The sequence below is a fragment of the Aeromicrobium sp. Root344 genome (assembly GCF_001425755.1).
GTDB lineage: Bacteria > Actinomycetota > Actinomycetes > Propionibacteriales > Nocardioidaceae > Aeromicrobium.
Map to the genome: position 1 here is coordinate 3,023,420 of NZ_LMDH01000001.1, position 53,769 is coordinate 3,077,188.

A 53,769-nucleotide genomic window follows, 5' to 3' on the forward strand; every position below is an offset into this window, starting at 1 on the left:
GCGACGCGTGCCGTCGACCTCGACGCCGAACTGGACGTGCTGGCCGGGAGTGAACCCCTTCCAGGCGCCGTTCGGGCGGAGGATGACGGTGCTGGCGTCTCCGGTCTCCTGCACGACCTCGACGACCCGGGCGCGGACGTTCTCCGCTGCGAGCATCGGGTGGATCTGGTCGAGGTAGTGGTCGATCGTGTGGGGGGAGGTCAGAGAGGCGACCGGGCGCGAGCTGAGCGCCTTGCGGATGATGCCCATCTGTTTACCTCCTCGAAATGAGTGAACATGCGTACACTCAAAGTGTGCACGACCCAGGGCTCACGCGCAACCGGCGCGCCGAGTGACCTCGACCACCAGTGATACAAGTGTGCACCGAAAGGGGTGACTAGGCTGTGAGGATGACCGAGTCAGCACCATCCGCCTCGCGTCAGGCCCAAAAGGAACGCACCCGCCAGGCCATCCTCGCCTCGGCACTGGAGCTGAGCCACGAGAAGGGGTTTGCGCAGGTCAGCCTTCGCCAGGTGTCACGGCATGCCGGTGTCGTGCCGACGGCGTTCTACCGCCACTTCGAGTCGATGGACCAGCTGGGCCTCGCGCTGGTGGAGCAGTCGTTCTCGACCCTGCGCCGCATGATCCGTGACGCGCAGCGCGATCCGCACGTGTTCGACAACATCATCGACGCGGCCGCCGACGTGCTGGTCGAGGCGGTCAAGCAGAGCAAGGCGCACTTCGCGTTCGTCGCCCGGGAGCGCGTCGGCGGCCCTGAGGTCGTACGCACGGCGATCCGCCACGAGCTCGACCTGTTCGTCAGCGAGCTGGCGGTCGTGCTGGCCCGGCTGCCCAACATCGAGAACTGGTCGACCGAGGACGTGCAGATGGTGTCGCGGCTGTTCGTCCGCAACATGGTCTCCAACGCCGAGGAGGTCGTGGAGATGCCGGACGGCCGTCCCGACCTCGAGGAGCAGATCAAGGAAGGCGCCCGCCGGCAGATGCGCCTGATCGTCGTCGGCTTCAGGGACTGGCGCAGCTGAGCCGTCAGATGACTCAGCTGGCGCGGGTGACCTGCTGGTTGCCGTACTCGTCCTGGGCGTAGGTGGCGAGGTTGTCGAGCGCCTTGGCGAAGACGTCGTCGCCGATCGAGTCCTCGAGCTCCTGCAGGACCTCGGGCTCAGCGGTGAAGTCGGCCTCCCACGTGACGTACGAGCACGAGTGGCCGGCGTCCTCGACGAGGATCGTCGCGCGGTGGTTCGCGATCGGGAACGGCGGATCGGGAATGTGATACGACAGCGTCATCGCCTCGTCGTCCCGGGACACGATCGTCACGACGACGTCGGCTGGAGCCTCGGGCCCGTTGGCGTAGATGCGGAGCGTGGGGTGCCATTCGGCAAAGTTGCCGGCCAGCTGCCACACGTGCGGGGCGGGGGCAGCGACGAACGTACGACGGGTGATCCGGGGCATTGACTTCCTTCGGCACGACAGCAGACGTATCCGTCCATTGTCGCGTGCGAACCGCCTGTCGCGGCCATCACGGACGTGAGGGATTGCTCACTAGGCCAGGCCGAGATCGCCGGCGAGGCGAAGCACCGTCTGGTCGAAGTAGCCCTCGTAGTCGCTGACCGATCCCTTGAGGTGCCCGAAGAGCTCGAACGACAGGGTTCCGAAGATCGCCGACCAGACCATGAGGGTGCGCATCACGAGCTCCGGCAGTGCCTCGAGGTCGACAGCGCTCCGCTCCGCGATGAACGCCATGGCGTCGGCGACGACGTCCGACGGATCGGCCGCGCCTGCCGGCGGCCGCGCCGTGTCCGTAGGGCCGCCGGAGCCGTGCGCGGCGACGATGATCTCGACGAGGCGGACGATCACCCGGGTGGCCGGCATGACGGTGTCCTGCGGTGCGGCATAGCCGGGCACGGGGGAGCCGTAGATCAGCGCGTAGTCGTGAGGGTGGCTGACCGCCCACTCGCGGGTCGCCCGGCAGGTGGCCATCCACCGTGCGACGTGGTCGGTGCGGTCCTCCACGGCCTCCTCGGCAGCCTCCGCCGCAGCGCCCAGCTCGTCGTACGCGGCGATGATCAGTGCGGTCAACAGCTCGTCGCGGCTGGCGTAGTAGCGGTAGACGGCGGACGAGACCATGCCGACCTCGCGCGCCACCGCGCGCAGGGACAGCTGGCTCGGACCGACCTCGCCGAGCTGGACACGCGCCGCGGCCAGGATCTCGGCGGTGATCTCGGCGCGGGCTCGTTCACGGGCTGTTCTGGCTGCGACCATGGCCCTACTGTGAAGCATTGCGAGAGCATGTGCAACAAATGAGAGCACTGCTCTTGCCAAGGCGTACAGGATCTGACATGCTCACAACCGAGAGCGGTGCTCTCCACAACTCGGAAGGACCTTCATGTCTGATCGTCACCTCATCGTCGGAGCCGGACCCGTCGGCCGCCACGTCGCCCAGCTGCTCGCGGCGCGCGGAGCCGACGTCACCGTCGCGACCCGCTCGGGCACCGACACGGGCATCGACGGCGTGACCCACCTGAAGCTCGACGCCTCGGACGCAGAAGCCCTGAGCGCCGCCGCGCAGGGCGCCTCGGTGCTCTACAACTGCGCCAATCCCGCCGACTACACGACGTGGCGCGAGTTCTGGCCGCCGCTCGCCGCAGCGTTTCTCGTCGCCGCTGAGCGCTCGGGCGCCGTGTACGCGATCACCGGCAACCTCTACCCGTACGGTCCGGTGGACCGGCCGATGAAGGAGGACCTGCCGGACGCCGCGACCGACTACAAGGGTCACCTGCGTGCGTCGATGTGGGCCGAGGCGGAGGCGCTGCACGACGCCGGCCGGATCCGCACCGTGGAGGTCCGCGGCTCGGACTACATGGGCACGGGCGTCGGCGGCAACGGCCACATCACGCGGCAGATGCCTGGCGCCCTCAAGGGCAAGCGTGCGTGGGTCTTCAACGCCAAGGACGTGCCGCACACGTTCACCGACGTCCTCGACACGGCACGCCTGCTCATCGCCGCCGCGGAGGACGAGACTGCGCACGGCCGGACGTGGCACGTGCCGAGCAACCCTCCTCGCACGCAGGAGCAGGCCATCACCGAGGTGCTCGCGAGCGTCGGCAATCCGGCCGTCAAGGTCAGCGTCGTGCCCAACGCCGCGTTCGCCGCACTGGCCAAGGTGGTGCCGCTGGTTCGCGAGCTGCGCCAGCTGTCGTACCAGTGGACCAAGCCGTACGTGCTCGACGACAGCGATGCGCGGCAGCACTTCGGCATGGAGCCGACACCGTGGGACGAGGTCTGCCGCCGCAGCGCTGTGCTCTGAGCGTCAGTCGGACTCGGCGGCGCCCATGAGCGAGAACATGTCGAGCTCGGCGTCCCAGCCGAGCGACTCGTAGAGCAGGCGGCCCCGGGCCGAGGCGGCGAGCACCCCTCGGCTGGCGCCGTGCTCGAGGGCGTACGCCGTGAGGGTGGTCATGACATGCCGGCCGAGGCCACGTCGCTGGAACGCGGGCGTGGTCTCGACCGCGTCGAACGTGGCTTCCTCGCCGAGGATCCCGATCGTGCCCTCGGCGGCGACGCGATCGCCCGCCTCGACGATGTAGCGCGCTCGGTGGTCCTCGATGTCCCAGCGCGGGGTGAACCGTGCATCGAGCGGGGGAACGTCGATGGGGCTGAACGTCGTCGACATGAGGGTCTCGTCGTCACGGTCGACGCGTACGCCCGGCGGCAACGCGAGCTCGGCGTACGGGCTCGCGTCGTCGGCGATCACGGTGAGCATCGCACGGTCGTCGCCGTCGATGTGCGCGAAGAGCGCGGCGAACGCCTCTAGGCCGGGATCGGTGCAGATCAGCTCGGTCTCACGAGTGCGAGAGCGTACGTGCACGAGCGGCCAGCCGTCGACGATGGACGTCTCGAGCCCGCGCGCATGCGCCCACGTGATGATCCAGCGATCGATGAGCTCGTGTGCGATGCCGGCCGTCATGCGGCCATTCTGTCAGCGCCCACGAAAGTCGAAGTCAGGCCTCGGCGGGGTCGTTGTCGATCGAGGTGCCGCCCTCGGACGGCTGCTCCTCGGCCGGCTCGCTGCCTGCTGGGTCGTCGGGGCCCTCGGCCGGATCCTCGGGGTGCGGTGTCGTCATGGTGTTCTCCTCTCGCTCACGGTGCCCGTACCCCGCCGCGCCGGTGTCAGTCCGAGTGCCTGCGAATCCCGCTTCGTCTGCGCCATGATGAGGAGCACCCGCGAGAGTGAGGAGCCCGAGATGGCCACGCATGCGGACTGGGTCGAGCTCAGGGTGCACGGAGTCAGCGGCACACCTCCGGAGGCGATGCTCGCCAGGCCGCACGTCCTGCAGGTCGACGGCGATGACAAGTCGCGGTTCTTCCGGGCGGTCGACGACGAGGGGCGGGAGATTCGCGCCGAGGACGGCCATGTCGTCGAGGGATTCCACTGGGGCAACTACACGTCAGGTTCGTGGCGCAAGGCGCTGTGGCTCGCGCTGATCCCGTTCGGCCTCGTCAATGCCGCGGCTTTCATGCTGCCGCCGGTCGAGGACAACGAGGGCAGGGTCGACCCGCTGGCGCGGCGACTGCGCATCGGCGCGATGGCCGGACTGCGACTGCAGGCCGTGTTCTTGACCGCCACCTTCGCGTTCGCGATCGGCATGGTGCTGATCGACATCATCGGCACCCGATGGGCGTACCGGCATCTCTCGGCGATCCCGGACGGATTCGAGAATCTCGTGCCTGCCGCGGCCACGGTCCTCGCCGCGTTGATCATCCTGCCGCTCGGGCTGTCCCTCCGTCCCAAGTCTCTGCTCGACGGCCCCCCGGCCCGGCCCGACCCCGACCCGGCGCTGCAACCGGTGGATGCCGCTCCGCCTCGGCCCACCGAGAAGGTCGAGCACGTGCAGCGGCGTACGCCGTTCGCCCGGCCGGAGTTCTATCGCGGCGACTCCGACACGTCGGCGTTCCGGGCGCTGCACGTCGCGATCGGGTTGTTCACGATCGCGCTGATGGCTCAGCGATTCAGCGCCAGGCAGCTCTGGAGCGTGGACGCCTCGGAAGGGCGGCCGGGCCTCGGGGTCGTGATCCTGATCCTGCTCGGCGTCGCGATCGCGGCGACCGTCGGCCTCGGTGATCCCGAGCGAGGGGCGACGACCCTGCACGGCGGGGCGAGCAGGGGATGGGCGCTGACGTGGCACCGCTGGATCTCCCGACTGTCGTTGGTCCTCCTGCTGCTGTCACTGCTGTCGATCGCCCTCGCGGCCCGCGCCCTGCAGCTGCGGGGCCTGCCGCGTGAACGTGCCCTGGACGGGCTCGACCGGTTCCGCATCCCCGAGTTCATCAGCCGGGTGGTCGAGTTCGACGTGATCGGCCGCTGGCTCGTGATGCTCGCCGGCGCCGGGGCTCTCGTCGCCGGACTGTTCGCCGTTGCCCTGGCCGTACGCACCCGCAGGTGGCGCGCCCGCCGGGGTGACGAGGCGTGGGCCTTTCGGCCGTACAGCTGGGGCCTGACGTCGATCGCGGTCGCCAACCTGGCGGTGGTCCTCGGGGTCGGCTTCGCCGCAGCGCTCGTGACGGGGGTGTCGACCGCGCTGGGGCAGCGGGAGGTCAAGGCCGGGGGGAACAGCAAGAAGACCGCCCTCGGCTCGACGCCGCTCATCGACCGGGTCGCGTACGCCTGGGGCCTCGGGATCATCCTCGTCGCCCTGGCGGCCGGGATCTGCCTGCTGGTCAGCCGGATCGCCAGTCGGCAACGACTTCTGGCGCACGTCGAGGTCGGCTATCCCAGCGACGCTACGTACCCAGGCCAGCGCGAGGACGCCGAGCCCTATCCGGCGCCGCGCGCAGCCGGGTGGCGCCACGCGCTCGCCAGCGCGGTCTGGGAGGCCAGGCTCAAGAATCAGGTTCAGCTGATCATCTGGTCCATCGTGCTGGTCGGCGCTGTGCTTGCCCTGTTCCTCGGCTGGTCCGAGCTGGCCGCGCTCAAGCACATCGCCCGGCCTCCGGAGGACCTGAGGCTGCTGAGCGTCGCGTCGGACGAGGTCAACGAGCTGCCGGACCGGGTCGAGTCGTGGGCGCCGGTGCTGGCCCAGGTGGGTGCCTGGACGCTGCTGGGCCTGATCGCCATCTTGATCGCGAAGGGTCGGCAGGCCCTCGGCGACGAGCAGACGAGGCGTGGCATCAACATCGTGTGGGACGTCGTCGCGTTCTGGCCCCACGCCGTGCACCCGTTCGCGCCGGAGCCCTACTCCCAGCGCGCCGTCGTCGACCTGACCGAGCGGATCCGCTATCACGTCGCCGCCGCGCCCGATGGCGTACCAGGCCGTTCGGTCATCGTCTGTGGGCACAGTCAGGGCAGCCTGGTGTCGTTCGCTGCGCTCAACCTGCTCACCGACGACGAGCTCTCCAAGATCGCGCTGCTCACCTTCGGGTCGCAGCTGCGGGTCATCTTCCCGAGAGCCTTCCCGGCGTACGTCAACCACACCGCGATCGCGTCGACGCGAGGGCTGCTCGAGGGCGCATGGATCAACCTGTGGCGTGACACGGATCCGCTCGCGGGTCCCGTGCTGTCGTGGGACCACGACATCCGCGCCACGCCGCCGCGGGAGGCCCACTTCGAGGTCCCCGTCGGTCGGCTCGAGCCGATCGACGGCAGCCTCCCGACGATCGACCAGGTCGACCCGATCATCGCCGCGTTCGCGGTCTGGCGCTGCGGTGACGACTGGCGGCTGACCGACCCCACCCGTCGCCCAGTCGAGCTGCCGCCCGGTGTCGACCCGATCGCCGAGGCTCCGATCAACGCGCTGCGCGGTCACAGCCGCTACTGGTCCGATCCGGTGTGGGGGGCTGCGCTGACGACGTTGCGGCACCGGCGTGCCGGGGGAGCGTGACCTAGCGCTTCGGGGTCTCGTAGCCCTTGGCCGGCACGAGCTGGTCCGCCTTGTGCCACTGCACTGTCAGGCTGTTGCCGACTCCACCCGTCACGACCGCGACGAGCGCCAGCCACTCACCTGAGGACGTACGCCGCCACTCGATGAGCAGGCCGGCCCACGGCGTCATGGCGTACTGCGCCGACGGCTTGACCCAGACGTGACGGGCCGGTTGCTTGACAGGGTCGCGACCTTCCGGGAACTCGCTCTCGGATCGGTCGACGAACCCCATGAGGCACAGGATAGAACATATGTTCGAGTCCGTGTGATGCTCACTCAGCAGCTGGTACGCCCCACAGTGCCGAGACGTGCCGGCTGTCGGTGCCGCAGCAGCCGCCGATGACTGCGAGCGCCGGAGTGTGCTGGCGCATCGTCGACGCGGAGTCCACGAGCAGGTCGAGGTCGCCCGAGTCGAGCACCTCCATGGCGTCGAGCTCCTCGTGGGACATGGTCGACGCGTTGGGGCGGAAGAACACCAGCTTCTGCTGCCACTCCGAGCCGTCCAGTGCCCCCATGACGTGGGTGGGATGCGCGCAGTTGACGCCGTACCAGTCGGCTGGCTCCGCCGCCTCGAGCGCGGCGATGGCGTCGGCCAGCGTGCTGCCGTCCGGAAGTCGGCCATCGGTCTCGACGGTGAACGAGATCGCCACGGGAAGGCCCGCAGCGCGGGCAGCGCGTACGACTCCCTGGGCCTCCGCGGGCTCGGTCATGGTCATGGCGTGGACGAGGTCGGCGCCTTCGGCGGCGAACGAGCGCACCTGCGCGGAGTGGTAGTCGGCGGCCTCGTCGGCGTCGGCGCCCGCTGCGATGTAGCCGTCGCCGCGGGGTCCCACGACCCCGCTCACCCGGTTCCTCGACACGCCGGCGGAGTCCGCGATCCCGCGGGCGAGGGCGACTGCGGCCCGGTTGGCGCGGTCCAGGCCACGGGCGTCGTAGCCGAGGACCGTGCCCCAGTCGGGGTTGGCCCGCCACGTGGGCGTCTCGACGATCAAGCCGACGCCGGCCGACGTGGCGATGGCTGCGTACTCGCCGTAGTAGGTCCGGAGCAGCGCGGAGCCGTCATCGTCCTCGACGAGGGGGAACGAGGCGAACTCGGGGAGCTCGACGCCGTGGTTGAAGAGCAGGTCGGTCTCGAGGCCTCCGTCGGTGACCCACCCGCCGCCGTCGAGAACGTTGCTGGGTTCCATGGTCACTCCTCGGTATCAGACTGTTCAGTCTGTTGTATCAGACTGTTTAGTTTGGAACAATGGCTCCATGCCTCGGGATGGACAGCTCACGCGTGAACGCCTCCTGGAGGCGGCGGAACGACTGGTCGAACGCAACGGCTTCGCCGCGACGTCCGTGGACGCGATCCTCGAGGAGTCGGGCAGCTCCAAGGGGGCGTTCTTCCACCATTTCGCCAACAAGCGCGCGCTGGCCCACGCGTTGGTGGAGCGCTACGTCGACGCGGACCTGAGCCTGCTGCGCGCCGGACTGGACGCCGTCGAGGCCGAGCCCGACCCCGTGCAGAAGCTGCTGGCGTTCCTCGGCTTCTATGAGAACTGGTCGGGGGACCTGACGTCCGAGTCGGCGTGCCTCTACATCGCCGTCGTCACCGAGCGCGACCTGCTCGACGACCAGACCGGCGGACAGGTGGAGCGGGCGATCCTCGGCTGGCGGGCCGCGGTCGCCGAGCTGTTCCGCAAGGCGTACGCGGCACGCGGCCTGACGCACGGCCCTGACCCTGACGACCTGGCCGATCAGCTCTTCGTCGTCTTCGAAGGCTCCTACCTGGTGTGTCGCGCCCTCGGCTCGGGTGAGCCGATGCGGGCCCAGCTCCGCGTCTACCGCCAGCTGGTCGAGTCGCTGCTCTCCGACTGAGCGTTTTCAGGCCCCGACTCCCGCTCATGGGCCAGAATCATCGGAGTCTGCAGAAGGAGCGACACGGTGAGCGGTATCAAGCTGGTGATGGGCGCGAGCGGTTTCGTCGGCTCACACGTGTCGCGTCAGCTCGTCGAACGCGGCGACCGCGTCCGCGTGTGGATCCGGGAGTCCAGCTCGACGGTCGGCTTCGACGACCTCGACGTCGAGCGGCATCACGGTGAGCTCGACGACCTCGACGCGCTCCGCACGGCGATGAAGGGCGTCGACACCGTCTTCTACTGCATCGTCGACGCGCGCGCCTGGCTCCGCGATCCGGCGCCCCTCCATGCCACCAACGTCGAGGCGTTGCGCGGCGTGCTCGACGTCGCCGTCGAGGTCGGGTCGCCCCGATTCGTGTTCTGCAGCAGCGTCGTCACGATCGCGGTCGCCGAGTCCGGCCTGGCGGACGAGACCATGCCGCACAACTGGCGACACCTCGGCGGCGCCTACATCGAGTCGCGGATCCAGGCGGAGGAGCTCGTCCTGCGCCATCACCGCGACAACGGCCTCCCGGCCGTGGTCCTCAACGTCGGCACGACGTACGGACCGCGCGACCACGGCCCGACTCCGCACGGCAAGCTGGTCAGGGCCGCCGCGCGCGGCAAGGTCCCGGCGTACGTCAAGGGGGTCTCGATGGAGGTCGTCGGCATCGAGGACGCGGCCCGCGCCTTCCTGCTCGCCGAGGAGCACGGTCGGCCCGGCGAGCGCTACATCATCTCTGAGCGATACCTGCCCATCAAGGACCTGTTCGACATCGCGGCTGCCGTGGGCGAGGCGAAGCCGCCCAGGATCGGCATACCGCTCCCGGTGATGCGGGTCATCGGCGTCGTCGGCGGAGTGACGTCCCGGCTGCTCCGCAAGGACTCGGTCGTCACGTCGACGAGCGTGCGCCTGATGCACATCCAGACCGCGCTGGACCACAGCAAGGCCACTCGCGAGCTCGGCTGGGAGCCGGCCCCGATCGAGGACTCGATCCGCGCCGGCGTGCGGTGGTTCCTCCAGGAGAGATAGCTAGCCCGCAGCCGCGAGCTCCTCGAGTCGCAGCACGGCGTCGCCGACGTTGCCGGCGTACCGGCTGAGCGCGGCCTGCGCACGCGGCTCGTCCAGGTGATGCGGCAAGGCCTGCATCATGTTCAGGCGGGTGGAGTATGTCCACGCCTGGAGGTCAGGCTCGGTGCGCCAGCCGCCCTCGGTGCGCCACGTCCGCGCGACCATGCGCGCCCACTCCTCGACCGAGCGGGTGAACGGGTTCGGCGGACACAGCCGGTTCTTCTCCTCGTCGTCCTCCCGGTTCGCCTCGACCCAGGCCAGGAGGGCGGCGTTGAACGGCGGCGTCTTGTGCCGCACCTGCTGGAGGGTCATACGTCCGGGGGTGAAGATCGGCTGCGCGTCGGCCAGCCGCAACCCGCTGGCGGTGGCGTCGATGTGCAGCGCACCGCCGGCCGGCAGCTCGCCGTGCTCGAGGACGAGCCGGTCCCGCTCGATCCGCGTGACGTGCCCCAGCCGGACGACATCGGCGATCCGTCGAGCCTGCTCGAGCTCATGCATGCTCAGCATGGCGCCGCGGTACATCGTCGCCGGCGCCGCGGTGTCGAGCCGGATCAGCCGGCCCTGGTCCTCGAGGTCGGCCACGAGGTCGGGCAGACTCGTCGCCCGGGCGCCCGCCTCCGCGTCGATGGCAAAGCCCTCCAAGGCGTCCACCACGAGGTCGAGTGCTTGAAAGGCCTCGCGGTCGTGGAAGTAGGCGTCGCGCGGCCGTACCCACCGGATGTGCTCAGGGTCGACGTCGTGGCCCAGCAGCCACAACACCGCGTCGACCGCGGTCTTGCCTGAGCCGAGGACAGTGAAGTCGGAGGCGCTGCCGGCGGCCTCCGGAAGCCGGTGCACCGGTACGAACGACGCGTCCGCAGCGACCTCGAACGTCGGCGTGTGCGTCGCGGGGACCGAGGTCTCGAGGAACCGCGCATCGACGATTCGGCGCCGAGCCCTGATGTCGTGCACGACGCCCGTCTCGAGGTCACGGACCTGCACGGTTCCGTGCTCGTCGCCCAGCACCTCATGGCCCAGCATCAGGCGTACGCGGCCGGTCGACGTGAGCCGCGCGGCCACCTCGTGGAAGTAGGACCAGAGCTCCTCGGCGCTTGCGCGCTCGTAGAGTCCCGCGTTGGGACCTTCGGTGTCGATGCGGTCGTGGCCGAGTCGCAGCGAGCTCACGCCGTAGTAGGCCGAGGGGGAGTGGAGCCGCACGAACGGATAGACGTCGGTCCAGTGCCCGCCCGGTGCGCTCCGCCGATCGACGATCACGATGTCGGCGTCGCTGTGCTCGACCAACGTGTCAGCGAAGGCGAGCCCGCTGATGCCCGCGCCGATGACGAGGTAGTCGGTGTGCATCCCTTGAGTATCGGTGCAGGTCCCGACGGTGCGCACTGGCTCATCCGGAGGGGTTGTCTGGCCCTTCGCCCTGACCTCCTGGATGCAGAACGCCCCTGACCTTGCGGTCAGGGGCGTTCTGTCACGTCATCGTGACCGTCGTGTCAACGACTCAGATGTCGTAGTAGAGCTCGAACTCGTGCGGGTGCGGGCGCAGCTGCACGGGGAGGATCTCCTCGTTGCGCTTGTAGTCGATCCACGTCTCGATCAGGTCGGGCGTGAACACGTCACCAGCGGTGAGGAACTCGTGGTCGGCCTCGAGCGAGTCGAGCACCGCGTTGAGCGACGTCGGCACCATGTCGATGGCTTCGTACTCCTCGGGCGGCAGCTCGTAGATGTTCTTGTCGATCGGGGCCGGCGGCTCGATCTTGTTCTTGATGCCGTCGAGGCCGGCCAGCAGCAGCGCCGAGAAGGCGAGGTACGGGTTGGCCGACGGGTCGGGGCAACGGAACTCGATGCGCTTGGCCTTGGGGTTCGAGCCCGTGATCGGGATACGGACACAGGCCGAGCGGTTGCGAGCCGAGTAGACCAGCGCGATCGGGGCCTCGAAGCCCGGAACCAGGCGGTGGTAGGAGTTGACCGACGGGTTGGTGAACGCGAGCAGCGACGGCGCGTGCTTCAGGATGCCGCCGATGTAGTGGCGCGCCAGGTCGGACAGTCCGCCGTAGCCGGCCTCGTCGTAGAACAACGGGCTGCCTTCGTTCCAGATCGACTGGTGCACGTGCATGCCCGAGCCGTTGTCACCGAAGATCGGCTTCGGCATGAACGTGACGGTCTTGTCGTTGGCCCACGCCGTGTTGCGGACGATGTACTTGAACTTCATGACGTCGTCGGCGGCCTTGAGCAGCGTGTCGAAGCGGTAGTTGATCTCCGCCTGGCCCGACGTGCCGACCTCGTGGTGTCCACGCTCGAGGATGAGCCCGGCGTTGGTGAGGTTGGTCATCATGTCGTTGCGCAGGTCGGCCGTCTTGTCGGTCGGCGCGACGGGGAAGTAGCCGCCCTTGTAGCGGACCTTGTAGCCACGGTTGTCGTCGATCGAGTCACCGGTGGACCAGGCAGCCTCGGCCGACGTGATCTCGTAGAACGACTTGTTGGCGCTGGTGCCGTAGTTGACCCGGTCGAAGATGTAGAACTCGGCCTCGGGCGCGAAGTAGGCGGTGTCGCCGATGCCGGTGGTCGCCAGGTAGGCCTCGGCCTTGCGGGCGATGTTGCGGGGATCGCGCGAGTACGCCTCGCCCGTGATCGGGTCGTGGACGAAGAAGTCCATCGCGATGGTCTTGCGGGCCTTGAACGGATCGACGTACGCCGTCTTGATGTCCGGGAAGAGCACCATGTCGGACTGGTCGATGGTCTGGAAGCCGCGGATCGACGAGCCGTCGAATGCGACGCCGTTGGCGACCATGTCGGCGTCGAACGTCGAAGCCGGCAGCGTGACCTGCTGCTGGATGCCGGGCAAGTCGGTGAAACGGACGTCCAGGTACTCGACACCTTCGTCCTTGATGAACTTGAACAACTCGTCGGCATTGCCGAACATGGGGCCTCCTCGGCCGCTGGGCGGCCTGTGTTGTCGATGACAGGTGAGTGCGTCGCTGCACCGTACCGTTGACGCTAGGCTCGGGCAGTTTCCCGGTAGTCACTGGATTGTTTCAGGAATGTTACAAGTGCCCGTGACGAGCGCAATCACAGCGTCTGTAGGCTCACCGCGTGCAACCTCCCTCGCTCCTGCGACGCCTCGGTGCCCTCCTGGTCGACTGGATCGTCGCCTCGCTCAGCGCCGCCGCCCTCGCCGGTACGCACTACCCGCCCAAGGACATCAAGGAGAACCTCGTCATCACGGCGTTCTTCGTCGCCGAGATGTCCCTGCTGACCGGGCTGCTCGGCTACTCGATCGGCAAGCGGGTCCTCGGCCTGAGGGTCGAGAACGTCGACGGGCGGCCCATCGGGATCCCTCGAGCGCTCATCAGGTCGCTGCTGATCTGTCTCGTCATCCCGGCAATCGTCATGACCGACGACAAGCGCGGCATCCACGACCTCGCAGCAGGATCCCGGGTCATCCGGGCATAGCGGCTCGGCAGACCTCGGGCGGTGGATATTCCACCTTATGAGCGCTCAAACGGTGAAATATCCACCGCCGCGGGCTGGAGCGGGACCTGGCGTCAGCCGCGCATCGCCTTGCGGGAGCCCTTCATGCTCGTCGGCACGGGACCGCGCGGCATCGGCGCTGCGGGACGCATCGCGTCGAGTGCCTTGAGCTTGTAGAGCACGCTGGTCATCTGGGCCGGCTTTATGTTCTTGGGCAGCTTGCGCACGTGCTTGACGAGCTTGGTCAGCTTGACCTCGCCGGGTCCGTCGCCGACCACGATGTCGAGCACGGGGATCTCGTCGCCACCGATGCGGGCGTGCTTCTTCTTCTCCGCCGTGAGCAGGTTGCGGACCCGTGTGGGGTTGCCCTCGCCGACCAGGATGATGCCGGGACGACCGACCACACGGTGCACGACGTCCTGGTTCTTGGTGAACGCGACGGCGGGCTTGAGCTCCCAGCCGCGGCGCAGCATCTGCAGGGCGCCGGCAGCGGCGCCGACCTGGCCCTCGACCTGCGCGTACGCAGCCTTCTCGGCGCGACGGCCGAAGACGATCAGCACCGAGAGGATGCCGATGAGGATCGCGAAGACGGTCGTGATGATCAGCCCGAACGTGCCGTGCGGGAACACGAGGTAGCCGAGCGTCGCTGCGACACCGCCACCCACCAGGAAGGTCAGCAGCAGGATCAGACCGATGTTGCGGTCGCTGCGCTTGGTGATCGTGTACGCCTGGCGCATCTGGCCCAGGCGACCCTTGGCGGGTTCGGGGGTGGCATTCGACATAAGGGTCAGTCTACGTCGCGTTGCGGAGTGCGACGCTGCCGCGTCCTGACTCGATGGCCTGCTTGTAGAGGGTGCCGGCGCGGTAGGACGAACGTACGAGCGGTCCGGACATGACGCCGGCGAAGCCGATCTCGTCGGCCTCGGCCTTGAGCTCGACGAACTCCTCGGGCTTGACCCAGCGCTCGACGGGGTGGTGACGCACCGAGGGACGCAGGTACTGGGTGATCGTGATCAGGTCGCAGCCCGCCTCGTGCAGGTCGACGAGAGCCTGGGAGACCTCTTCGCGGGTCTCGCCCATGCCCAGGATCAGGTTGGACTTGGTCACCAGCCCGTAGTCGCGGGCCTGGGTGATGACGTCGAGCGAGCGCTCGTAGCGGAACGCCGGGCGGATGCGCTTGAAGATGCGCGGCACGGTCTCGACGTTGTGCGCCAGCACCTCGGGGCGGCTGTCGAAGACCTGCTCGAGCAGCTCGGGGATGCCGTTGAAGTCGGGGATGAGGTTCTCGACGCCGGTGCCGGGGTTGAGCTCGTGGATCTTGCGGACCGTCTCGGCGTAGAGCCAAGCGCCGCCGTCGGGCACGTCGTCGCGGGCGACACCGGTGATCGTGGCGTAGCGGAGCTCCATCTGCTGGACGGACTCGGCGACACGACGCGGCTCGTCACGGTCGATCGGGTCGGGCTTGCCGGTGTCGATCTGGCAGAAGTCGCAGCGGCGGGTGCACTGCTCACCGCCGATCAGGAACGTCGCCTCGCGGTCCTCCCAGCACTCGAAGATGTTGGGACAACCGGCCTCCTGACAGACCGTGTGGAGACCCTCGCCCTTCACGAGCTTCATGAGCTCGTTGTACTGGGGACCCATCTTGGCCCGGGTCTTGATCCACTCGGGCTTCTTCTCGATGGGGGTCTCGGCGTTGCGGACTTCCAGACGCAGCATCTTGCGTCCCTCAGGAGCGATAGTCACTGTCTCAGCCTACGCCCGTGCCCCAGCCGTCACGCCGAGGACCGGCACGCTGGGATGTTCGTCGCTGGCTGTGTCGGGGGAGGGCTCGTACGGCTGCCAGTCGAGGAGCTCACGCAGGTGCGGAGCGATCGCCTCGGCGGCCTCGCGGACCGTCACGTCGCGGCCCAGCTCGGCGCTGAGAGTCGTGACCCCGGCGTCGGCGATGCCACACGGAACGAAGCGGTCGTAGAAGCCGAGGTCGACGTCGGCGTTGAGCGAGAACCCGTGCATCGTGACGCCTCGGGAGACGCGGATGCCGATCGCCCCGACCTTGCGCTCGATGCGGCCCTGGCCGGCGGCGAGCCACACGCCGGAGCGGCCGGGGACCCGGCCGGTCGTGACGCCGAGGTCGGCGCACGCGCGGATCATGGCCTCCTCGACACGGCGTACGTAGTCGACCACGAGCACGTGGGACGGCAGCTTGGTGATGGGGTAGCCGACGAGCTGGCCGGGGCCGTGGAACGTGATCTTGCCGCCGCGATCGACATCGACGACGGGGGTGCCGTCGAGCGGTCGCTCGTGCGGCTCGGTGCGGCGTCCCGCGGTGTAGACCGGCGGGTGCTCGAGGAACATCGCGGTGTCGGTGATCTCGTCGGCGACACGCTGGGCGTGCAGCTCGCGTTGGAGCTCCCACGCGTCGACGTAGTCGATCGCACGTTCGCCGTACCACTCGTCCAGGATCTGCAGCGTCACGTCTCCAGACTAACCGGCCTGTGGATGAACTCCAGCGTGCCGGTGGCGGATGACGGCACAGTGGCCCGATGGACTGGTTGTGGGTGCTGATCGCCGTCCTCCGCGCTGCGTCGCCCGCCCCGGACGACCAGTGGGCGACCCGGCTGAGCACGCTCGACGAGGTGCGGGCCGAGGCCTTCGCGACGACCGATGCAGCGCTGCTCGACCGGGTCTACGTCCGGGGGAGCGGCGCACACCGGACGGACGCGGCGACGATCGCGGACTACCGCCGACGGGGCGGTCGAGTGGTCGGGGCCCGCCTTCGGGTCATCTCGTGCTGGGCGTTGTCGGCGTCGTCGTCACGCGCTCGGCTCGTCGTGGTCGACCAGCTGGGTCCGGCGCGAGTCGTGTGGCCCGACGGGTCCGCGAGCGAGCTGCCACGCGACGAGCCCTCGCGCCGGGTGATCACCGTCGTGCGTACGAGCGAGGGGTGGCGGATCGCCGGGGTCAGCCCTCGCCCGTCGTCCCGTCGATGAGCTCGCGCACGACATCGAGGTGGCCCATGTGGCGGCCGTACTCCTGCATGACGTGGAACAGGATGGACAGGAGCGTCGGGGCCGGCTCGCCGGCGGGGAACCGGCCACCGAGCGCGGCCTCGTCGAGCAGGTCGTGGGCCCTGACGATCTCGGTCGTACGCCGGCCACCGTCGGCCAACGCGGCGAGCAGGTCCTCGAGGGAGCGATCGGTCGCCCACGCTCCGGTGGCGAGGCCATCGACGTGGTCACCCCAGGGCTCATCGACCTGCTCAGCAAGGAATCCCCACACGAACCAGCGCCGCTCCATGTGGACCAGGTGGGCGACGAGCTGGATCGGCGTCCAGCCCGATGGCAGCGGGCTCGTGCGCAGCGCCTGGCCATCGAGGTCGGCCACCTTGCGGCGCACCTCGGACCGGAAGTAGTCGAGGTAGGCGAGGAATGTTGCTGCCGGATCCACGGTGTCCGGGCCGGGCTCCGGGAGGTTCATCGCAACGCGGCCTCGAGGGCCGTCGCGAGGTCGGGCTGCTCGAACGTGAAGCCGGCGTCGGCCAGCGCCACGGGGGAGACCCGCATCGAGCCGAGCAGGTCGTCGGCCATGCTGCCCAGCGCGCCCTTGATCGCGAAGCGCGGAGCGACGAGGAACGTCGGCCGGTGCACGACGTCGCCGAGGGTGTCGGTGAACTCGGCATTGGTGACCGGCACCGGCGCGCCGAAGTTGAAGGGTCCGCTGAGCTCGGGGGACTCGATCAGCAGCGTGGCGGCGCGGACCCAGTCGTTGAGCGAGATGTAGGACATGTAGTGACGCCCGGGTCCGAGGCGGGCGCCGAGGCCCAGCTTCCAGGCCGGGAGCATGAAGCGCAGCAGGCCTTCGTCGCCCTTGAGCACCAAGGTCGTACGCGTGAAGCAGACGCGTGCTCCTGCCTCGACCGCCGGGGACGTGGCGGCCTCCCACGCCTGGACGACACCGGGGAGGAAGCCTGAGTCCGCAGGGCCGGTGCTCTCCGTGAGCACCTCATCGCCGCAGTCGACGCCGTAGTAGGACATCCCCGACGCCGAGATCAGCGCGGGCGGGTCAGGCGACGCGGCGACCGCCTTGGCGAGCGTCCCGGTGGCCGCCGTGCGGGACTCCAGGATGAGCTTGCGGTGCTTCGCCGTGCGCGGCCAGCGGGCCACCGACGCGCCGGACAGGTTGACCACCGCATCGGCGCGGTCGATCACGATCTGGTCGATGCGCCCCGTGTAGGGGTCCCAGACCGAGGCGTCGTCGGCGGAGTCAGCCGACCGTACGAGCCGGGTGACCTGGTGACCGCGCTGACGCAGGTGCTGCGTCAGCGCGGTACCGAGAAATCCAGAGGCGCCACCGATGACGACCTGCATGGTCAGGACCCGAGCTCACCCTCGAACTGTCCACCCTCGAGGCGCTGCTTGACGGCCGTGAGGAAGCGACCGGCGTCGGCGCCGTCGATGATCCGGTGGTCGTAGGTCAGCGAGAGGTAGGCCATGCTGCGCACCGAGATGCTGTCGCTGCCCTGCGCGTCGGTCACCACGACCGGACGCTTGACGACCGCGCCGACACCCAGGATCGCGACCTGCGGCTGGTTGATGATCGGCGTGTCGAACAGCGCGCCGTTGCTGCCGAGGTTGGTGATCGAGAACGTCGCACCGGAGAGCTCGTCGGGCGAGATCTTGTTGGTGCGCGTGCGCTCGGCGACGTCGGCGATCTTGCGCGCCAGACCGGCGATCGACAGGTCGCCCGCGTCCTTGATCGTCGGGACGATCAGGCCGCGCTCGGTGTCGACCGCGATGCCCAGGTGCTCGCCGGCGGGGTAGGTGATCGTCCCCTCCTCGAGGTCGAGCGCCGCGTTGAGCTTGGGGTAGACCTTGAGCGCCTCGATCGTCGCCTTGGCGAAGAACGGGAGGAACGTCAGCTTGACGCCCTCGCGCTCGAGGAAGGCGTTCTTGTGGCGGGCCCGCAGGCGGGCGACCTCGGTGACGTCGACCTCGTGCACCTGGGTCAGCTGGGCCGAGATCTCGAGCGACTCCACCAGCCGCGAGGCGATGACCTTGCGCAGGCGGGAGACCTTCTCGGTCTTGCCACGCAGGGCCGACGGCTCGGCGGGTGCGGCCGCCGCAGGAGCAGCAGCGGGTGCGGCAGCGGCCGGAGCGGCCGCGGCCGGAGCAGCTGCGGGCTTCGCGGCGGCGTCGAGGACGTCCTGCTTGCGGATGCGGCCGCCGACGCCGGTGCCGGTCACGGTCGACAGGTCGACGTCGTGCTGCTTGGCGAGCTTGCGGACGATCGGCGTGACGTAGGTGTCGCCGGCCGCGCTGGGCGATCCCGCGGGCACCGGAGCGGGCTCGGGGGCCGGCGCCGTAGCGGATGGCGCGGGCTGGGCCTCGGCGGGCGGTGACGACTCAGCCGGGTTGGCCTGGGACTCGGGATCGGCCGGAGCAGGCTCTGAGGCAGGCGCCGGCTCAGGTGCCGGTTCGGGTGCCGGAGCAGCTTCGGGTGCCGGAGCAGCTTCGGGTGCCGGGGCAGCCTCGGGTGCCGGGGCGGGGGGCGCGCTCTCGGCCGGAGCCGAGTCGGCAGTGCCGATGATCGCGAGCTCGGCCCCGACCTCGACGGTCTCGTCCTCGGCGACCTTGATCTCGAGGAGCTTGCCGGCCACGGGGGACGGGATCTCGGTGTCGACCTTGTCGGTGGAGATCTCGAGCAGCGGCTCGTCGACGGCGACGNTCGTCGCCGACGGCCTTGAGCCACTGGGTCACGGTGCCCTCGGTGACACTCTCGCCCAGGGCGGGGAGGGTCACGGCGGTGCCGCCGCCGGATGCGGGAGCGGTCTCGGGCTGCGGTGCCGGGGCGTTCTCGGCGGCCGCCTGCTGCGCGTCGGCGCTGCCGGCGGGGGCGGGGGACCGCTCCTCCGAAGCGCTCTCGGCCACGGGCTGCTCGGCGGGCGCCTCGGGCGTGGGCTCTGCTGCCGGTGCCTCAGCAGGTGCCTCGGCTGCGGGTGCCTCGGCGGCCGGGGCTGCGTCGCCACCCGCGTTCTCGCCCTCCTCGCCGATGATCGCGAGCACCGCACCGACCTCGACCGTGTCGTCCTCGTTGGCCTTGATCTCGAGCAGCACGCCCGCGACCGGCGACGGGATCTCGGTGTCGACCTTGTCGGTGGAGATCTCGAGCAGCGGCTCGTCGACGGCGACGNNGTGTCGCCGACGGCCTTGAGCCATTGCGTGACTGTGCCCTCGGTGACGCTTTCGCCGAGAGCGGGAAGGGTGACAGACGTAGCCATGATGTCCTCTGGTTCTCCGGGTCAGGCGTGTGAGTGGAGCGGTTTGCCGGCGAGTGCGAGTGCCGCCTCGCCGAGTGCTTCGTTCTGGGTGGGGTGGGCGTGGATGAACTGCGCCACGTCCTCGGGGTAAGCCTCCCAGTTGACCATGAGGGACGCCTCTCCGACCTGCTCGCCGTAGCGGGCGCCGATCATGTGGACGCCCACGATGGGGCCGTCCTTCTCGCGTACGAGCTTGACGCTGCCCGCAGTGCCGAGGATCTGGGACTTGCCGTTGCCGCCGAGGTTGTAGTCCTGGATCTCGACCTTGTCGTCGCCGTACTTCTCGCGGGCCTGGGGCTCGGTGAGGCCGACCGAGGCGATCTCGGGGTCGCAGTAGGTCACGCGCGGGATGCCCGAGTCGATGACCGGCTGCGGGTTGAGCCCGGCGATCTCCTCGGCGACGAAGATGCCGTGGGCGAAGCCGCGGTGCGCGAGCTGCAGGCCGGGCACGAGGTCACCGACCGCGAACACGCCGTCGACGTTGGTGGCGAGGCGCTCGTTGGTGGGTACCCAGCCACGGTCGACCGTGATACCGGCCTCCTCGTAGCCCATGCCGGCGGAGTTGGGTCCGCGGCCGACAGCGACGAGCACCAGGTCGGTGTCGATCGTCGTGCCGTCCTCGAGCGAGACGGTCACGCCGGTCTCGGTCTGCTCGACGCTGCTGAACTTGACGCCGGTCTTGAAGTTGATCTTGCGCTTGCGGAACGCGCGCTCGAGCTGCTTGGACAGCGACGGGTCCTCGAGCGGGATCAGCGTCGGCAGGCCCTCGATGATCGTGACGTCGGCGCCGAACGACTTCCAGACCGACGCGAACTCGACGCCGATGACGCTGCCGCCGATGATGACGACCTTGTCCGGCACTTCGCTCATCGTGAGCGCCTCGGAGCTCGTGATGACGCGGCCGCCGATGTCGAGGCCCAGCGTGCGAGAGACCGAGCCGGTGGCCAGCACGACGTTGGTGCCGGTGTAGCGCTCGCCGTTGACCTCGACGGTCTTGGGATCGACGAGCTTGCCCTCACCCTCGACGACCGTGATGCCGCCGGACTTGATGAGTCCCTGCAGGCCCTTGTAGAGACGGTCGATGACACCGTCCTTGTAGGCGTTGACGGCCGGCATGTCGACGCCGTCGAACGTGGACTTGATGCCGTACTTGTCGCCTTCGCGGGACAGGTCGGCGACCTCGGCAGAGTGCAGCAACGCCTTGGTCGGGATGCAGCCGGTGTGCAGGCAGGTGCCGCCCAGCTTGCCCTTCTCGATCAGCGCGACGGACTTGCCGAGCTGGACCGCACGCAGCGCGCAGGCGTACCCGCCACTGCCGCCGCCGAGAATCACGATGTCGAAGTTGTTGCCGGCGACGTCCGCCACGGTTCCTCCCAAGGATGTCGTTCGTCATCATCTTGTCACTTGCGGCAACCACGCTGCCACCGGGGTTGATCGGGGTATGCCCGACGATCGGGCACACTTGTCCCATGGGAATCTTCCGAGGCCGCAAGGCCAGGACGGACGGCGGCGCCGTGGTCTCGGACCGCAACGCGAGCCGTGCCGACCTCGACGCGTTGCGCGCCTTCGCCGAGTCACGCAGGGGCGTCGAGGCGTACGTCGAGCCCAAGACCTCCGTGACCCAGACGACGTTGCTGCTGGTCGCTTCGGACGGCGAGTCGATCCGCCGCAGGGTCGCGTCGGCGCAGGCCGCGTTCGAGTTCGCGCGCAAGAAGCTCAACATCCCGGTCTACGACGCCAACCTCGTGGGCATTCCGTCGCGCAAGCGTGACTACGACCTGCGCAAGGCCAAGGGCGCCCCGACAGCACCGTCCGCCTCGTCCGCGCCGCAGCCGGCGAAGCAGACGCCCAAGGAGCTCGCCGCGATCATGACGCTCGAGTCGATCGCGGGAGTCGACCCGCTGCCCACCAACCCGTCGTTCGACGAGCTCATGCGGGTCTATCGCAAGGCGCGCAAGCAGGCGCATCCCGACCGGCTCAACGGCGAACGCACCAAGTGGGACACGGTCGAGGACGCCGCAAGGGCCCTCGGCCTGCCCGACTGACCTGACACACTGCTCGTCATGGCAGAGCGTTTCGACACCGTCGACGAGTACATCGCCTCGTTCCCCGCGGACGTGCAGGCCATCCTCGAGGACGTGCGCACGACGATCCGGAACGCCGTGCCGGGATCAGGCGAGACGATCCGCTACCAGATGCCGTGCGTCACCCTGGGCGACCGCTACCTGGTGCACTACGCAGGCTGGTCCAAGCACATCGGCCTCTATCCCGTCCCGGTCGCGGACGACGACCTGGAGGCGGAGATCGCACCGCTGCGCTCCGACAAGGACACCGTCAAGCTCATGTACGACCGACCCGTGCCGCACGACCTGCTGAGCCGGATCGCGCAGTTCATCGCCACCAAGCGAGCCTGACCCGCCGAGATTTGGATCGAGCTGCACCACGATTCGACCGACGGTGGTGCAGCTCGATCCACATCTCGGGGCCGAGTCAGTGCCAGCCGGCGGGATCGATGCCGCCGGGGATCTCGGCTCCGGGGTCGTAGGGCGTACGGGTGAACACGAACGACGCCAGCACCAGGCGGATCGCGTGGCCGGACGCATCACGCTCCACAATCAGCGGCTCACCGGTGTAGTAGCCGTCGAGGCCGATCCACCCGTCGCCACCGGGCTTGAACCGGGCCCCGCGCCCCTCCCCGGGCGTGCCGAGCCGGAGCTGGCCGTCGGGCGCGAGGGTCAGCCGGAACTCGTACGTCCCCCAGAACCACGGACCCACGAGGTCGAGGCTCGACTGCTGGGTGGCATCTGCGGTCCACGGCTTCGGCGGCACCGGTTCCTTCTCGGCGAACAGGCTGAGCAGCTCCGTCGTCGCCTTGCCGAGGCCGCTCGTGGCATTCGTCATCAGCACGATGCCGTCGCCGGACTCGACGTCGACGCGCAGATCGGCGAGGAAGCCCGGCATCGATCCGCCATGGCCGGCGTAGCGGCGACCCTCGACGTTCCAGGTCTGCCAGCCGAGGCCGTGGGCTCCGGTCCACGGAGCGCCGGCGACATCGTTGACGGCGATGGGCCGCAGCATCTCCTTGAGCGTCTCCGGCTTCAGGACGTCTCCGGTCCGGCCGCCGAGGAACGCGGCCCAACGAGCGAGGTCCTCCACCGTCGACCACAGCTGGCCCGCGGGAGCCATCGAGACGGCATCGTGCTCCGGTTCGACGTGCACGAGGTCGGCGAGCGGATGCACGGCCAGACCCGGCGCTGCGGGCGAGACGGGGCGCGTGGTCGTACGCGTCATGCCGAGGGGCTCCAGCAGGCCGGCACGTACGGCGTCCTGCCACGGCTGGTCGCGCAACCGGGCCACCAGCTCACCCAGCACCGCGTAGCCGACGTTGGAGTAGTGGAAGCCCGTGCCGGGAGTCGCGCGCAGCCGGGTGCCGGACGCCAGCAGCGCATCCCAGGAGTCACCCGGGGTGCGCTCCCACCACTCGCCGTCGGTCTCGGCCTGCAGGCCGGACGTGTGGGTCAGGAGCTGCGCGATCGTCACCTGCGCGATCGGCACCTCAGGCAGGTGCGTGCCGATCGAGTCGCCGAGGTCGAGGCGACCCTCGTCGCGCAGGCGCATGACCTCGACCGCGACGAATGTCTTGGAGATCGAGCCGATCCGATACTGCGTGTCGGTCGTCGACGCGGGTCCGCCTGGGCGGCCGTCGAGGGTGCCGACGGCATCGGACCACACGATGACCCCGTCCCGCACGATGCCCGCGGCGATCGACGGGAGGCGTTGCTTCGACTGCTCGAGGGCGAGCCGTTGCGACAGCGCCCGCGTCGTCGACGGATCGATCGTCATCGAGCCTCGGCCAGCTCCGTCGCGAGTCGGACGAGCGTACGTACGCCGACACCCGTGCCACCGACGGGTGTGTAGTCCACGGCTCCGCCTTCGTTGAACGACGGCCCGGCGATGTCGAGGTGTGCCCACGGGATGTCGTTGACGAACTCCCGCAGGAACGCCGCCGCGAACAGCGCGCCGCCGTACGGCTTGGGGTTGTGCTGGCGCAGGTCGGCGAGGCTCGACGAGGTGACCTTGCCCTTCATCTCCTCGGTAATCGGCAGTGGCCACATCGACTCGCCCGCGGCCTTCGATGCCGCGAAGACCTGGTCGCTGAAGTCCTCGTCGTTGCCGAGGATGCCGCTCGTGAGCTCGCCGAGCGCCACCATGCAGGCGCCGGTCAGGGTCGCGACATCGACGATGCGGTCGGCCTTGGACTCGGCGGCGAGAGCCAGCCCATCGGCGAGCACGAGCCGGCCCTCGGCGTCGGTGTTGTGCACCTCGACCGTGGCTCCGCTGCGCATCGTCAGCACGTCACCGGGACGGGTCGCGCCGCCGCTCGGCATGTTCTCTGCGATGCAGGCGTACGCGGTGACCTTGATCGGCAGGCCGAGGCGGGCGATCGCGACGGTCGCCGCTGCGATCGCGGCTGCACCCGCCATGTCGAGCTTCATGGTCTGCATCGACGCGCCGGGCTTGATCGAGAGTCCGCCCGAGTCGAACGTGATGCCCTTGCCGACGAGAGCGAGGTGGGTCACGGCGTTGGCCGGTGCGTACGTCAGCGTCACCAGGCGCGGCGGGCTGTCGGAGCCCTGTCCGACGCCGAGGATGCCGCCGCAGCGCTCCTTGGCCAGCCGCTTCTCGTCCCACACGCTGACCTTGACGTCGGTGCCGGCATGCGCCGTGATCGCCTCGGCGAAGTCAGCCGGCCTCAGGTCCCCGGGAGGGGCGTTGACCCAGTCGCGGGCGACGTTGACGGCTGCCGTGACGGTGGCGGCGCGCTCGACGGCCTTGGTCGCGGTGGTCTGGCGCGCGAACGGGCTCAGGATGACGGCGCTCTTGAGCTTGGGCTTCTTGGCGTCGCCCTTCTTCTTGGTCTTGTAGGTGTCGTAGGAGTACGACCCGAGATGAGCGCCCTCGGCGATGGCCTCGACCTCGTCGACTCCGGCCGGGTGCAGCGCGATCGCGACGATCGTGGCGTTCTTGGCGGCGCGTATGCCCCGCGCGGTGGCCCGGCGGAGGTCCTCGGCGGTCGGCTCCTCGGGCAGCGCGACGGCGACGATCAGTGGCGCCTTCGCCGCGTCGCCGGCAGGGAACGTGACCGTCTGCCCCTTCTCGCCCGTGAAGCCCAGCAGGTCCAGCGTCGCGGCCAGGTCGCCCTTGTCGTCGTCGCCTCGGATCCCGAGGATCAGGGCGTCGGCGCGCGCGGTGGTCGGCTTGGCGGTGCTGAGGGTCACGGAAAGCATGTCCGCCACTCTAGGGTCGGCAGCCACACCCGCGCGAGGGCCCCACACGCGTGCTTTAGGTTGACTGCCATGGATCTGCTGCATTCGCCGTTGCACGACCGCCACATCGCCCTGGGCGCCAAGCTCGCCGAGTTCGGCGGCTGGGACATGCCGCTCGAGTACGCCGGCGGTGGTGTACTCGCCGAGCACAAGGCCGTACGCGAGGCGGTCGGCCTGTTCGACGTCAGCCACCTGGGCAAGGCGCTGGTACGCGGCACGGGCGCCGCCGACTTCGTCAACCAGTGCCTGACCAACGACCTCGGACGCATCGAGACCGGCAAGGCGCAGTACACGCTGTGCTGTGACGAGGACGGTGGCACGGTCGATGACCTCATCGCCTACCTGCGCAGCGACTTCGAGGTGTTCCTGATCCCCAACGCGGCCAACACGGCGGCCGTCGTCGCCCGCTTGCAGGCTGCGGCACCCGAGGGCATCGAGGTGACGGACCAGCACCGTGACTACGCCGTCCTCGCGATCCAGGGTCCGCTGAGCGACGAGGTGCTGACCTCCCTCGACCTGCCCGTCGACCACGAGTACATGTCGTTCGCCGACGCGACGATCGCCGGCCAGGACATCACGGTGTGCCGCACGGGCTACACCGGCGAGCGCGGGTACGAGCTGGTCGTCCCGTCGGCCTCGGCCGGCGAGGTGTGGGACGCCGTCATGGCGGCGGGGGAGCCGTACGGCATCCGCGCCTGCGGCCTCGGCGCGCGCGACACCCTGCGTACGGAGATGGGTTACCCGCTGCACGGGCACGAGCTGTCTCCCGAGATCAGCCCGGTCATGGCACGGGCCGGCTGGGCCGTGGGCTGGAACAAGCCGGCGTTCTGGGGCAAGGACGTGCTCGAGCGGCAGCGCGCGGAGAAGACCGTGCGTACGCTGCGCGGCCTGCTTGCGCAGGGTCGGGGCATCCCGCGTCCGGGCATGAAGGTCCAGGACGAGGCCGGCGGCGAGCTCGGCGAGATCACCTCCGGCACGTTCTCACCCACGCTGCGTCAGGGCATCGCACTGGCGTTGCTCGAGCCTTCGGTGGCTGACGGTGCGACGGTGATCGTCGACGTGCGCGGCCGCTCGGAGGCGTTCACGGTGACCAAGCCGCCATTCGTACAACCGTCGACCAAGGAGGCGTGAGCATGGGCTGGACATGGACGCTGGAGGACTCGCTCGGCGAGGTCAAGGGCCGCTCGGAGGAGTTCGAGAGCCGCGGCGACGCGGAGTCGTGGGTCGGCGAGGAGTTCGGCGCGCTGCTGGAGCAGGGGATCGACCAGGTGCGCCTGTTCGACGACGAGACCGAGGTCTACGGCCCCATGTCCCTCCACGCCTCGACCGAGTCGTAGACCGAGCGTCATTGAGCCTGTCGAAACGTCCTTTCGACAAGCTCAAGGACCGGGTTGGCTCAGTAGCGCTGGGCCAGCGGGTCGCCGCGCTTGACCTGCGGCTTCGGCAGCCGGAACCGGCGCAGCTGCGTGCTGCGCAGCACCGCGTACGCGACCGAACCACGGGTCTCGTCGGCTGAGAAGCGCTGCTTGAGCTGCTTCCTGAGGCCGCGGACGAGGATGAACTCGTCGATGATCGTGCCGAAGATGATGATCGGGTAGAGCAGGAACGTGGCGGCGGCACCCCACTGCGCACCGTTGCCGACAACGCTGACGATCAGCACCAACGCCAGGAACGGCAGCAGGAACTCCGCGAAGTTCCAACGGCGGTCGACGTAGTCACGGCAGAACTTGCGGACGGGGCCGCGCTCGCGCAGCGGCAGGTACTTCTCGTCGCCGGTCTTGAGCGCCTCGCGCTGCTTGAGCCGGATCTCCTCGCGGGCGGCCCGTTCGCGCTTGGACTGCTCCTTGCGGGAGACAGGGACCTTCATCTGCTTCTTGCGTGCTGCTTCGGCCTCTTTGCGCGTCGGTGTGCGACGCCCCTTGCCGGCCTCTGTCTCGTCTACCACCCGCGCAACCCTACCCGTACGCTCGTAGGCATGAGCATCGGCAAGCGCATCGCCCGGATCTTCCGTTCGCGGCGATTTGGAGGCGACGATGTCGAGCACCTCAAGGACAAGCTCGACGAGACCTACCGCGCCCAGACGGCGATGCTCCAGCAGGTACGCCGCGGGGTCGCGGACGTCGCGACGAGCCGCAAACGCGTCGAGATCCAGCTCGCCGCCCTCGACCAGCAGGCCGCGCAGCTCGATGACGAGGCACGGCAGGCCGTGGCACACGGCAACGACGACGAGGCCCGCGCGATCCTGACCCGCAAGGTGACGCTCGAGAAGGCCGCAGCGGACCTCAAGGCGCGGCACGCCGACCTGCAGGGCGAGGAGGCCAAGCTCGAGGCGACGGAGCTCAAGGTCGCGCAGGAGGTCGAGGAGTTCCGCATCCGCAAGGACACCCTGACGGCTCGGCACACGGCCGCGGCAGCCCGCGCCGAGATCAACAGCGCGACCCGCGGCATCAACTCTTCCGTGAGCGATGTCGGCCAGGCGGTCGAGTCCGCCGAGCGGCGCACGCGCGAGCTCGAGGCCAAGGCCGACGCGGTCGACGAGCTCGTCGCCGACGGCATCATCAGCAAGCCGGGAGAGAGCGCCGACGAGGCGCAGCGCCGGCAGTTCGACACGGCGCTCGACAGCGCCGAGGTCGACCGGCAGCTCGAGCAGATCTCCACACCCAGGAAGGACGACGATGGCTCGGACCCGATTCAGAGGTGACAGCGGACTGACGCTGCGGATGGGCGGCGTCAGCCTCGGCCTCGGCGCGCTCTACGTCGCGTTCGGTGTGATCCTCCTGACCCAGACCTCGCTCGGCGGGTTCGGCATCGTCATCGTCCTCGGCATCGCCTGGGGACAGTGGTACTTCTCGGACTCGCTGGCGCTCAAGTCCATGGGCGCCAAGGTCGTCGAGCCCGAGCAGGCCCCCGAGCTGCACGCGATGATCGACCGGCTGTGCGCGCTCGCCGACATGCCCAAGCCGCGCGTCGCCGTGGCCGTGACCGACATGCCCAACGCGTTCGCGACCGGGCGCTCGCCCAAGCACTCGTCGGTCTGCGTGACGACCGGCATCATGCAGCGGCTCGACGCCGATGAGCTCGAGGGCGTGCTCGCGCACGAGCTCTCGCACGTGGCCAACCGGGACGTCACGGTCATGACGGTCGCCTCGTCGCTCGGCCTGCTTGCCGGCTTCATCACGCGGTGGGGCATGTACGCCGGCAACATCTTCGGCAGCCGCAACAACAAGAACAGCGGCGCCGTGTTCCTGGTCGTGTTCCTCGTCAGCATGGTCGTCTACTTCGTGAGCTTCGTCCTGACCAGGTCGCTGTCGCGCTACCGCGAGCTCAGCGCCGACCGCAGCGGCGCCTACCTGACCGGCCGGCCGTCCAAGCTGTCGTCGGCGCTGGTCAAGATCTCCGGCGACATGGCGCGCATCCCCAACCGTGACCTGCGCGAGGGCCAGGCGATCAGCGCCTTCTTCTTCGCGCCGGCCATCAACCGCGAGTCGATCGGCGCCCTGTTCGCGACCCACCCGCCGCTGCAGCAGCGCCTCGACCAGCTCGCCAAGGTCAGCGCCGAGCTGTCCGAGCAGGGCTAGGCCCCGATGGGCATCTTCGACTCGATCCTCGGCCGGACCAAGCCACCGCAGGCCGACCTCGACGTGCTGTTCGCGGTGCCGCAGGCGGCGCTGTCGCTGCAGACCGCTGGTTTCACCACATCGGGCACCGGCTCGGTGTGCTTCCGCGACGTCGAGGGCGCGGCCGACGACGCGGTGATGGCGGACGCCGAGAAGCTCATCACGACGACCGCCGGCGCCTCGGTGACCCGCACCTCGGACCGGTTCGGGTTCCACTGGCTCACCGTCACGCGTACCGACCAGGACGTGTCCGGGCTCGTCACCGACCTGCACGCCGTCAACAGCTCGCTCGCCGATGCAGGCTTCGGTTCGGCGCTTCTGTGCTCGACGATCGGCTTCGCCACGGCGGACGCCAAGCCCCTCGCGCTGGTCTACCTCTACAAGCGCGGCACCTTCTACCCGTTCGTCCCGCTCGACGGCGAGAAGCGCGACAACGCCCTCGAGCTGCAGATTCGAGGCATCGTCGGCGAGGACGTACCGGTCGAGCCTGATCTGACCAAGTGGCTCGCGATCTGGGGCGCTCCCGGTCTCGGCTGATCGAACCGGGGCATGGCGCCGCGCCCCCGCCGCGATAGGTTGGACGGGTGACGTTCGACACCCTTTCCAGTGACCAGATCCAGGCTCTTCTCGACGAGCAGACCGCGGCGTACGAGACGCTCAAGGCCTCAGGACTCAAGCTCGACCTGACGCGCGGCAAGCCGTCGCCGGCGCAGCTGGACCTGTCCAACGAGCTGCTGTCGATGCCGGGCGCGGACTTCACGGACGCCGCAGGCACCGACACCCGCAACTACGGAGGACTCACCGGGCTGACCGAGCTGCGGGAGATCTTCGCGCCGATCATGCAGGTGCCCGTCGACCAGGTCGTCGCGGGTGACAACGCGAGCCTAGCGATGATGCACGACAACCTCGTGTTCGCGCTGTTCCACGGCGTCGCCGACTCCGAGCAGCCCTGGGGCGTCGAGGAGGCGGTCAAGTTCATCTGCCCCGTGCCCGGCTACGACCGGCACTTCGCCCTGCTCGAGGAGTACGGCATCGAGATGCTGCCGGTCGACCTGCTCGACGACGGGCCGGATGTCGCGGCCGTCCGCGAGCTGGTCAAGGACCCGGCGGTCAAGGGCATGTGGCTCGTCCCGACCTACAGCAACCCGACCGGCGCGGTCGTCAGCGAGGCCGTCGCCGCTGAGCTGGCCGCACTCGAGACCGCCGCCCCGGACTTCCGGATCTTCTGGGACAACGCCTACGCGGTGCACCACCTCACCGAGCAGCACACCAAGACCGCCGACATCCTCGGCCTGTGCTCCGCATCGGGTCATCCCAACCGTCCGGTGATCTTCGCGTCGACGTCCAAGGTCACGTTCGCGGGCTCGGGCGTGTGCTTCCTCGGCAGCTCCGCAGCCAACATCGAGTGGTACCTCAAGCACCTCGGCAAGCGCACGATCGGGCCGGACAAGGTCAACCAGCTGCGCCACGCCCGGTTCCTCAAGAGCGTCGACGGGGTGCACGCCCTCATGGACGGTCATCGCGAGATCCTGGCGCCGAAGTTCCAGGCCGTCGTCGACATCCTCAAGGCACGGCTCGGTGACCACGGCGTCGCGAGCTGGACCGAGCCCAAGGGTGGCTACTTCGTGAGCCTCGACGTCGTCGACGGCACCGCGTCGCGGGTCATCCAGCTCGCCCGCGAGGCCGGCGTCGCCATGACCCCGGCGGGTGCGGCTTTCCCGTACGGCGACGACCCACGTGACCGCAACATCCGCATCGCGCCGTCCTACCCCTCGCCCGAGGAGCTGGCGGCAGCGATCGACGTGCTCGCCACGTGCGTGCTGATCGCCGCGTGCGAGCAAGCCCTCGCCCAGTAGCCACGTGAGGGTCCTGGTCGCGCCGGACGCGTTCGGCGGCACGCTGACGGCTCCGGAGGCGGCGCGCGCGATCGTCGAGGGCTGGCAGCGCCACGCTCCGGCTGACGAGCTCACCATCGCGGCGATGGCCGACGGTGGTCCGGGCTTCGTCGACGTCCTGCATGACGGCATCGGCGGCGAGCTCGCGATCGTGACCGTACGCAGTCCGGTCGGCGGTGACGTGCCGGTGACGGTGCTGCACGCCGACGGCACGGCGTACGTCGAGAGCGCCCAGGCCTGCGGTCTCCACCTCGTCGATCCGCAGGACCCGCTGCACGCGACCACGTACGGCGTCGGCCAGGCCATCGCTGCGGCGCTCGACGCAGGCGCCCGGCGGATCGTCGTGGGTCTCGGCGGCAGCGCGACCAACGACGGGGGAGCGGGCCTGCTCGCTGCCCTGGGCGCCACCGCCGACGTACCACTCGACGCCGGGCCACAGGGCCTGCGTGGCGTCACGGGGGTCGATCTCGCGGCTGCGCGCGCCAGGTTCGACGGCGTCGAGCTGGTCATCGCCGCCGACGTCGACGTGACCCTGCTCGGCATGTTCGGCGCGACCAAGACGTTCGGGCCGCAGAAGGGGCTGAGCGACGACCAGATCATCGCGGTCGACGGCATCCTCGACCGGTTCGTCGATGCCACGTGCGGACCGACTCCCGCCGAGCGGCGGGCGGCGGACGCCAAGGGTGCGGGGGCGGCCGGCGGTCTGGGCTTCGCCCTGATGCTGCTCGGCGGGAGCGTGGTCTCGGGCATCGAGCTCGTCGCCGACGCGGTCGGGCTGACGGCCCGGGCCGGCGCCCACGACCTCGTGGTGACGGGCGAGGGCGCGTACGACTTCTCGTCCCGCGCAGGCAAGGTGGTCTTCGGCGTCGCGGTGGTTGCGGGAGCCGCAGCCCGCCCGTGCATCGTCCTCGCAGGCCAGGTCCTCGTGGGCTCCCGCGAGATGCGAGCCATGGGTGTGGAGAGCGCGTACTCGATGGCGGACCTCGTCGGCATCGACGCCGCCATGGGCGAGCCGTACGCGAGCCTCGCGGCGCTCGCGGAGCGTGTCGCACGTACGTGGTCGCCTCGCGACGAGGAATGACGGCGTACGATGGAATGGAATCGGCACGGAGAAGGTTGACCACCGTGTCGAGACCAAAGACCACGCATGGGAGACCACATGACGATCGAGACTGAGCAGTCCACCGTCGAGACCGCACCCGCCACCGGAGTGACCCTGAGCGACGGCGCGGCCGAGAAGGTCAGCAGCCTGCTGGCCCAGGAAGGCCGTGACGACCTCGCGCTGCGCATCGCGGTGCAGCCCGGCGGCTGCTCCGGCCTGCGCTACCAGCTGTTCTTCGACGAGCGTTCGCTCGACGGCGACCAGATCTTCGAGTTCGGCGGCGTCAACGTCGTGGTCGACCGGATGAGCCTTCCCTACCTCGGTGGCGCGACGATCGACTTCGTCGACACGATCGAGAAGCAGGGCTTCACGATCGACAACCCGATGGCCACGGGCTCCTGCGCCTGCGGCGATTCGTTCCACTAAGACATACGACACACGACGGCCTCCTGCATTGCAGGAGGCCGTTGTCTATTGTGTGGGGGTGCACCTCGCCATCACCGGATCGATCGCCACCGATCACCTCATGACCTTCCCGGGCAAGTTCGCCGATTCACTCGTGCCGGACCAGCTCGACAAGATCTCGTTGTCGTTCCTCGTGGACGACCTCGACGTACGCCGTGGGGGGTGCGCCGCCAACATCTCCTACGCGCTCGCCCGCCTCGGCCACCGAGCCCTGCTCGTCGGCGCCGTCGGCCGCGACTTCGAGGCCGAGTACCGCGGCTGGCTCGACGACGCCGGCGTCGACACCTCCGGGGTCCTGGTGTCGGAGACCCGCCACACCGCCCGGTTCGTGTGCACGACCGACACCGACCTGGCCCAGTTCGCCACGTTCTACGCCGGCGCGATGTCGGAGTCGCGCGACATCGACCTCTTCGCGATCGGCCAGGACTTCGACCTCGTCCTCGTCGGGCCCGACGACCCCGAGGGCATGCTGCGGCACACCCGCGCCTGCCGTGAGCGTGGCGTGCCGTTCGCGGCCGACGTCTCGCAGCAGTTGGCGTTCGCCGAGGGTGACATGATCCGCGACCTCATCGACGGTGCGACCTACCTGTTCAGCAACGACTACGAGGCCGCGCTCATCGAGCAGAAGACCGGTTGGTCGTCGGCCGACGTGCAGGCGCACGTCAAGACGCGCATCGTGACGCGTGGCAAGGCCGGCGTGACGGTCTACCCGGCAGACGGTGACCCGATCGAGGTCAAGGCCATCGAGGGCGTCGTCGCGGTCGATCCGACCGGCGTCGGCGACAGCTTCCGCGCCGGATTCCTGGCTGGGATCGCGGCCGGGCTCGACTTCGAGCGCTCGGCCCAGATCGGCTGCACGATCGCCGCCAGCGTCGTCGAGACCAAGGGCACGCAGGAGTACGAGCTCGAGCGCGAGGGCTTCCTCAAGCGCTTCGGCGCGGCGTACGGCGAGCAGGCTGAGGCCGAGGTCGGCGCCGCGCTGTCGCTCGCGTGACCCGCCCTTCAGACGTACGTTTCACAGAGGCTGACCTCACCGCAGATGGCCGGTCTCGCTCCAGTAAGGTGCTTCACGTGTCATCACGTGACAGTCATGGTTCAGAAAGGCGCCCCGTGGGTCGGATGAAGCTGGCGGTTCTCGCCGTCGCCGCCGTGGTCTTGAGCGGTTGTTCCCCCGTCGATGATTCCGACGTCAAGCGCCTTGCGTTGCCCGTGGAGGCGAGCGACCGCTCGCGCACCATGTGGGACGTCTGGCTCGGCGCCTGGATCGCCGTCCTTGTCGTGTTCCTGCTGGTCTTCGGCCTGATCGTCTACTCGATGATCCGCTACCGCCGCCGCAGCGACGACGAGGTCCCGGTCCAGATCCGCTACAACCTCCCGATCGAGGCGCTCTACACGTTCGCGCCCGTCATCATCGTGGCGGTCTTCTTCTTCCACACCGTCACGTCCCAGAACGAGATGCTCGAGAAGGTCAAGAACCCCGACCACACCGTCGAGGTCGTCGGCAGCAAGTGGCAGTGGGCGTTCAACTACCTCGACGAGAGCGCGACCCAGGGCAAGGACGTCTTCGACATCGGCACGCCCGAGGAGCCCACCGAGCTGTGGCTCCCGGTCGACGAGTCCGTGCGGTTCAACCTCGTGTCTCCCGACGTCATCCACTCCTTCTGGGTCCCCGAGTTCTACTTCAAGATGGACGTCGTGCCCGGCAAGATCAACACGTTCGACATGACACCCACCCGCGAAGGCGTGTTCACCGGACGCTGCGCCGAGCTCTGCGGCCTCTACCACTCGCGCATGATCTTCAAGGTCCACGTGGTGTCCAAGGCCGACTACGAAGCACACCTGGTCAAGCTCGACGAGGCCGGCCAGACAGGCGCGCCCAAGGGCGCAGAGGAAGCGCACACGATCGCGGGCCTGAACGAGAGCGGAGAAGGCTGATGGCCACCACGACAGCAGCATTCGACGACGGTTCCGAGGCGCTTCGCGCTGGAACGCACGAGCGCACCCTCGGCCAGAAGGTCGTCACGGTCCTCACCACGACCGATCACAAGGTGATCGGCAACATGTACCTCTTCACGTCGTTCGCGTTCTTCATCATCGGCGGCATCCTTGCGCTGCTGATCCGCGCCGAGCTCGCCCAGCCCGGCACCCAGATCGTCGACGAAGAGACCTACAACCAGCTCTTCACGATGCACGGCACGATCATGCTGCTGATGTTCGCGACGCCGCTGTTCTTCGGCTTCGGCAATGCCATCATGCCGCTGCAGATCGGTGCCCCCGACGTCGCGTTCCCGCGCCTCAACATGTTCAGCTACTGGCTTTACCTGTTCGGCTCGACGATCGTCGTTTCCGGCTTCTTCGTGCCCGGTGGTGCGGCGAGCTTCGGCTGGTTCGCCTATGCGCCCTTGAGCGATGCGGTCAACTCGCCAGGCATCGGTGGTGACCTCTGGGTGATGGGCCTGTGGATGTCGGGCCTCGGCACGATCCTTGGCGCGGTCAACTTCATCACGACGATCTTCACGATGCGCGCACCCGGACTCACGATGTTCCGCATGCCGATCTTCGTGTGGAACACGCTCGTCACGAGCCTGCTCGTCATCATCGCGTTCCCGATCTTCGCCGCGGCACTGCTGTCGCTCGAGGCGGACCGCCGCCTCGGCGCGCACGTCTTCGACGCCGCCAACGGTGGACCGATCCTGTGGCAGCACCTGTTCTGGTTCTTCGGGCATCCAGAGGTCTACATCATCGCGTTGCCGTTCTTCGGCATCATCACCGAAATCCTGCCGGTCTTCTCCCGCAAGCCGATCTTCGGCTACATGGGCCTGGTCGGCGCGACCCTGATGATCGCAGCCCTGTCTGTCGCGGTCTGGGCGCACCACATGTTCGTGACCGGTTCGGTCGACCTGGCGTTCTTCTCGTTCATGACGTTCCTGATCGCGGTGCCGACCGGAGTCAAGTTCTTCAACTGGATCGGCACGTTGTGGGGGGGATCTCTGTCCTTCGACACCCCGCTGATCTTCTCGCTCGGATTCCTCACGACGTTCCTCTTCGGTGGCTTGACCGGCGTCATCCTGGCCTCGCCGACGCTCGACTTCCAGCTGTCCGACAGCTACTTCGTCGTCGCGCACTTCCACTACGTCGTCTTCGGCACCGTGGTGTTCGCGATGTTCGCCGGCTTCTACTTCTGGTGGCCCAAGCTCACGGGCCGCATGCTCGACGAGAAGCTCGGCAAGATCCACTTCTGGCTGCTGTTCATCGGGTTCCACATGACGTTCCTGGTGCAGCACTGGCTCGGCGTCGAGGGCTTCCCCCGCCGCTACGCCGACTACAGCCCGACCGATGGCTTCACGACGCTCAACGAGATCTCGTCGATCGGCGCGTTCCTGCTGGGCGCATCGACCCTGCCGTTCTTCTACAACGTGTGGAAGTCGCGCAAGGGCCCGCTCGTCGGGCTCGACGACCCGTGGGGCTGGGGCCGCTCACTCGAGTGGGCCACGTCATCGCCTCCGCCGCGTCACAACTTCACCTCGCTGCCGCGCATCCGCTCCGAGAGCCCGGCGTTCGACCTGCATCACCCCGAGATCGCACGCCTGGAGCTGTTGGAGAACCCGGGGGAGACCTCACCGATCGCCGACGCACCCGATGTCGACGGCAAGGCGCAGGCGGCACAAGACGACACCGACGGCAAGGACGGTCACTGATCCATGAAGGCCGAGTACTGGACCATCATCGCGTGCGGGATCTTCTTCGCGATCGTCGCGCCCGTCTACTGGGTTCTCACGCACGACTACACCGGCACGTCAGCACTGACCATGACGTTCCTGCTGACCGCGCTGCTGGGCTTCTACCTCGGCGTGGTGGCCAAGCAGATCCCCGACCGGCCTGAGGACCGCAGCGACGGCGAGGTCGCCGACGGCGCCGGCGAGCAGGGCTTCTTCCCGCCCTACAGCTGGTGGCCGCTGTTCTGCGCCTCTGCCCTCGCGATCGTCGTCCTCGGCGTCGTCATCGGTTGGTGGCTGTTCATCATCGGCGCTGGCCTGCTGTCGGTCGCTGCGATCGGCTGGATCTTCGAGTACTACCGCGGCATCCACGCACACTGACGCGTGCTGCCGGGGCGCCGCGCGTCCGAGATGCTGAGCGGGCACCATCTAGAATGTCCTGGTGAGGGATCTTCGTCTGCCGGCCGCGCTCGTGTGCGCGGCTCTTGTGAGTCTGTCCGCCTGCACCGCCGACGGGGTCAAGGACGCCGTCACGCCTGACAAGCCCAAGGATCCGATCACGCTGTCGGCCAACGTCGCACAGAAGGCGACCGGCGTCCGGGTCGACACGATCGTCGCGGTCAAGGCGGCACACGGATCCATCACGAGCGCGGCCCTGGCCAGCGACGACGGCAAGTCCACGGTCAAGGGTCGGGTCGCCGGGGACTCGTGGCTGGCGAGCGAGCGGCTCGAGCCCGGCACGGCCTACACGCTGCAGGTCAAGGGCACCGGCGAGGACGGCAAGCCCAAGCGCATCATCCGGCACTTCACGACCCAGTCCCTGACGCTCGCCCAGCAGACCTATCCGTCGGTGGCACCCCTCCAGGGCGAGACAGTCGGGGTCGGCATGCCCGTCATCGTGACGTTCGACGTGCCCGTCAGGAATCGTGCACTCTTCGAGCGCAACATGAGTGTCAGGTCGACTCCCGCGGTCGAGGGGTCCTGGACCTGGTTCTCCGACCGCGAGGCGCACTTCCGTCCGCGGACCTTCTGGCCGGCTCACGCCAAGATCACGATCAACCTGCGGCTCAATGGCCTGCCCGCTGGTGCTGGCATCTATGGCCAGCAGGACCAGCTCATCGACTTCCGCACCGGCAGCAAGCGGGTCAGCATCGTCGACGTCGCGAAGCACCAGCTGAAGTACACGGTCGACGGCAAGGTCGACAAGACCATCCCGGTGTCGACGGGCGACAACGCGCACCGCACCCGCGAAGGCACCAAGGTCATCATGGAGAAGTTCTCCTCGATCGACATGGACGCTGCCACGACGGGCGTCGACTCCGAGGATCCCGGCTACTACAACATCTCGGACGTGCGGTGGGCGATGCGGCTCACCAACTCGGGGGAGTTCCTCCACGCTGCGCCCTGGTCCGTCGGGTCGCAGGGCCGGGCCAACGTGAGCCATGGCTGCACCGGCATGAGCACGGCCAACGCGAGCTGGCTCTACCACCACTCGCGCCGCGGCGACGTCGTGCGCTACATCCACAGCCCGCGGCCGCTCGAGGCCCGCAACGGCTGGACCGACTGGAACGTCTCCTGGTCGGCCTGGCTCAGGGGCTCTGCGCTCCACCGGGCCTGACCGCCCGCCCCGGCCAACGACGAAGCCCCCGCCAGCATCGCTGACGGGGGCTCTCGGTCGTACGTGCGGGTCAGTGCACCCGGGGGACACCGGTCTCGGACACACCCTGGAACTCGTCGCCGAGCTCGACGGGGTGACCGTCATGATCGCGGAGGTGCTCCTCGGCATGGTGGACATCCTCGACGGTGGGCTTGTCGACCGAGCCGTCGTAGTAGATCTCCCGGGCCTTGGCGCGCAGCTTGGCCATGCGGCTGTGCGGCGCAGCGACACCGTTGTGGTCGGTCTCCGGAGGAGCCTCCAGCACGGGCAACCGGTCGTGGTTGGTCAGCGAGTACTGCGAACCGACCGGCAGGGGAGCGTGACGCTCGGTGAAGCCGCCGTCAGGCGACCGCTCGATGACGCCGGTCTCGTAGCCGTGCAGGATGCGGTTGGCGTCGGCCCGCTGCAGACCGATGCAGATCCGCTTGGTGATCATGAAGGTCACGACCGGCAGGACGAACAGCCCGATGCGGCAGAACCACGTGATCGCGTTGAGACTCAGGTGGAACTTGGTCGCGATGATGTCGTTGCCGCCACCGATCCAGAGCACACCGTACGCCGTCATCGCGGCGACGATGAACGCCGTGCGGAACGGCGCGTTGCGCGGGCGCTCGAGCAGGTGGTGCTCGCGCTTGTCGCCCGTGATCCACTGCTCGACGAACGGCCAGGCAGCGCCGACGCCGAGGAAGAGGCCCGGCAGGATCGCCGCGGGGATGAAGACGTTCCAGCTCCAGGTGTAGTTGAAGAACGTGCTCTCCCAGTTGGGCATGATGCGCACCGCGCCCTCGACGAAGCCCATGTACCAGTCAGGCTGCGAGCCCGCGGTGACCTCTGAGGGGTTGTAGGGGCCGTAGGCCCAGATCGGGTTGATCTGCAGCACGGCGCCCATCAGGGCGGTGAAACCGAACACGACGAAGAAGAACCCGCCGGCCTTGGCTGCGTAGACCGGGAGCATCGGGTAGCCGACGACGTTCTTCTCGGTGCGTCCGGGACCGCCCCACTGCGTGTGCTTGTGGTAGACGAGCAGGATCATGTGCGCCCCGATGAGCGCGAGCAGCAGCGCCGGGATCAGCAGGATGTGCACCATGTAGAGACGCGGGATGATCACGTCGCCCGGGAACTCCCCGCCGAAGATGAAGTACTCGAGATAGGACCCCACGATCGGGATCGACCTCAGCAGGCCGTCGACGAAGCGGAGACCGGTGCCCGACAGCAGGTCGTCGGGCAGCGAGTAGCCCGCGAAGCCCTCGACCAGGCCGAGGACCATCAGGCCGATGCCGATGAGCCAGTTGATCTCGCGCGGCTTGCGATAGGCGCCGGTGAACATGACGCGCAACATGTGCACGATCATGGCCGCGACGAACAGCGCGGCCGCCCAGTGGTGGATCTGCCGGATGAGCAGGCCGCCACGGACGTCGAAGGAGATGTCGAGCGTCGACGCGTACGCGTGGGACATCTCGAGACCGTTGAGCGGCGTGTAGGAGCCGTTGTAGGTCGTCTCGGCCATGCTCGGCTGGAACCAGAACGTCAGGAACGTCCCGGTCAGGAGCAGGACGACAAAGCTCCACAGGGCGATCTCGCCGAGCATGAACGACCAGTGCTCGGGGAAGACCTTGCGGAGCAGGTGCGACCGCTTGCTGGCGCCCGCGAGGCCGAGACGGTCATCCAGCCATCCGACCGGGCCGGCCGCCTTCTTGCCGAACGCGGTGTCCTCGATGTTGGTGTGCTCGTCGACGGTGCTCATGACTTATCATCCAACCTCTTCTGGTCACGGGCCAGCTCTGGGTAGCTGGGACCGACGACCTCCGGGAAGTCGCTCACCGCGATGAGATAGCCCTCGGAGTCGAGTGCCAGCGGCAGCTGGGGGAGCGGACGGTGTGCCGGCCCGAAGACGACCTTGCCGTTGTCGGCCAGGTCGAACGTCGACTGGTGGCACGGGCACAGCAGGTGATGCGTCTGCTGCTCCCACAGGCTGATCGGGCAACCCACGTGGGTGCAGATCTTGGAGTAGCAGAGGATGCCGTCGATGCCCCAGTTCTCACGGCCCTTGGCGGGCGTGATGGCCTCGGGCTTCATGCGCACGACGATGACGGCGGCCTTGGACTTCTCCTGCAGCAGCTCGGTGCCGTGGAGCACCGCTTCGCCGTCCTTGTCCTTCTCGTACATGATCGCGGGCTCGGCGTTGACGAGCTGGCCGACCTGGAGGTCGGACGGCTTGATCGGCGTGCCGGCGACGTCGTTGACGACGCGCATGCCCTTCTTCCACACGGTGTTCTTGTGGCCGTAGGGCAGCGGACCCATGTCGCGCAGCATGATCACCGTGGGCAGCGCCAGGAAGCTCATCGAGAGGAACAGCGATCGGCGGATCAGCGGGCGGCGGCCGAAGCCCGACTCGTTGATGCCGGCATTGAGGTCCTCGAGGGTCGCAGCGCGATCCTCGGCGGTCGAGGCAGCGGGGTGGCGCAGCTCGACCATCTCGTCGTCGCCCATGAGCTTCTTGGCCCACTGGATGATCCCGACGCCCATCAGCAGCAGCGCGCCACCGAGGGTCGCGCCGAGCGTGAAGTTCATGGCCGACCAGCCCAGGAACGTCTGGTCCTTGTCGATCGCGACGTAGGCGACGCAGAAGCCGATCAGCAGCAGCGATGCCAGGGTGAACATGCCGGTGATCTGTCGCTCGGCGCGCAGCTCCTGCGCCGGGTCGACGTCGGTCGGCCGGTGCTGGTGCGCCGGCAGTCCCGGGTCCTTGACCGGCTCGGCGTCGGTCAGCTGATCCAGCTCGTCGCTCATTTCTTCTTCACTCTCGCTCCGTGCGCACCGATCCAGACGGCCGCGATCAACAGGCCGCCGATGCCGACGAGCCAGGTGATGAGTCCTTCGGACACCGGTCCGAGGCCGCCACCGGCGACGCCGCCGTAGTTGGGCTGGTTCTGCACCTGCTTGATGTAGGCGATGATGTTGCTCTTGTCCTCAGGCGTGATGACGTCGTCGGAGAACACCGGCATCTGCTGCGGGCCGGTCATCATGGCCTCGGCGATGTGCTTGGCGCTGACCCCGTCGAGCTTGGGGGCGTACTTGCCGCCGGGCAGGGCGCCACCGGCGCCGACCGAGTTGTGGCAGGCCGTGCAGTTGGTGCGGAAGAACTCGCCACCCTCGCGGATCTGCTCGATCGTCTTGCCGGAGATGTCGGTGTACTCGTCGTCCGGGATGGCCGGTCCGGCGCCCAGCGTGGCGATGTAGGCAGCGAGCTGCTTGGTCTCCTCGGCGGTGTACTCGGGGTCCTTGGCCGGAGCCTGGGGTGCCGACTGGGCCATGGGCATACGACCGGTGCCGACCTGGAAGTCGACGGCGGCAGCGCCGACGCCGATCAGGGACGGCCCGTAGTTGCCGCCGCGCTTGGTCTCGATGCCGCTGGCGTTCTTGCCGTGGCAGCTGGCGCAGCCGACGAGGAACAGCTTGCGACCGGCGTCGACATCATTCTGGGATGCGGTCTCGGCGGCACTCGCGGGCTGGAACCTGACAGCTGAGTAGACCCCTCCGACAACGCCGAGCGCCAAGAGCAGAACGACGATGCCGGCAAGTGGATGCCGGCGTCTGGTGGACAGTTTCCGCACCGAGAACCTCATTCCTTGAAGTGCTGCTGAGAATACCTTCGGGCGGTGACCCGACATGCAGTGAGGGGAGCCTTATTTGATGAGGTAGATCGTGGCGAACAGCCCGACCCACACCACGTCCACGAAGTGCCAGTAGTAGGACACGACGATCGCCGAGATCGCCTGCTCGTGCGTGAACTTGCGGGCCGCGAACGTACGGCCGATGACCAGCAGGAACGCGATGAGGCCGCCGACGACGTGAAGTCCGTGGAACCCGGTGGCGAGGTAGAACATGCTGCCGTAGGGCGAGCTGGAGATCGTGACGTGCTCGGTGACCAGGTTGGCGTACTCCGTGGCCTGGCCGGCGATGAAGATCGCGCCCATGAGGTAGGTGAGGACGAACCACTCACGCATGCCCCACAGCTTGATCTGGGAGAGCTTGCCGCTGCGTCCCGGCTTGCCGCGCTCGGCGGCGAACACGCCGAACTGGCAGGCGACCGACGACAGCACGAGGATCGTGGTGTTGACCGCGGCGAACGGGACGTCGAGCTTGGCCGTCTCCTGGCTCCACAGGTTGGGGGAGATGTTGCGGATCGTGAAGTAGGCCGCGAACAGGCCGGCGAAGAACATGAGCTCGCTGGAGAGCCACACGATGGTCCCCACCGTCACCATCGACGGACGGCCTTCCTGGCCATGGAGTCGGGAAGCAGGAATCACGGATGTAGTCGCCACGCGATCATTATGTACGATCGACCCGTGAGCGAGCACAAGCCCCTACGTGTCCTGGTCTACAGCGACGATCGTGACGTCCGCGCTGCCGTGCTGGCAGCCCTCGGAGCTCGCCCGCATCCGGACCTCCCGCCCTTCGAGTACGTGGAGTGCGCGACCGAGCCGGTCGTCTTCCAGCACCTCGACGAGGGCAAGATCGACCTGGTGATCCTCGACGGCGAGGCCGTGCCCGCCGGTGGCCTGGGCATCGCCCGCCAGATGAAGGACGAGATCTACCAGGCGCCACCCGTGCTGGTCCTCACCGGACGTCCGCAGGACGCCTGGCTCGCCACCTGGTCGCGCGCCGAGGCAGCGGTGCCCCACCCGATCGAGCCGATCCGCCTGGCCGAGGTCGTCATCGACCTGGCCCGCGGTGTGCTCCAACCCGGCTGACCTCATGTCGACGACATGGCCTGAGGTGCTCTCCGCGCTCGTGGCCAGGCAGGACCTCGACGCCGCCTCGGCGACCTGGGCGATGGAGGAGATCCTCTCCGGCAACGCGACCCCCGCGCAGATCGCGGGATTCGCCGTCGCCCTGCGCGCCAAGGGCGAGACCCTCGCCGAGGTGCAGGGCCTCGTCGACGCGATGTACCGCCACGCAGTGCCGTTCTCGGTCGAGGGGCGGGTGGTCGACATCGTCGGCACCGGCGGTGACCTCGCCAAGACCGTCAACATCTCGACGATGTCGGCGGTCATCATCGCGGGCGCGGGTGTCCCGGTGGTCAAGCACGGCAACCGCGCGGCGTCCAGCGCGAGCGGCGCCGCTGACGTGCTCGAGGAGCTCGGCGTACGTCTGGACGTGCCGCCGACCCGTCTGGGTGAGGTGCTCGACTCCGTCGGGATCACGTTCTGCTTCGCACCGGTGTTCCACGCGTCCTACCGCTTCACGGCGGTGCCGCGACGCGAGCTCGGCATCCCGACGACGTTCAACTTCCTCGGCCCGTTGGTCAACCCGGCCAAGCCGGCGGCCTCGGCCGTCGGGGTGGCTGATGCCCGCATGGGGCCGATCATGGCCGGTGTCCTGGGCGCGCGCGGCGCCGATGCCTTCGTGTTCCGCGGCGACGACGGGCTCGACGAGATCACCACGAGCACGACGTCGCGCGTGTGGATCGCCGACGGCGCCACGGGCGAGGTCACCGAGGACGTGATCGACCCTCGCGCGCTGGGCTTGGACTACGCGCCGGTGTCCGAGCTGACCGGCGGAGACCCGGCGTTCAATGCCAAGGTCTTCGAACGCGTGCTGGGCGGCGAGCAGTCGGCCGTACGCACGGCGGTGCTGCTCAACGCCGGCGCCGCGATCGCGGCGCACGAGGCCGCGACGGGCGATCTGGAGACCAGGCTGCGGGCGGGCATCGAGCGGGCGAGGGAGTCGATCGACACCGGCGCCGCCGCGAAGGTGCTGGAGAACTGGGCGAGGACGACGCAGACGCTGGTCTGACTAGAGCCCGATGGAGAAGGCTTCCTCGAGGTCGTGCTGGCTGAACGTCTGGAACGCGATCTGGGTCTGGGTCGACAGCACGCCGTCGACCTTGTTGAGCTGGTCGGCGACCACCGACGAGACGTCGTCGACCTGACGCACGCGGACCATCGCCAGCAGGTCGAGGTCGCCGGTGACGGAGTAGACCTCGCTGACGCCGTCGATGTCGGCGATCTGCTCGGCGATCTCGGACAGCCGCGAGACCTCGGCCTGGATGAAGACGATTGCGGTGATCACGCTCTGCACACTATCCCGGCCGCTGGAGCCCTTGCCACGACGCGCTGGCGTCCTCGAACGGCGAGAGGTGCCGGGCGGCGCCACCCAAGGGGGTGTGCCACGAGCCGCGCACCATCCGGAGGCCGGGGGAGGCGAGCCAGCGCAACAGGGTCTCGGTCTCCTCGGCGGTGGCCGCCGGGATCGGTCCGAAGCCGGGCTCGACCGACTCGGCCGTGGCCAGGAGCGCGTCGACCCAGCCGATCGGGTGCGTGCCGCGGGGCATGACCCCCGCGGCAGCCAGCCGGCCGAATCGAATGACATGGATCTCCCAGCCCTCGGGATGCGGTGACGCGGCGACGAGCTCCTCGGTGGCGGTCAGCTCTCGCAGGCGTTGGGTGCGTGCCACGGCCCGGAGGAACCCCGTGAGGCGGTCGCGCCAGATCGCCGCGTCCTCGAACCGCTCGGTGCGCGCGAGGTCGAGCATGCGGGCGCGGATCGCGGTGACGAGATCCTCGGGATCTCCGGTCATGGCCTTGCGCACGTGGGAGACCTCGGCGGAGTAGGTCTCGAGGTCGACCGAGCCGTCGCAGGGGGACAGGCAGTGCCCCATCTCGGCGAGAGCACATGGCGAGATGCGGGACTTCTTGGCGAGCTTGGTCGTGCACTGGCGGATGCGGAACGAGTCGTGCAGGGCCGTGAGCGCGCCCTCGGCTGCCGCCCGGCCGCGGAACGGCCCGATGTAGTCGGCGTCGTCGTCGAGGATCTTGCGGACGATCGACAGCCGCGGCCAAGGTTCGCGCGTCAGCTTGAGCCAGCTGAGCCGTTCGGGGAAGCGGGACCTCCGGTTGTAGGGCGGCCGGTGCCTGCCGATGAGGCGCAGCTCGCGGACCTGTGCCTCGAGCGCCGTCGCGCAGACGATGCCCTCGATGCGCTGGGCGAGCATGACCATCTCACCCATGCGGGTGCGGGTCTCGGCCTTGGTGAAGTAGGACCGGGTGCGGACGCGCAGGTTGCGGGACGTGCCGACGTAGAGGATCTCGTCGCGGGCGTCGCGGAAGAGATAGACCCCTGGCGCGTCGGGCAGGTGCTCGGCGAGATGCCGCTTGCGTCGCTGCTCGGGCTTGACCTTGGCGGTGTAGGTCGACACCTCCTCGAGCGTCGTGACGCCCAGCGGACCGAGGCGCTCGAACAGCCCGTGCAGGACGTCGACGGTGGCTCGCGCGTCGGAGAGGGCGCGGTGGTTGGGCGTCGTCGTGGCGTGGAACTTGGCCGCCAACGTCGCGAGCTTGCAGTTGGGCACCTCCTCGCGCGTCAGGACCCGTCTCGCGAGGGTCGCCGTGTCGAGGGTCTCGAAGCCCGGCCACGGGATGCCGAGCTCACGGCTGAAGTGCTTGAGGAAGCCGACGTCGAACGGGGCGTTGTGGGCCACCAGCACGCTGCCGCGGGCGAACTCCAGGAAGCTCGGCAGTACCTCGGCGATGCGCGGCGCACCGATGACCATCTGGTTGGTGATGCCGGTCAGGACCGTGATGTAGGCGGGGATCAGCTCGTCGGGATTGACCAGGCTCTGGAACTCGCCGACAACCTCGCCACCACGGATCTTGACCGCGCCGACCTCGGTGATCTTGGAACCCTTGGCGGCCGAGCCGCCGGTCGTCTCGAGGTCGACGACGCAGAACGTGGTGTCGGCCAGCGGCCGTCCGAGCTCGTCGAATGAACCTTGAACTACCTCCATGTGGTTCACCGTAGGTGGGGGTGCCGACAGACTCGCGGATCCTGCAACGCGCGGCGTTTTTGTCCGGACCGGCTCCTAGCGTCGTAGATGTCCCGAACGGCGGGGCGTTTGTCACCAGCAGGAGGTGCAGGCATGACTGAGATTTCCCCCACCGACTCCGTGGTCGTCGATTGCGACCGGTGTCTCGTACGCAGCCCCAGTGCATGCGGCGACTGCATCGTCACGGTGCTGCTCGGCGCGCCCCCGGCAGGGATCGAGATCGATGCCGAGGAGATGGCGGCCCTCGGAGTGCTCGCCGATGCCGGCCTGACGCCGCCTCTCCGGCTTGTGACGCCCGTCACGGGCCCCGAGACACAAGCTGGTTGAGAGTTGAACTGACCTCATCCGCCCCCTACAGTGGTGGCTTGTGTGACCGGTGAACGCCGTCCCCCCCGGGCGGCGTCGGGCGCACCGCCGAATTGCCACAGTCATGGGGAAGATGTCTGAGGCGAACCGGGGACCCATGTGTGTGGGGTGAATCGGAACGGACTGGTCTGTCACAGGACTGGCACGGACCGTAGGGCAGACCTTGGCCCGAACCCGTCAGCTCACCCGGTAGGCGTCGAGGCAACATAGGAGTCTTGCGTGCGCTTGCCCGCTATCTCACAACGTCGTCAAGGATTCGCTGCAGCAGCGGCACTCGCCGTGATCGGAGGGCTTTTCGTCCTCCCGTCCGCCGGAGCCGACCCCGCCGTCACCCCCAAGGACGTCGAGGCCGCCTTCCACAAGGCCGAGGCCATGAACGAGCAGGTCAACCAGCTCGATGTCCAGGCCAAGCAGACGCAGTCCGAGATCGACGACATCACCGGTGACATCAACCGTGACCTCGTCGACTACAACCGGCAGAAGGCCGACCTCGGCGCCGCGATCGCCCAGCAGCAGATGGACGCGCCCCTCGGGCCAAGCGTCAACCTGCTCAGCAGCGGCGATCCCGACGAGTTCCTCGCTGGTCTCGGCGCCGTCCAGGCACTCAACAGCACCCGCGCTGACGCTCTCGAGAAGTTCGGCGAGACCAGCAAGGAGCTGCAGAACCGTCGCGCCCAGCTGCAGGACCGCAAGGCCGAGCTCGCGGCCGCCCGCAAGGACGCCGACGCCAAGCGCGACAAGATCCGCAAGCAGTACGCCGATGCCAAGGCCGAGCTCGCTCGCCTGACCGCCGCGCAGCAGGCACAGTTCAACGCCAGCGACACCACGATGCCCGAGGTCGACGCCTCGGGTCGGGCCAAGACGGCCATCAACTTCGCGCTCGCGCAGCTCGGCGACCCCTACGTCTACGGCGGCACCGGTCCCAACTCCTGGGACTGCTCGGGCCTCATCATGAAGGCCTGGGCCGCTGCCGGCGTCTCGCTGCCTCGCGTGGTCGGCCCCCAGATGGCGGCCACGACGCGTGTCCCGATGAACGCACTGCAGCCCGGCGACCTCGTCGCATACGGCGACATGTCCCACATCGGCATGTACCTCGGGGGCGGCCGGGTCGTGCACGCACCGCGCCCGGGCAAGAGCGTGGAGATCACGAGCCTCAGCGGCTTCAGCGTCGGCGGGCGGGTTGGCTGACCCAGCCCGAAGGCTGGGGCCCAACGCGGTCGCCGTCCTGGTCCTGATCGCTCTGGGCACTGGGCTGCTGCTCTGGCAGCGGCCGTGGCAGGGTTCCGACGACGCTGTCGTCGGCATCCCGGCCGACGCCACGTCACGGCTCGCTGCCCAGTTCCGTGCCCTGAGCGACGCCGGCTCCGAGTCGGCCTTCGTCAGGGCTGCCGGTACGTCCGGGGCCGCCAGGGCGTTCGCGCGCCAGGCCTGGCGCGCCCGCACGGCTCTGGGCGCCGAAGCAGTCGAGCTTCGCTACGTCAGCGGTGGTGACGTCGCCGATCACGCGGACGGCTCGGCGTCGGCCGCGGTCGACGTCAGTTGGCGCGCCGGCGGCGAGATCGGTCTCAGCGACACGTCGGTGCACACCTCGTCCGTGACGTTCCGGGTGGCTCCGCAGGCGGACGGCAGGTTCTCGCTGGTCTCCGCGACGCCCAAGGACGGGGCTCTGCCGCTGTGGCTGGCCGGCGGCGTCACGGTCGAGCGGACCGCGGGATCCGTCGTCGTCAAGGTCGACGGGGGAGATGCCGAGCTTCCGGTGGAGTCGATGACGACCACGGCGAGATCGGCTGTCGGCCGGGTCGTGCCCGGCACCAGCGGCGATGTCACCGTTGTCTCACCGCACACGCAGAGCCAGATGGCGCGGATCGTGGGACAGCCGGTCGAGCAGGTGCGCCAGATCGCTGCGGTGACGACCCGGCTCGACGGTCGCGGCGGCAGCTCGGCCGACACCGTTATCGTGCTCAACCCCGCGGTGTTCTCGACGATGGATCGGCGTGCCGCCCAGGTCGTGCTGACGCACGAGGCGACGCACCTGCTGACCCACGCTGTCGGCACGCGCGCCGAGAGCTGGGTCGTTGAGGGATTCGCCGACTTCGTCGCCCTGCACGATGACACGGCATCGCTGTCGATCAGCGCCGGCCAGATCCTGGCCGAGGTCAAGGCGGGGCGTACGCCCAAGCACCTCCCGACGACGAAGGACTTCGGTGCCGAGAGCCACGGCCTCGGCGCCGTCTACGAGTCGGCGTGGATGATCTTCCGCATGCTCGGCCAGACGTACGGCGACGATCGCGTCGTGCAGTTCTACGAGTCGGTCATGTCGGGAACGCCGCTCGACACGTCGCTGTCGACGTCGTTCGGCCTGACGGTCGACCAGCTGACCAGGCGCTGGCAGGACTACCTCGCGAAGAGCGCCTCGACCGTGTCGTGAAAGTCGCGCAGCACGGCGTTGCGCTTGACCTTGAACGACGGCGTCAAATAGCCGTTGTCCTCGGTCCAGTCCTCGGGCAGGATCACGAACTTGCGGATCGACTCGGCCTGCGACACCTGTGAGTTGGCGTCATCGATCGCCTTCTGCACCTCGTCACGCAGGGCCGGGTCGTCGAGGTCGCCGGTCCATGCCTCGGAGTCGATCGTGACGAGCGCGGCGACGAAGGGCTTGCCGTCACCGACCACGAGGCACTGGCTGACGTACGCGTTGGCACGCACGCGGTCCTCGAGCACGGCCGGCGCGACGTTCTTGCCGCCCGCCGTCACGATGATCTCCTTCTTGCGGCCCGTGATGCGTACGTAGCCGTCGGTGTCGACCTCCCCGAGGTCGCCGGTCGCGAACCAGCCCTCGGCGTCGAGCGCCTCGGTGGTGGCCTCGTCGTTGTGCCAGTAGCCGGTGAAGACCTGCGGACCGCGGAAGCTCAGCTCGCCGTCCGGCCCGACACGCACCTCAGTGCCCGGAAGGGGACGGCCGACCGTGCCGATGCGCTGGTCGTCCGGCGTGTTGACGCACAGGGCGGCGGTCGTCTCGGTCAGGCCGTAGCCCTCGAGGACCGTGACGCCGATGCCGCGGTAGAAGTGCGCGAGTCGGTCGCCGAGCGGCGCGCCTCCGGAGATGGCCCACTCGGCCCGTCCGCCGAGCGCGTCGCGGAGCCGGCCGTAGACCAGCCGGTCGAACAGCGCGTGGCGCGTACGCAGAGCGAGTCCGGCCTTCCCGTTGTCAAGCGCCTTGCTGTAGGTGATCGCGGTCTGTGCGGCCCGGTCGAAGATCTTGCCCTTGCCGTCGGCGTACGCCTTGCTGCTGGCGGTGTTGAAGACCTTCTCGAACACGCGGGGCACGGCGAGCACGAACGTCGGCTGGAAGGACCCGAGGTGGGTCACGAGGTCCTTGACGTCAGCGGTGTGGCCGAGCTTGGCGCCGGAGCGGATCGCGCCGACCTGGATGATGCGGGCGAAGACGTGGGCGAGGGGCAGGAACAGCAGCGTCGACGCGCCCTCGCGTTCGAACAGCTCGGGCAGCTCAGGGATCGCGGCGCCCAGCTCGTAGCGGAAGCTGCCGTGGGTGAGCTTGCAGCCCTTGGGACGACCGGTGGTTCCGGAGGTGTAGATCAGCGTCGCCAGCGTGTCGCTCGTGAGCGCCGCCCGACGGGCCTCGACGTCGGCGTCACTGACGTCGGCGCCGTGCGTCGTGATCTCGTCGATGGCGCCGTTGTCGAGCACCCAGGTGTGACGCAGGTCAGGCGCCTCGGCCTCCTTGACCCTGGCGAGGTGGGCGTCGGACTCGACGATCGCGGCGACGGCACCCGAGTCCGAGAGAATCCATGCGATCTGCGCCGCGGACGAGGTCTCGTAGACGGGGACGGTCGCGGCACCGATCCACCAGATGGCGTAGTCGGCGACGGTCCACTCGTAGCGCGTCTTGGAGAGCAGGGCCACGCGATCACCCGCCTCGACGCCGGCGGCGACGAGGCCCTTGGCGACGGCGACGACCGTGCGGTGGAAGTCACCGAGGATGACGTCCTGCCACTCGCCGTCCACCATCCGGGCCAGCGCGACGTCGTCGGCGTGCTCTGGAAGGCGGTCGAGGATGTCGTCGGAGAGGTTGCCCAGTTCGGGTGCATGCGCCTGTGTCACGTACGGCAGGCTACTCTCACGCGCTGCGGCGTACGGAATCGGTGGGCGCCCCGGCGGCGACCTCCCGCGCGCGGCGCCCGGCACCAACACCACTAGCATGGGGACACATATTCGAGCCGGACGAGGAGGGGTGATGGCGCGAACCACGAGCGACATCGTCATCGATGCTCCAGCCGACACGATCATGGACGTGATCGCGGACTTCGGGTCCTATCCGGGGTGGGCGACGGGCGTCAAGGCGGCCGACGTCGTCGACGCCGGCGACGGTGCGCGCGCCAAGCAGGTGCACTTCATCCTCGACGCCACCCCGATCCGTGACGAGTACGACCTGGGCTACACCTGGGACGGCAACAAGTCCGTGTCCTGGAGCCTCGTCGAGAAGGGCTCGATGCTGAAGTCGATGGATGGCGCCTACGTCCTCGAGCCGGTCGACGACTCCAGCACCCGCGTCACCTATCAGCTCGCGGTCGACGTCTCGATCCCGTTGCTCGGCATGCTCAAGCGCAAGGCCGAGAAGGTCATCATCGACACCGCCCTCAAGGGGTTGAAGAAACAGGTCGAGGCGCTGTGAGCGAACACAGCTCCAGCGCGGCCTCCGAGCCGGTGGGCTCGGTCGCCGAGGAGGCGTTCAAGCTCTTCCGTGCCATGGCGTCCCAGCCCCACGCCGCCACCGAGGAAGACGCCGCGACCCATGCGTGCGCCAACACCTGGTGCCCCGTGTGCCAGGTCGCCGGATTCGTCCGCGACAACCCGGAGGCCCTGGCGAAGGTCGCCGAATCCGCTGCCCAGCTCACCCGCTCGCTCCGCGAGCTCATCGACACTGCTCTGACACCTCGGGACGAGACATGACACTGGCCGTTGGCGTCGACATCGGCGGAACCAAGATCGCGACGGGACTGGTGTCGGAGGACGGCAAGATCCTCGACTCGGTCTCCGAGCCGACTCCGGACGACGCGACCAAGATCCCGGCCGTCGTGGCCGACCTGGTGGAGCGCCTCGTCGGCGACGAGAAGGCTGCGGGCATCGGCATCGGCGCAGCCGGCTTCGTCGGTGAGGACCGCTCGACGGTGCGTTTCGCCCCCAACATCGACTGGCGCGAGGAACCGCTCGGTGAGCGCGTACGCGCCCTCGTTGACCTGCCCGTCGTCGTCGAGAACGACGCCAACGCCGCGGCCTGGGGCGAGTTCAGCTTCGGCGCCGGCGAGGACACCGACGACCTGCTGCTCGTGACGATCGGCACCGGCATCGGTGGTGGCATCGTGCACCGCGGCCGGTTGTTCCGTGGAGGATTCGGCGTCGCAGCCGAGATCGGCCACATGCGCGTCGTCCCCAACGGCATCCTCTGCGGCTGCGGACAGCACGGCTGCTGGGAGCAGTACGCGAGCGGCAGCGCCCTCGTCCGCAATGCCCGTGAACGCGTCGCGAACGAGGACGAGGGGTCAGAGGCGATCGCCGCACTCGGTGGGGGCGACCTGGCCAAGATCACGGGCCCCGGCATCACCAAGCTGGCGCAGCAGGGCGACGCCCTGGCGATCGAGCTGCTCGCCGAGCTGGGCCGCTGGATGGGTGAGGGCATCGCGGTGCTCACGACGATCCTCGATCCCAGCGTCATCGCGATCGGCGGTGGCGTGGGCGCCGCGGGCGACCTGCTGATGACACCTGTCGTCGAGGCCTTCGAGGCCCACCTCCCCGCTCGAGCCCATCGTCCGGAGGCGGCACTGCGGCTCGCGGCGCTGGGCAACGAAGCCGGCATCATCGGCGCCGCCGACCTCGCACGAGTCGAGCCCAACCATGGCTGACAAGCTCGCCGTCGGGATCGACATCGGCGGCACCAAGATCGCCGCCGGCGTCGTCGACGAGGACGGCCACATCCTGGCCCGGCTCAAGCGGGAGACTCCGACGACCGAGCCCCTCGAGGTCATCGATGCGATCGCCGACATCACCGAAGAGTTCCGTCGCGAGCACCACATCCGCGCGATCGGCGTGGGCGCCGCCGGCTTCGTCGACGCGACCCAGTCAACCGTGCTGTTCGCCCCGCACCTCGCGTGGCGTCACGAGCCGCTCCGCGATGCCGTGGCCCGGCGCACCGGCCTGCCCGTGCTGGTCGACAACGACGCCAACGCGGCCGGCTGGGCGGAGTGGCGCTACGGCGCCGCCCAGAACGAGGCGGACCTCGTCCTCATCACGCTCGGCACCGGCATCGGCGGCGCGATCGTCATCGACGGCCAGCCCTATCGCGGCCAGTTCGGCATCGCGGGCGAGTTCGGCCACATGCAGGTCGTGCCCAACGGCAATCAGTGCGAGTGCGGCAACCAGGGCTGTTGGGAGCAGTACGCCAGCGGCCGGGTCCTGACTCGTCGCGCCCGCGCGGCGGCCACCGAAGGCACCGACTTCGGCAAGACGCTGCTGGCGGAGGCCGGCGGAGACGTCAAGGCCATCGAAGGTCACCTCGTCACCAAGCACGCGCAGGCCGGCAACGACGAGGCCGTCGAGTGGATCGCCGAGGTCGGCGACTGGCTGGGCGTGGGCATCGCCAACCTGGCCGCGGCGCTCGACCCCGGGATGTTCGTGATCGGCGGCGGAGTCAGCGACGCCGGCGAGCTGCTGGTCGACCCGGCGCGAGCCGCCTTCAGTCGTACGTTGACGGGTCGCGGCTATCGGGCCGAAGCGCGGATCGTGCGGGCGCACCTGGGGCCGGAGGCCGGTCTGATCGGCGCCGCCGACATGGCCAGGCTCACAGCACGGCGCCGTCGTCCGGCCAATCCTTCCGCGAGGGCCCGTGTTCGGGCAACTGCAAGATCAAGTAGATCGCGCACGCGACGAAAGTGAGCGACGCGGCCGCCACGATCGGCCGGTCGAGGAAGACGCCGCTCAACGTGGCGATCACGAGCGACAGCGGTGCGCCCAGCACGCCCGCCCAGGCCAGCATGATGCCGCGCCGCCGGGGGATCAGCGGGGTCGGTTCGACCTTGCGGTAGAACGGCTCCTCGGGTTCCTCTGCCTCGACGTCGTCGTCGGTGCGGGGGGTCCAGGTCGGCTCTGACGCCTCGTCGACCGGCTCGAGGGGCTCGTCGACGAACGAGAGGTCGAGGTCGAGTCCTTCGACGATCTTGTCGAAGTCGTCGCGCTCAGTCACCGAATGTCCCGACGTGCTCGGCGATGAACGTCGCCGTGCGATCGAAGATCAGCTGGTCGTCGTTGTCGATCGTCGCGACGTGATAGCTCTCGGGGAGAGCCACGACGTCGAGGATCTTGGAGGACACGCCCGCCCGGATCAGCTCGACGGACGTCGGGTCGAGGACGTGGTCCTCGTCGGACTTGAAGACCAGGAGCGGCTGCGTCACCTGGTCGAGGTGGGTGCGGACGTCCTTCCACATCACGAGCTGTGACGCGAGCGCCTTGAGGGGCGTGCGGACGTAGCCGATCTCGTCCTGGCCCGGCTTCTTGATGTCGTTGCCGATGCCGGGCAGGGAGCGGGCCAGCCGCTTCAGCACCGGCAGGAGCTTGAGGTCGAAGCGGGCGAGGTTGATCGCCGGGTTGACCACCACGACGGCGTCGACGTCGGCCGGCCGCTGCTCGGCGAGCCGCAGGGCGAGGCAACCACCCATCGACAGGCCGGCGACGACGACGTGGTCGCAGCGCGAGCGGAGCTCGGTCAGGGCGGCGTCGACCTCGGCGTACCACTGGTCCCACGTCGTCGTGTTGAGCTCCTGCCATGTCGTGCCGTGACCGGGGAGGCGCGGGACCCGCACCGTGTAGCCCAGGCCGGCGAGCTGCTTGCCCCACGGCGTCATGGACGCGGGGGAGCCGGTGAAGCCGTGGCTCAGGAGGACGCCGATGCGCCCGCCGTCGGCGGAGAACGGCTCGGCTCCGGGCAGCACGGTCGGGGACGTCGTCGAGGTCATGCGTCCATCTTCCCTCATCGTGGTTCTGATCGGGTCGCATCATGCGAAAGGGACGCGGTTCAGAGTAGTGTCCTGTCCGTGTTCTATTGGTTCCTGAAGTTCCTCGCACTGGGCCCGTTGCTCAA

General features: G+C 68.8%; 60 protein-coding genes, 2 pseudogenes and 1 riboswitch (2 of these 63 only partly in view). Of the genes and pseudogenes, 32 read left to right on the plus strand and 30 right to left on the minus strand.

Features of this window, described 5'->3' with window-relative positions:
* Nucleotides 1–249, minus strand: the 5' portion of a protein-coding gene (locus tag ASC61_RS14930) for a ferredoxin reductase (protein WP_056213196.1). 840 nt of this gene lie to the left of the window's left edge; the window shows 249 of its 1,089 coding nt (coding positions 1–249); its start codon is at nucleotides 247–249; its stop codon lies off the left edge, out of view.
* Nucleotides 250–389: 140 nt separating this feature from the next.
* Between ASC61_RS14930 and ASC61_RS14935 the strand changes: the two genes are divergently transcribed.
* Entirely contained in the window at nucleotides 390–1,022 is a 633-nt protein-coding gene (locus ASC61_RS14935) for a TetR family transcriptional regulator (RefSeq protein ID WP_056213198.1), read from the plus strand.
* A 13-nt stretch (nucleotides 1,023–1,035) separates the two neighbouring features.
* Here ASC61_RS14935 and ASC61_RS14940 read toward each other — a convergent pair whose 3' ends face one another.
* Both ASC61_RS14940 and ASC61_RS14945 read right to left on the minus strand, forming a co-directional pair.
* Nucleotides 1,036–1,449 carry an SRPBCC family protein gene (locus tag ASC61_RS14940; RefSeq protein WP_056213200.1) on the minus strand — a complete coding sequence of 138 codons (414 nt, stop codon included), beginning with the start codon at nucleotides 1,447–1,449 and terminating at the stop codon, nucleotides 1,036–1,038.
* A 90-nt stretch (nucleotides 1,450–1,539) separates the two neighbouring features.
* On the minus strand, nucleotides 1,540–2,259 hold the full coding sequence (locus ASC61_RS14945) for a TetR/AcrR family transcriptional regulator (RefSeq protein WP_056213201.1): 720 nt from the start codon (nucleotides 2,257–2,259) through the stop codon (nucleotides 1,540–1,542).
* A gap of 124 nt (nucleotides 2,260–2,383) precedes the next feature.
* Here ASC61_RS14945 and ASC61_RS14950 point away from each other — a divergent pair, with 124 nt between their 5' ends.
* Entirely contained in the window at nucleotides 2,384–3,304 is a 921-nt protein-coding gene (locus tag ASC61_RS14950; RefSeq protein WP_056213203.1) for an NAD-dependent epimerase/dehydratase family protein, read from the plus strand.
* A 3-nt stretch (nucleotides 3,305–3,307) separates the two neighbouring features.
* Here ASC61_RS14950 and ASC61_RS14955 read toward each other — a convergent pair whose 3' ends face one another.
* Entirely contained in the window at nucleotides 3,308–3,964 is a 657-nt protein-coding gene (locus tag ASC61_RS14955) for a GNAT family N-acetyltransferase (RefSeq protein WP_056213204.1), read from the minus strand.
* A gap of 34 nt (nucleotides 3,965–3,998) precedes the next feature.
* The gene (locus ASC61_RS20385; protein ID WP_268750616.1) at nucleotides 3,999–4,121 is read right to left on the minus strand and encodes a hypothetical protein; all 123 of its coding nucleotides are present in this window, start codon (nucleotides 4,119–4,121) and stop codon (nucleotides 3,999–4,001) included.
* Nucleotides 4,122–4,241: 120 nt separating this feature from the next.
* Between ASC61_RS20385 and ASC61_RS14960 the strand changes: the two genes are divergently transcribed.
* Nucleotides 4,242–6,875 (plus strand): hypothetical protein, encoded by a 2,634-nt coding sequence (locus tag ASC61_RS14960; protein ID WP_056213206.1) that lies wholly within the window; start codon nucleotides 4,242–4,244, stop codon nucleotides 6,873–6,875.
* Nucleotide 6,876: 1 nt separating this feature from the next.
* On the opposite strand, the gene ASC61_RS14965 is transcribed toward ASC61_RS14960, so the two are convergent.
* A complete protein-coding gene (locus ASC61_RS14965; RefSeq protein ID WP_056213208.1) occupies nucleotides 6,877–7,146 on the minus strand; it encodes a hypothetical protein in 270 nt (89 codons plus the stop codon).
* A gap of 40 nt (nucleotides 7,147–7,186) precedes the next feature.
* Nucleotides 7,187–8,101, minus strand: a complete 915-nt coding sequence (locus ASC61_RS14970) for a homocysteine S-methyltransferase family protein (protein WP_056213210.1) — start codon at nucleotides 8,099–8,101, stop codon at nucleotides 7,187–7,189.
* 67 nt (nucleotides 8,102–8,168) lie between these two features.
* Here ASC61_RS14970 and ASC61_RS14975 point away from each other — a divergent pair, with 67 nt between their 5' ends.
* On the plus strand, nucleotides 8,169–8,774 hold the full coding sequence (locus tag ASC61_RS14975) for a TetR/AcrR family transcriptional regulator (protein WP_056213213.1): 606 nt from the start codon (nucleotides 8,169–8,171) through the stop codon (nucleotides 8,772–8,774).
* A gap of 66 nt (nucleotides 8,775–8,840) precedes the next feature.
* Nucleotides 8,841–9,827, plus strand: coding sequence for an NAD-dependent epimerase/dehydratase family protein (locus ASC61_RS14980; protein ID WP_200935463.1), 987 nt, complete (start codon nucleotides 8,841–8,843; stop codon nucleotides 9,825–9,827).
* On the opposite strand, the gene ASC61_RS14985 is transcribed toward ASC61_RS14980, so the two are convergent.
* Nucleotides 9,828–11,207 carry an NAD(P)-binding protein gene (locus ASC61_RS14985; protein WP_056213215.1) on the minus strand — a complete coding sequence of 460 codons (1,380 nt, stop codon included), beginning with the start codon at nucleotides 11,205–11,207 and terminating at the stop codon, nucleotides 9,828–9,830. It lies immediately after the preceding gene.
* Between the two features lie 151 nt (nucleotides 11,208–11,358).
* The gene (glnA, locus tag ASC61_RS14990) at nucleotides 11,359–12,780 is read right to left on the minus strand and encodes a type I glutamate--ammonia ligase (protein ID WP_056213218.1); all 1,422 of its coding nucleotides are present in this window, start codon (nucleotides 12,778–12,780) and stop codon (nucleotides 11,359–11,361) included.
* Between the two features lie 170 nt (nucleotides 12,781–12,950).
* Between glnA and ASC61_RS14995 the strand changes: the two genes are divergently transcribed.
* Complete coding sequence (locus ASC61_RS14995) at nucleotides 12,951–13,310, plus strand: RDD family protein (protein WP_056213220.1); 360 nt, start codon at nucleotides 12,951–12,953, stop codon at nucleotides 13,308–13,310.
* Nucleotides 13,311–13,402: 92 nt separating this feature from the next.
* On the opposite strand, the gene ASC61_RS15000 is transcribed toward ASC61_RS14995, so the two are convergent.
* From ASC61_RS15000 to lipB, 3 genes are read right to left on the minus strand one after another with little or no spacing between them, the layout of a single operon-like run.
* Entirely contained in the window at nucleotides 13,403–14,110 is a 708-nt protein-coding gene (locus ASC61_RS15000; RefSeq protein ID WP_056213222.1) for a DUF4191 domain-containing protein, read from the minus strand.
* A 10-nt stretch (nucleotides 14,111–14,120) separates the two neighbouring features.
* The gene (gene lipA, locus ASC61_RS15005) at nucleotides 14,121–15,044 is read right to left on the minus strand and encodes a lipoyl synthase (RefSeq protein ID WP_200935550.1); all 924 of its coding nucleotides are present in this window, start codon (nucleotides 15,042–15,044) and stop codon (nucleotides 14,121–14,123) included.
* 36 nt (nucleotides 15,045–15,080) lie between these two features.
* Nucleotides 15,081–15,803 carry a lipoyl(octanoyl) transferase LipB gene (gene lipB / locus ASC61_RS15010; protein WP_200935464.1) on the minus strand — a complete coding sequence of 241 codons (723 nt, stop codon included), beginning with the start codon at nucleotides 15,801–15,803 and terminating at the stop codon, nucleotides 15,081–15,083.
* 68 nt (nucleotides 15,804–15,871) lie between these two features.
* Between lipB and ASC61_RS15015 the strand changes: the two genes are divergently transcribed.
* Nucleotides 15,872–16,318: a hypothetical protein gene (locus tag ASC61_RS15015; RefSeq protein WP_056213225.1), complete on the plus strand. Its 447-nt coding sequence runs from the start codon at nucleotides 15,872–15,874 to the stop codon at nucleotides 16,316–16,318.
* Here ASC61_RS15015 and ASC61_RS15020 read toward each other — a convergent pair.
* The 6 genes and pseudogenes from ASC61_RS15020 to lpdA form a co-directional block, all read right to left on the minus strand.
* Nucleotides 16,290–16,805, minus strand: a complete 516-nt coding sequence (locus tag ASC61_RS15020; protein WP_056213227.1) for a mycothiol transferase — start codon at nucleotides 16,803–16,805, stop codon at nucleotides 16,290–16,292. The two genes, ASC61_RS15015 and ASC61_RS15020, sit on opposite strands and share 29 nt — an antisense overlap.
* On the minus strand, nucleotides 16,802–17,695 hold the full coding sequence (locus ASC61_RS15025) for a TIGR01777 family oxidoreductase (protein WP_056213229.1): 894 nt from the start codon (nucleotides 17,693–17,695) through the stop codon (nucleotides 16,802–16,804). Before ASC61_RS15025 ends, ASC61_RS15020 begins: the two co-directional genes overlap by 4 nt.
* Before the next feature lie 2 nt (nucleotides 17,696–17,697).
* On the minus strand, nucleotides 17,698–19,051 hold a 1,354-nt coding region (gene sucB / locus ASC61_RS15030; RefSeq protein ID WP_235503565.1), incomplete at its 5' end, for a 2-oxoglutarate dehydrogenase, E2 component, dihydrolipoamide succinyltransferase.
* Nucleotide 19,052: 1 nt separating this feature from the next.
* Nucleotides 19,053–19,517, minus strand: a pseudogene (locus ASC61_RS20285) (biotin/lipoyl-containing protein); the annotation flags it as partial.
* Nucleotides 19,518–19,519: 2 nt separating this feature from the next.
* A pseudogene (locus tag ASC61_RS20290) lies at nucleotides 19,520–19,605 on the minus strand (biotin/lipoyl-containing protein); the annotation flags it as partial.
* A 21-nt stretch (nucleotides 19,606–19,626) separates the two neighbouring features.
* Nucleotides 19,627–21,009, minus strand: coding sequence for a dihydrolipoyl dehydrogenase (lpdA, locus tag ASC61_RS15035; RefSeq protein ID WP_056213231.1), 1,383 nt, complete (start codon nucleotides 21,007–21,009; stop codon nucleotides 19,627–19,629).
* A 104-nt stretch (nucleotides 21,010–21,113) separates the two neighbouring features.
* Between lpdA and ASC61_RS20135 the strand changes: the two genes are divergently transcribed.
* Together ASC61_RS20135 and ASC61_RS15045 are read left to right on the plus strand one after the other, a co-directional pair.
* Complete coding sequence (locus ASC61_RS20135; protein ID WP_200935465.1) at nucleotides 21,114–21,689, plus strand: hypothetical protein; 576 nt, start codon at nucleotides 21,114–21,116, stop codon at nucleotides 21,687–21,689.
* Between the two features lie 18 nt (nucleotides 21,690–21,707).
* The gene (locus ASC61_RS15045) at nucleotides 21,708–22,058 is read left to right on the plus strand and encodes an iron chaperone (RefSeq protein WP_056213233.1); all 351 of its coding nucleotides are present in this window, start codon (nucleotides 21,708–21,710) and stop codon (nucleotides 22,056–22,058) included.
* A gap of 76 nt (nucleotides 22,059–22,134) precedes the next feature.
* On the opposite strand, the gene ASC61_RS15050 is transcribed toward ASC61_RS15045, so the two are convergent.
* Together ASC61_RS15050 and ASC61_RS15055 are read right to left on the minus strand one after the other, a co-directional pair.
* Complete coding sequence (locus ASC61_RS15050) at nucleotides 22,135–23,487, minus strand: serine hydrolase domain-containing protein (protein ID WP_056213235.1); 1,353 nt, start codon at nucleotides 23,485–23,487, stop codon at nucleotides 22,135–22,137.
* Nucleotides 23,484–24,932: a leucyl aminopeptidase gene (locus ASC61_RS15055; RefSeq protein WP_056215753.1), complete on the minus strand. Its 1,449-nt coding sequence runs from the start codon at nucleotides 24,930–24,932 to the stop codon at nucleotides 23,484–23,486. The genes ASC61_RS15050 and ASC61_RS15055 overlap by 4 nt, the downstream gene beginning before the upstream one ends.
* A 69-nt stretch (nucleotides 24,933–25,001) precedes the next feature.
* Between ASC61_RS15055 and gcvT the strand changes: the two genes are divergently transcribed.
* Together gcvT and ASC61_RS15065 are read left to right on the plus strand one after the other, a co-directional pair.
* Entirely contained in the window at nucleotides 25,002–26,102 is a 1,101-nt protein-coding gene (gene gcvT / locus ASC61_RS15060; RefSeq protein ID WP_056213237.1) for a glycine cleavage system aminomethyltransferase GcvT, read from the plus strand.
* 2 nt (nucleotides 26,103–26,104) lie between these two features.
* Nucleotides 26,105–26,308, plus strand: coding sequence for a hypothetical protein (locus tag ASC61_RS15065; RefSeq protein ID WP_056213240.1), 204 nt, complete (start codon nucleotides 26,105–26,107; stop codon nucleotides 26,306–26,308).
* Between the two features lie 59 nt (nucleotides 26,309–26,367).
* Here the strand turns inward: ASC61_RS15065 and ASC61_RS15070 are convergent, their stop codons facing one another.
* Entirely contained in the window at nucleotides 26,368–26,916 is a 549-nt protein-coding gene (locus tag ASC61_RS15070) for a DUF3043 domain-containing protein (RefSeq protein ID WP_056213242.1), read from the minus strand.
* A 30-nt stretch (nucleotides 26,917–26,946) separates the two neighbouring features.
* Here ASC61_RS15070 and ASC61_RS15075 point away from each other — a divergent pair, with 30 nt between their 5' ends.
* From ASC61_RS15075 to ASC61_RS15125, 11 genes are all read left to right on the plus strand, one after another.
* On the plus strand, nucleotides 26,947–27,672 hold the full coding sequence (locus ASC61_RS15075) for a PspA/IM30 family protein (protein WP_056213244.1): 726 nt from the start codon (nucleotides 26,947–26,949) through the stop codon (nucleotides 27,670–27,672).
* Entirely contained in the window at nucleotides 27,647–28,549 is a 903-nt protein-coding gene (gene htpX / locus ASC61_RS15080; protein ID WP_056213246.1) for a zinc metalloprotease HtpX, read from the plus strand. Before ASC61_RS15075 ends, htpX begins: the two co-directional genes overlap by 26 nt.
* Before the next feature lie 6 nt (nucleotides 28,550–28,555).
* On the plus strand, nucleotides 28,556–29,125 hold the full coding sequence (gene pspAB / locus ASC61_RS15085; RefSeq protein WP_056213248.1) for a PspA-associated protein PspAB: 570 nt from the start codon (nucleotides 28,556–28,558) through the stop codon (nucleotides 29,123–29,125).
* A gap of 47 nt (nucleotides 29,126–29,172) precedes the next feature.
* Nucleotides 29,173–30,444: an aminotransferase class I/II-fold pyridoxal phosphate-dependent enzyme gene (locus ASC61_RS15090; protein WP_056213250.1), complete on the plus strand. Its 1,272-nt coding sequence runs from the start codon at nucleotides 29,173–29,175 to the stop codon at nucleotides 30,442–30,444.
* Nucleotides 30,445–30,448: 4 nt separating this feature from the next.
* Nucleotides 30,449–31,564 carry a glycerate kinase family protein gene (locus ASC61_RS15095; protein ID WP_056213252.1) on the plus strand — a complete coding sequence of 372 codons (1,116 nt, stop codon included), beginning with the start codon at nucleotides 30,449–30,451 and terminating at the stop codon, nucleotides 31,562–31,564.
* Nucleotides 31,565–31,642: 78 nt separating this feature from the next.
* Nucleotides 31,643–32,011: a HesB/IscA family protein gene (locus ASC61_RS15100; protein WP_056215755.1), complete on the plus strand. Its 369-nt coding sequence runs from the start codon at nucleotides 31,643–31,645 to the stop codon at nucleotides 32,009–32,011.
* Nucleotides 32,012–32,069: 58 nt separating this feature from the next.
* Entirely contained in the window at nucleotides 32,070–33,044 is a 975-nt protein-coding gene (locus ASC61_RS15105; protein WP_056213254.1) for a carbohydrate kinase family protein, read from the plus strand.
* Between the two features lie 125 nt (nucleotides 33,045–33,169).
* Nucleotides 33,170–33,985: an aa3-type cytochrome oxidase subunit II gene (ctaC, locus tag ASC61_RS15110; RefSeq protein WP_056213257.1), complete on the plus strand. Its 816-nt coding sequence runs from the start codon at nucleotides 33,170–33,172 to the stop codon at nucleotides 33,983–33,985.
* Complete coding sequence (ctaD, locus tag ASC61_RS15115) at nucleotides 33,985–35,748, plus strand: aa3-type cytochrome oxidase subunit I (RefSeq protein WP_056213259.1); 1,764 nt, start codon at nucleotides 33,985–33,987, stop codon at nucleotides 35,746–35,748. The genes ctaC and ctaD overlap by 1 nt, the downstream gene beginning before the upstream one ends.
* Before the next feature lie 3 nt (nucleotides 35,749–35,751).
* Nucleotides 35,752–36,147, plus strand: a complete 396-nt coding sequence (locus ASC61_RS15120; RefSeq protein WP_056213261.1) for a cytochrome c oxidase subunit 4 — start codon at nucleotides 35,752–35,754, stop codon at nucleotides 36,145–36,147.
* 61 nt (nucleotides 36,148–36,208) lie between these two features.
* Nucleotides 36,209–37,384: a L,D-transpeptidase gene (locus tag ASC61_RS15125; RefSeq protein WP_235503566.1), complete on the plus strand. Its 1,176-nt coding sequence runs from the start codon at nucleotides 36,209–36,211 to the stop codon at nucleotides 37,382–37,384.
* Nucleotides 37,385–37,454: 70 nt separating this feature from the next.
* Here ASC61_RS15125 and qcrB read toward each other — a convergent pair whose 3' ends face one another.
* The 4 genes from qcrB to ctaE form a co-directional block, all read right to left on the minus strand.
* A complete protein-coding gene (qcrB, locus tag ASC61_RS15130) occupies nucleotides 37,455–39,167 on the minus strand; it encodes a cytochrome bc1 complex cytochrome b subunit (protein WP_056213263.1) in 1,713 nt (570 codons plus the stop codon).
* The gene (gene qcrA, locus ASC61_RS15135) at nucleotides 39,164–40,213 is read right to left on the minus strand and encodes a cytochrome bc1 complex Rieske iron-sulfur subunit (RefSeq protein WP_056213265.1); all 1,050 of its coding nucleotides are present in this window, start codon (nucleotides 40,211–40,213) and stop codon (nucleotides 39,164–39,166) included. The genes qcrB and qcrA overlap by 4 nt, the downstream gene beginning before the upstream one ends.
* Nucleotides 40,210–41,037: a cytochrome bc1 complex diheme cytochrome c subunit gene (qcrC, locus tag ASC61_RS15140; protein ID WP_082530695.1), complete on the minus strand. Its 828-nt coding sequence runs from the start codon at nucleotides 41,035–41,037 to the stop codon at nucleotides 40,210–40,212. The genes qcrA and qcrC overlap by 4 nt, the downstream gene beginning before the upstream one ends.
* A 72-nt stretch (nucleotides 41,038–41,109) precedes the next feature.
* Nucleotides 41,110–41,784, minus strand: a complete 675-nt coding sequence (gene ctaE / locus ASC61_RS15145) for an aa3-type cytochrome oxidase subunit III (RefSeq protein ID WP_442854212.1) — start codon at nucleotides 41,782–41,784, stop codon at nucleotides 41,110–41,112.
* On the opposite strand from ctaE, the gene ASC61_RS15150 reads away from it, so the two are divergent.
* Nucleotides 41,773–42,177 carry an Rv3143 family two-component system response regulator gene (locus ASC61_RS15150; RefSeq protein ID WP_056215760.1) on the plus strand — a complete coding sequence of 135 codons (405 nt, stop codon included), beginning with the start codon at nucleotides 41,773–41,775 and terminating at the stop codon, nucleotides 42,175–42,177. The two genes, ctaE and ASC61_RS15150, sit on opposite strands and share 12 nt — an antisense overlap.
* A gap of 4 nt (nucleotides 42,178–42,181) precedes the next feature.
* Nucleotides 42,182–43,222, plus strand: coding sequence for an anthranilate phosphoribosyltransferase (trpD, locus tag ASC61_RS15155; RefSeq protein WP_056215763.1), 1,041 nt, complete (start codon nucleotides 42,182–42,184; stop codon nucleotides 43,220–43,222).
* Here trpD and ASC61_RS15160 read toward each other — a convergent pair whose 3' ends face one another.
* On the minus strand, nucleotides 43,223–43,498 hold the full coding sequence (locus ASC61_RS15160; protein WP_056215766.1) for an Lrp/AsnC family transcriptional regulator: 276 nt from the start codon (nucleotides 43,496–43,498) through the stop codon (nucleotides 43,223–43,225).
* Between the two features lie 10 nt (nucleotides 43,499–43,508).
* Nucleotides 43,509–45,212, minus strand: a complete 1,704-nt coding sequence (locus ASC61_RS15165; RefSeq protein ID WP_056215769.1) for a DEDD exonuclease domain-containing protein — start codon at nucleotides 45,210–45,212, stop codon at nucleotides 43,509–43,511.
* A gap of 132 nt (nucleotides 45,213–45,344) precedes the next feature.
* On the opposite strand from ASC61_RS15165, the gene ASC61_RS15170 reads away from it, so the two are divergent.
* The 3 genes from ASC61_RS15170 to ASC61_RS15180 all read left to right on the plus strand — a co-directional run bounded on the left by ASC61_RS15170 (nucleotide 45,345) and on the right by ASC61_RS15180 (nucleotide 48,045).
* Complete coding sequence (locus tag ASC61_RS15170) at nucleotides 45,345–45,578, plus strand: hypothetical protein (protein WP_056213271.1); 234 nt, start codon at nucleotides 45,345–45,347, stop codon at nucleotides 45,576–45,578.
* A 75-nt stretch (nucleotides 45,579–45,653) separates the two neighbouring features.
* Nucleotides 45,654–45,828: riboswitch (cyclic di-AMP (ydaO/yuaA leader) on the plus strand.
* Between the two features lie 8 nt (nucleotides 45,829–45,836).
* Nucleotides 45,837–46,805, plus strand: a complete 969-nt coding sequence (locus ASC61_RS15175) for a C40 family peptidase (RefSeq protein WP_157439516.1) — start codon at nucleotides 45,837–45,839, stop codon at nucleotides 46,803–46,805.
* Nucleotides 46,798–48,045, plus strand: coding sequence for a basic secretory protein-like protein (locus tag ASC61_RS15180; RefSeq protein ID WP_056213275.1), 1,248 nt, complete (start codon nucleotides 46,798–46,800; stop codon nucleotides 48,043–48,045). The genes ASC61_RS15175 and ASC61_RS15180 overlap by 8 nt, the downstream gene beginning before the upstream one ends.
* On the opposite strand, the gene ASC61_RS15185 is transcribed toward ASC61_RS15180, so the two are convergent.
* On the minus strand, nucleotides 48,012–49,739 hold the full coding sequence (locus ASC61_RS15185; protein ID WP_235503567.1) for an AMP-dependent synthetase/ligase: 1,728 nt from the start codon (nucleotides 49,737–49,739) through the stop codon (nucleotides 48,012–48,014). The genes ASC61_RS15180 and ASC61_RS15185 overlap by 34 nt on opposite strands.
* Before the next feature lie 133 nt (nucleotides 49,740–49,872).
* On the opposite strand from ASC61_RS15185, the gene ASC61_RS15190 reads away from it, so the two are divergent.
* The 4 genes from ASC61_RS15190 to ASC61_RS15205 are packed head-to-tail and all read left to right on the plus strand — an operon-like array spanning nucleotide 49,873 to nucleotide 52,568.
* A complete protein-coding gene (locus tag ASC61_RS15190) occupies nucleotides 49,873–50,310 on the plus strand; it encodes an SRPBCC family protein (RefSeq protein ID WP_056213277.1) in 438 nt (145 codons plus the stop codon).
* Nucleotides 50,307–50,588: a hypothetical protein gene (locus tag ASC61_RS15195; RefSeq protein WP_056213278.1), complete on the plus strand. Its 282-nt coding sequence runs from the start codon at nucleotides 50,307–50,309 to the stop codon at nucleotides 50,586–50,588. The genes ASC61_RS15190 and ASC61_RS15195 overlap by 4 nt, the downstream gene beginning before the upstream one ends.
* A complete protein-coding gene (locus ASC61_RS15200) occupies nucleotides 50,585–51,538 on the plus strand; it encodes an ROK family glucokinase (protein ID WP_056213281.1) in 954 nt (317 codons plus the stop codon). The genes ASC61_RS15195 and ASC61_RS15200 overlap by 4 nt, the downstream gene beginning before the upstream one ends.
* The gene (locus ASC61_RS15205; RefSeq protein ID WP_056213283.1) at nucleotides 51,531–52,568 is read left to right on the plus strand and encodes an ROK family glucokinase; all 1,038 of its coding nucleotides are present in this window, start codon (nucleotides 51,531–51,533) and stop codon (nucleotides 52,566–52,568) included. Before ASC61_RS15200 ends, ASC61_RS15205 begins: the two co-directional genes overlap by 8 nt.
* Here the strand turns inward: ASC61_RS15205 and ASC61_RS15210 are convergent.
* Entirely contained in the window at nucleotides 52,474–52,875 is a 402-nt protein-coding gene (locus ASC61_RS15210) for a hypothetical protein (RefSeq protein WP_056213284.1), read from the minus strand. The genes ASC61_RS15205 and ASC61_RS15210 overlap by 95 nt on opposite strands.
* Entirely contained in the window at nucleotides 52,868–53,644 is a 777-nt protein-coding gene (locus ASC61_RS15215; protein WP_056213287.1) for an alpha/beta hydrolase, read from the minus strand. The genes ASC61_RS15210 and ASC61_RS15215 overlap by 8 nt, the downstream gene beginning before the upstream one ends.
* 78 nt (nucleotides 53,645–53,722) lie before the next feature.
* Between ASC61_RS15215 and ASC61_RS15220 the strand changes: the two genes are divergently transcribed.
* Nucleotides 53,723–53,769: the beginning of a lysophospholipid acyltransferase family protein gene (locus ASC61_RS15220; protein WP_056213288.1), read on the plus strand. The gene runs 706 nt beyond the window's last position; the window shows 47 of its 753 coding nt (coding positions 1–47); its start codon is at nucleotides 53,723–53,725; the stop codon falls past the right edge of the window.

What these genes read in the sequence shown, in the direction of transcription:
- ASC61_RS14935 (WP_056213198.1), top strand. Translation starts at nt 390, where the DNA reads ATGACCGAGTCAGCACCATCCGCCTCGCGTCAGGCCCAAAAGGAACGC.
- ASC61_RS14940 (WP_056213200.1), bottom strand. Translation starts at nt 1,449, where the DNA reads ATGCCCCGGATCACCCGTCGTACGTTCGTCGCTGCCCCCGCCCCGCAC.
- ASC61_RS14945 (WP_056213201.1), bottom strand. Translation starts at nt 2,259, where the DNA reads ATGGTCGCAGCCAGAACAGCCCGTGAACGAGCCCGCGCCGAGATCACC.
- ASC61_RS14950 (WP_056213203.1), top strand. Translation starts at nt 2,384, where the DNA reads ATGTCTGATCGTCACCTCATCGTCGGAGCCGGACCCGTCGGCCGCCAC.
- ASC61_RS14955 (WP_056213204.1), bottom strand. Translation starts at nt 3,964, where the DNA reads ATGACGGCCGGCATCGCACACGAGCTCATCGATCGCTGGATCATCACG.
- ASC61_RS20385 (WP_268750616.1), bottom strand. Translation starts at nt 4,121, where the DNA reads ATGACGACACCGCACCCCGAGGATCCGGCCGAGGGCCCCGACGACCCA.
- ASC61_RS14960 (WP_056213206.1), top strand. Translation starts at nt 4,242, where the DNA reads ATGGCCACGCATGCGGACTGGGTCGAGCTCAGGGTGCACGGAGTCAGC.
- ASC61_RS14965 (WP_056213208.1), bottom strand. Translation starts at nt 7,146, where the DNA reads ATGGGGTTCGTCGACCGATCCGAGAGCGAGTTCCCGGAAGGTCGCGAC.
- ASC61_RS14970 (WP_056213210.1), bottom strand. Translation starts at nt 8,101, where the DNA reads ATGGAACCCAGCAACGTTCTCGACGGCGGCGGGTGGGTCACCGACGGA.
- ASC61_RS14975 (WP_056213213.1), top strand. Translation starts at nt 8,169, where the DNA reads ATGCCTCGGGATGGACAGCTCACGCGTGAACGCCTCCTGGAGGCGGCG.
- ASC61_RS14985 (WP_056213215.1), bottom strand. Translation starts at nt 11,207, where the DNA reads ATGCACACCGACTACCTCGTCATCGGCGCGGGCATCAGCGGGCTCGCC.
- glnA (WP_056213218.1), bottom strand. Translation starts at nt 12,780, where the DNA reads ATGTTCGGCAATGCCGACGAGTTGTTCAAGTTCATCAAGGACGAAGGT.
- ASC61_RS15000 (WP_056213222.1), bottom strand. Translation starts at nt 14,110, where the DNA reads ATGTCGAATGCCACCCCCGAACCCGCCAAGGGTCGCCTGGGCCAGATG.
- lipA (WP_200935550.1), bottom strand. Translation starts at nt 15,044, where the DNA reads ATGCTGCGTCTGGAAGTCCGCAACGCCGAGACCCCCATCGAGAAGAAG.
- ASC61_RS15015 (WP_056213225.1), top strand. Translation starts at nt 15,872, where the DNA reads ATGGACTGGTTGTGGGTGCTGATCGCCGTCCTCCGCGCTGCGTCGCCC.
- ASC61_RS15020 (WP_056213227.1), bottom strand. Translation starts at nt 16,805, where the DNA reads ATGAACCTCCCGGAGCCCGGCCCGGACACCGTGGATCCGGCAGCAACA.
- ASC61_RS15025 (WP_056213229.1), bottom strand. Translation starts at nt 17,695, where the DNA reads ATGCAGGTCGTCATCGGTGGCGCCTCTGGATTTCTCGGTACCGCGCTG.
- ASC61_RS20135 (WP_200935465.1), top strand. Translation starts at nt 21,114, where the DNA reads ATGGGAATCTTCCGAGGCCGCAAGGCCAGGACGGACGGCGGCGCCGTG.
- ASC61_RS15045 (WP_056213233.1), top strand. Translation starts at nt 21,708, where the DNA reads ATGGCAGAGCGTTTCGACACCGTCGACGAGTACATCGCCTCGTTCCCC.
- ASC61_RS15050 (WP_056213235.1), bottom strand. Translation starts at nt 23,487, where the DNA reads ATGACGATCGATCCGTCGACGACGCGGGCGCTGTCGCAACGGCTCGCC.
- ASC61_RS15055 (WP_056215753.1), bottom strand. Translation starts at nt 24,932, where the DNA reads ATGCTTTCCGTGACCCTCAGCACCGCCAAGCCGACCACCGCGCGCGCC.
- gcvT (WP_056213237.1), top strand. Translation starts at nt 25,002, where the DNA reads ATGGATCTGCTGCATTCGCCGTTGCACGACCGCCACATCGCCCTGGGC.
- ASC61_RS15065 (WP_056213240.1), top strand. Translation starts at nt 26,105, where the DNA reads ATGGGCTGGACATGGACGCTGGAGGACTCGCTCGGCGAGGTCAAGGGC.
- ASC61_RS15075 (WP_056213244.1), top strand. Translation starts at nt 26,947, where the DNA reads ATGAGCATCGGCAAGCGCATCGCCCGGATCTTCCGTTCGCGGCGATTT.
- htpX (WP_056213246.1), top strand. Translation starts at nt 27,647, where the DNA reads ATGGCTCGGACCCGATTCAGAGGTGACAGCGGACTGACGCTGCGGATG.
- pspAB (WP_056213248.1), top strand. Translation starts at nt 28,556, where the DNA reads ATGGGCATCTTCGACTCGATCCTCGGCCGGACCAAGCCACCGCAGGCC.
- ASC61_RS15100 (WP_056215755.1), top strand. Translation starts at nt 31,643, where the DNA reads ATGACGATCGAGACTGAGCAGTCCACCGTCGAGACCGCACCCGCCACC.
- ctaC (WP_056213257.1), top strand. Translation starts at nt 33,170, where the DNA reads ATGAAGCTGGCGGTTCTCGCCGTCGCCGCCGTGGTCTTGAGCGGTTGT.
- ctaD (WP_056213259.1), top strand. Translation starts at nt 33,985, where the DNA reads ATGGCCACCACGACAGCAGCATTCGACGACGGTTCCGAGGCGCTTCGC.
- ASC61_RS15120 (WP_056213261.1), top strand. Translation starts at nt 35,752, where the DNA reads ATGAAGGCCGAGTACTGGACCATCATCGCGTGCGGGATCTTCTTCGCG.
- qcrB (WP_056213263.1), bottom strand. Translation starts at nt 39,167, where the DNA reads ATGAGCACCGTCGACGAGCACACCAACATCGAGGACACCGCGTTCGGC.
- qcrA (WP_056213265.1), bottom strand. Translation starts at nt 40,213, where the DNA reads ATGAGCGACGAGCTGGATCAGCTGACCGACGCCGAGCCGGTCAAGGAC.
- trpD (WP_056215763.1), top strand. Translation starts at nt 42,182, where the DNA reads ATGTCGACGACATGGCCTGAGGTGCTCTCCGCGCTCGTGGCCAGGCAG.
- ASC61_RS15165 (WP_056215769.1), bottom strand. Translation starts at nt 45,212, where the DNA reads ATGGAGGTAGTTCAAGGTTCATTCGACGAGCTCGGACGGCCGCTGGCC.
- ASC61_RS15170 (WP_056213271.1), top strand. Translation starts at nt 45,345, where the DNA reads ATGACTGAGATTTCCCCCACCGACTCCGTGGTCGTCGATTGCGACCGG.
- ASC61_RS15190 (WP_056213277.1), top strand. Translation starts at nt 49,873, where the DNA reads ATGGCGCGAACCACGAGCGACATCGTCATCGATGCTCCAGCCGACACG.
- ASC61_RS15200 (WP_056213281.1), top strand. Translation starts at nt 50,585, where the DNA reads ATGACACTGGCCGTTGGCGTCGACATCGGCGGAACCAAGATCGCGACG.
- ASC61_RS15205 (WP_056213283.1), top strand. Translation starts at nt 51,531, where the DNA reads ATGGCTGACAAGCTCGCCGTCGGGATCGACATCGGCGGCACCAAGATC.
- ASC61_RS15215 (WP_056213287.1), bottom strand. Translation starts at nt 53,644, where the DNA reads ATGACCTCGACGACGTCCCCGACCGTGCTGCCCGGAGCCGAGCCGTTC.